The 57,671-nt window shown below is 41.8% G+C and carries 34 protein-coding genes and 1 tRNA gene (2 of these 35 only partly in view); 7 read left to right on the top strand and 28 right to left on the bottom strand.

Features of this window, described 5'->3' with window-relative positions; all coding sequences use genetic code 11:
• A protein-coding gene (locus tag AB1Z56_RS01105) for an RNA polymerase sigma factor (protein ID WP_293902630.1) crosses the window boundary here: on the bottom strand, positions 1 to 73 show its 5' end (the start). It extends 485 nt beyond the left edge of the window; the window shows 73 of its 558 coding nt (coding positions 1-73); its start codon is at positions 71 to 73; its stop codon lies beyond the left edge, outside the window.
• A gap of 213 nt (positions 74 to 286) precedes the next feature.
• Between AB1Z56_RS01105 and AB1Z56_RS01100 the strand changes: the two genes are divergently transcribed.
• From AB1Z56_RS01100 to AB1Z56_RS01090, 3 genes are all read left to right on the top strand, one after another.
• Positions 287 to 808 (top strand): NADPH-dependent FMN reductase, encoded by a 522-nt coding sequence (locus AB1Z56_RS01100; RefSeq protein ID WP_426790843.1) that lies wholly within the window; start codon positions 287 to 289, stop codon positions 806 to 808.
• A gap of 86 nt (positions 809 to 894) precedes the next feature.
• Complete coding sequence (locus tag AB1Z56_RS01095) at positions 895 to 1,116, top strand: VF530 family DNA-binding protein (RefSeq protein ID WP_426790842.1); 222 nt, start codon at positions 895 to 897, stop codon at positions 1,114 to 1,116.
• Between the two features lie 55 nt (positions 1,117 to 1,171).
• The gene (locus AB1Z56_RS01090) at positions 1,172 to 1,621 is read left to right on the top strand and encodes a KTSC domain-containing protein (protein ID WP_309364970.1); all 450 of its coding nucleotides are present in this window, start codon (positions 1,172 to 1,174) and stop codon (positions 1,619 to 1,621) included.
• A gap of 128 nt (positions 1,622 to 1,749) precedes the next feature.
• Here the strand turns inward: AB1Z56_RS01090 and AB1Z56_RS01085 are convergent, their stop codons facing one another.
• Genes AB1Z56_RS01085 through AB1Z56_RS01075 form a run of 3 tightly spaced genes read right to left on the bottom strand, consistent with a single transcriptional unit; the run spans position 1,750 to position 4,990 of the window.
• A complete protein-coding gene (locus tag AB1Z56_RS01085; protein WP_426790841.1) occupies positions 1,750 to 3,444 on the bottom strand; it encodes a hypothetical protein in 1,695 nt (564 codons plus the stop codon).
• Between the two features lie 47 nt (positions 3,445 to 3,491).
• Positions 3,492 to 4,460, bottom strand: coding sequence for a FecR family protein (locus AB1Z56_RS01080; RefSeq protein ID WP_426790840.1), 969 nt, complete (start codon positions 4,458 to 4,460; stop codon positions 3,492 to 3,494).
• Positions 4,457 to 4,990: an RNA polymerase sigma-70 factor gene (locus AB1Z56_RS01075; RefSeq protein WP_309364964.1), complete on the bottom strand. Its 534-nt coding sequence runs from the start codon at positions 4,988 to 4,990 to the stop codon at positions 4,457 to 4,459. The genes AB1Z56_RS01080 and AB1Z56_RS01075 overlap by 4 nt, the downstream gene beginning before the upstream one ends.
• Before the next feature lie 349 nt (positions 4,991 to 5,339).
• Here AB1Z56_RS01075 and AB1Z56_RS01070 point away from each other — a divergent pair, with 349 nt between their 5' ends.
• The 3 genes from AB1Z56_RS01070 (at position 5,340) to AB1Z56_RS01060 (ending at position 7,189) form a co-directional block, all read left to right on the top strand.
• Complete coding sequence (locus AB1Z56_RS01070) at positions 5,340 to 5,903, top strand: porin family protein (RefSeq protein ID WP_426790839.1); 564 nt, start codon at positions 5,340 to 5,342, stop codon at positions 5,901 to 5,903.
• A 160-nt stretch (positions 5,904 to 6,063) separates the two neighbouring features.
• Positions 6,064 to 6,140 (top strand) — tRNA-Pro (locus tag AB1Z56_RS01065).
• A 269-nt stretch (positions 6,141 to 6,409) separates the two neighbouring features.
• Positions 6,410 to 7,189, top strand: coding sequence for a phytanoyl-CoA dioxygenase (locus AB1Z56_RS01060; protein WP_426790838.1), 780 nt, complete (start codon positions 6,410 to 6,412; stop codon positions 7,187 to 7,189).
• An 84-nt stretch (positions 7,190 to 7,273) separates the two neighbouring features.
• Here AB1Z56_RS01060 and AB1Z56_RS01055 read toward each other — a convergent pair whose 3' ends face one another.
• From AB1Z56_RS01055 to AB1Z56_RS01015, 9 genes are all read right to left on the bottom strand, one after another.
• Entirely contained in the window at positions 7,274 to 10,333 is a 3,060-nt protein-coding gene (locus tag AB1Z56_RS01055; RefSeq protein WP_426790837.1) for a DUF5107 domain-containing protein, read from the bottom strand.
• Positions 10,334 to 10,532: 199 nt separating this feature from the next.
• On the bottom strand, positions 10,533 to 13,538 hold the full coding sequence (locus AB1Z56_RS01050) for a glycoside hydrolase domain-containing protein (RefSeq protein ID WP_426790836.1): 3,006 nt from the start codon (positions 13,536 to 13,538) through the stop codon (positions 10,533 to 10,535).
• A 160-nt stretch (positions 13,539 to 13,698) separates the two neighbouring features.
• Entirely contained in the window at positions 13,699 to 15,183 is a 1,485-nt protein-coding gene (locus AB1Z56_RS01045) for an aryl-sulfate sulfotransferase (protein ID WP_426790835.1), read from the bottom strand.
• Between the two features lie 73 nt (positions 15,184 to 15,256).
• Positions 15,257 to 16,825 (bottom strand): RagB/SusD family nutrient uptake outer membrane protein, encoded by a 1,569-nt coding sequence (locus AB1Z56_RS01040; protein ID WP_426790834.1) that lies wholly within the window; start codon positions 16,823 to 16,825, stop codon positions 15,257 to 15,259.
• 26 nt (positions 16,826 to 16,851) lie between these two features.
• Positions 16,852 to 19,950, bottom strand: coding sequence for a SusC/RagA family TonB-linked outer membrane protein (locus tag AB1Z56_RS01035; protein ID WP_426790833.1), 3,099 nt, complete (start codon positions 19,948 to 19,950; stop codon positions 16,852 to 16,854).
• Between the two features lie 4 nt (positions 19,951 to 19,954).
• A complete protein-coding gene (locus AB1Z56_RS01030; RefSeq protein WP_426790832.1) occupies positions 19,955 to 20,992 on the bottom strand; it encodes a FecR family protein in 1,038 nt (345 codons plus the stop codon).
• A gap of 66 nt (positions 20,993 to 21,058) precedes the next feature.
• Positions 21,059 to 21,586, bottom strand: a complete 528-nt coding sequence (locus AB1Z56_RS01025; RefSeq protein WP_309364947.1) for an RNA polymerase sigma factor — start codon at positions 21,584 to 21,586, stop codon at positions 21,059 to 21,061.
• Between the two features lie 325 nt (positions 21,587 to 21,911).
• Positions 21,912 to 23,480 (bottom strand): RagB/SusD family nutrient uptake outer membrane protein, encoded by a 1,569-nt coding sequence (locus AB1Z56_RS01020; protein WP_426790831.1) that lies wholly within the window; start codon positions 23,478 to 23,480, stop codon positions 21,912 to 21,914.
• Positions 23,481 to 23,522: 42 nt separating this feature from the next.
• Positions 23,523 to 26,510, bottom strand: coding sequence for a SusC/RagA family TonB-linked outer membrane protein (locus AB1Z56_RS01015; protein WP_426790830.1), 2,988 nt, complete (start codon positions 26,508 to 26,510; stop codon positions 23,523 to 23,525).
• Between the two features lie 434 nt (positions 26,511 to 26,944).
• On the opposite strand from AB1Z56_RS01015, the gene AB1Z56_RS01010 reads away from it, so the two are divergent.
• Positions 26,945 to 30,901, top strand: a complete 3,957-nt coding sequence (locus AB1Z56_RS01010) for a hybrid sensor histidine kinase/response regulator transcription factor (protein WP_426790829.1) — start codon at positions 26,945 to 26,947, stop codon at positions 30,899 to 30,901.
• 225 nt (positions 30,902 to 31,126) lie between these two features.
• Here AB1Z56_RS01010 and AB1Z56_RS01005 read toward each other — a convergent pair whose 3' ends face one another.
• The 15 genes from AB1Z56_RS01005 to AB1Z56_RS00935 form a co-directional block, all read right to left on the bottom strand.
• Complete coding sequence (locus tag AB1Z56_RS01005; protein WP_426790828.1) at positions 31,127 to 32,452, bottom strand: MFS transporter; 1,326 nt, start codon at positions 32,450 to 32,452, stop codon at positions 31,127 to 31,129.
• 100 nt (positions 32,453 to 32,552) lie between these two features.
• A complete protein-coding gene (locus AB1Z56_RS01000; protein ID WP_426790827.1) occupies positions 32,553 to 34,862 on the bottom strand; it encodes a family 65 glycosyl hydrolase domain-containing protein in 2,310 nt (769 codons plus the stop codon).
• Positions 34,863 to 34,969: 107 nt separating this feature from the next.
• Positions 34,970 to 35,617 carry a beta-phosphoglucomutase gene (gene pgmB / locus AB1Z56_RS00995; protein ID WP_309364935.1) on the bottom strand — a complete coding sequence of 216 codons (648 nt, stop codon included), beginning with the start codon at positions 35,615 to 35,617 and terminating at the stop codon, positions 34,970 to 34,972.
• Positions 35,618 to 35,650: 33 nt separating this feature from the next.
• Entirely contained in the window at positions 35,651 to 37,513 is a 1,863-nt protein-coding gene (locus tag AB1Z56_RS00990; protein WP_426790826.1) for a glycoside hydrolase family 13 protein, read from the bottom strand.
• Positions 37,514 to 37,519: 6 nt separating this feature from the next.
• Positions 37,520 to 38,539, bottom strand: coding sequence for a SusE domain-containing protein (locus AB1Z56_RS00985; protein WP_426790825.1), 1,020 nt, complete (start codon positions 38,537 to 38,539; stop codon positions 37,520 to 37,522).
• A 31-nt stretch (positions 38,540 to 38,570) separates the two neighbouring features.
• Positions 38,571 to 40,166: a RagB/SusD family nutrient uptake outer membrane protein gene (locus AB1Z56_RS00980; RefSeq protein ID WP_309364930.1), complete on the bottom strand. Its 1,596-nt coding sequence runs from the start codon at positions 40,164 to 40,166 to the stop codon at positions 38,571 to 38,573.
• A gap of 11 nt (positions 40,167 to 40,177) precedes the next feature.
• Positions 40,178 to 43,147 (bottom strand): SusC/RagA family TonB-linked outer membrane protein, encoded by a 2,970-nt coding sequence (locus tag AB1Z56_RS00975; RefSeq protein WP_426790824.1) that lies wholly within the window; start codon positions 43,145 to 43,147, stop codon positions 40,178 to 40,180.
• An 11-nt stretch (positions 43,148 to 43,158) separates the two neighbouring features.
• Positions 43,159 to 45,744: an alpha-amylase family glycosyl hydrolase gene (locus AB1Z56_RS00970; protein ID WP_426790823.1), complete on the bottom strand. Its 2,586-nt coding sequence runs from the start codon at positions 45,742 to 45,744 to the stop codon at positions 43,159 to 43,161.
• Between the two features lie 195 nt (positions 45,745 to 45,939).
• Entirely contained in the window at positions 45,940 to 46,950 is a 1,011-nt protein-coding gene (locus tag AB1Z56_RS00965) for a LacI family DNA-binding transcriptional regulator (protein ID WP_336833372.1), read from the bottom strand.
• Positions 46,951 to 47,477: 527 nt separating this feature from the next.
• Positions 47,478 to 48,761: a Gfo/Idh/MocA family protein gene (locus AB1Z56_RS00960; protein ID WP_426790822.1), complete on the bottom strand. Its 1,284-nt coding sequence runs from the start codon at positions 48,759 to 48,761 to the stop codon at positions 47,478 to 47,480.
• A 108-nt stretch (positions 48,762 to 48,869) separates the two neighbouring features.
• Positions 48,870 to 50,711, bottom strand: coding sequence for an alpha-L-fucosidase (locus AB1Z56_RS00955; RefSeq protein WP_426790821.1), 1,842 nt, complete (start codon positions 50,709 to 50,711; stop codon positions 48,870 to 48,872).
• 53 nt (positions 50,712 to 50,764) lie between these two features.
• Positions 50,765 to 51,730: an SGNH/GDSL hydrolase family protein gene (locus AB1Z56_RS00950; protein WP_426790820.1), complete on the bottom strand. Its 966-nt coding sequence runs from the start codon at positions 51,728 to 51,730 to the stop codon at positions 50,765 to 50,767.
• Between the two features lie 29 nt (positions 51,731 to 51,759).
• Entirely contained in the window at positions 51,760 to 54,402 is a 2,643-nt protein-coding gene (locus AB1Z56_RS00945) for an alpha-L-fucosidase (RefSeq protein WP_426790819.1), read from the bottom strand.
• A 71-nt stretch (positions 54,403 to 54,473) separates the two neighbouring features.
• Positions 54,474 to 56,231, bottom strand: a complete 1,758-nt coding sequence (locus AB1Z56_RS00940; RefSeq protein ID WP_426790818.1) for a RagB/SusD family nutrient uptake outer membrane protein — start codon at positions 56,229 to 56,231, stop codon at positions 54,474 to 54,476.
• Positions 56,232 to 56,254: 23 nt separating this feature from the next.
• On the bottom strand, positions 56,255 to 57,671 hold the end of the coding sequence (locus tag AB1Z56_RS00935) for a SusC/RagA family TonB-linked outer membrane protein (protein WP_426790817.1). The gene runs 2,087 nt beyond the window's last position; 1,417 of the gene's 3,504 nt are visible here — the last part of the coding sequence; its start codon lies off the right edge, out of view; it ends in the stop codon at positions 56,255 to 56,257.

Genomic DNA, 57,671 nt, shown 5'->3' with positions numbered 1-57,671 from the left:
GATCAAAGAAAGCAGTCTCGTCTCCAGTACGAATACGTTCCCACAATAAGCGGTACCCCATTTTATTTCTCATAACAAAGCATATAATCCGAAAAAGGCTAATACAAGTCCCTATTCCAAAAGTATAAACTTAATCGGTAAAAGGAGAAAGAAAGGGAAAATTACATTCAAGCGAAGAACAAAGAAAATCATTTGAATTGAATATTGTAATTTAGTGCCATCAGAATCAAGATAAAAAATAAAAATGCAAAGGGCCTAATTGTGCTCTCCTAATAATCAAACACTCATGAAAACTATTTTTGCTATTGTAGGTAGTGCTAGTACACATTCATCCAATCACCATATTGTCAATCACCTCCAACAAGAAATAGGTGCCGATATCCATTTCACGCTATTTGACCGTCTAAAAGAACTACCGCATTTTGATCCGGAAGAGAGCCAATCTCATCCTCCTATAGAAATAATTGCACTTCGTCAGGTAATTAATGATGCAGACATCGTATTGATCAGCAGCCCAGAATATATTTTCAGTGTACCGAGCGGATTAAAAAATCTACTTGAATGGTGCGCAGCAACAACAGTTTTCACAGATAAACCCGTCAGTATTATTACCGCAGCAGCGCAAGGTGAAACAGCTCATGTCGAGCTACAACGCATTATGCAAGGATTGGGAGCTCAAATTAACGAAAAAAGAAACCTACTTATACAAGGAGTCAAAGGGAAACTGGATGCCACTGGAGCAATTTGGGACGAACAGCTTCATCTCGATCTAAAAAATCTAGCTGTACAACTGAATGAATACGAGTAGGCACCCGACAGTATTGCAGCATGCTATTTCAACTATGCCCTAAAAATTAGCTTAATCCATAATTTGAAGATTACTATCTTTACAATATGCAAGAACAAATTAATAATCCATTACACGGAAAAAGGCTCGACACCATTATTGAATATCTGGTAGACTACTATGGTTGGGAAGAGTTGGGGCAACGCATATCCATCCGATGCTTCAATGACAATCCCAGTGTTAAATCATCCCTAACTTTCTTAAGGAAAACACCTTGGGCAAGAGAGAAGGTCGAGCAGCTCTATGTAAAAACCTTGTTGAAGAAATAAGTTTTTTTCCTATTCCATAGCAACTAATCTGATTATTAAGCATATCTTTGCCGCCATGAAAAAAATTGCCGACTACCGGAAGTTACTTAACGTAGATAAATCTGTGGATCTTAAAACCCTGAAATCTACCTACCGAACAATCATGAAAGAATGTCATCCAGATAAATTTGTCAATGATGAAGAAGGTCGTTTGGCTGCAGAAGAAAAAAGTGTGGAAATGATTGAAGCCTACCATTTCTTGGTAAGCATTTGTCCGGAGACATTGGAACAACAATTACCGATATACACCGAAACAATTACCAATTCTGGTATTCAGGATATTGATTGGAAAGGACAAATATTAACAGTCACTTTTCATGATGGCAGTCAATATGAATATTTTGGTGTTCAGCGTAATGACTATATTAAATTTGTCAACGCAGATTCTTTAGGCCGATTTGCCCGCAGGCATATCTTCCATTCTTACCCTTATCGCAATGTATTGAAGACCGCAACAGTCGTATAAGCTCTCTGCTGTCATCAGCTATAAAAAGATAAACGCCCTTTATCAGATTGATAGAGGGCGTTTACGTAAAATGTTAAATGTTTAAAAGCTATCTATAGAACAATACTGTTATAAAATAGTTTTTAGTTTTATAATTTTAACATAAGGCCGGCCATTCCACCGCCGTAAAACGTATTTCTTGTACGATCTCTTCGCCAAACTTTCCATACCGTACGACCACCAGAAATTGTATTTTCATCCCTCTCCGCATAGTTCAAGCTGGGTGCAGCAAATATGGAAATCCGGTCACTTAATTTAAACGCCGGAATCACACGTAACGAAGATTGGTGGTTATCCAGCATTTTAAATTTCTCGGTCAGAAGATTACGCGTCGCTATTTCGGTACGGAGACTGAATTTAGATCTATTGAGCAATACAGCTCCTAATCCCGCTTCAAAAGCATATTTTTCAGGTCTATTACCTTCAAGTGCCACATTGATCGATAATAGGCTATAAAGGACACGTCCGCCGGAACGAAATTGCAGTCCAAGATAGCTCTCCTCATTAATGGCCAAGGCAAGGCTCTTTTCGCCGTTTTTAATAAAATTCAGCAAACCAATCGGATAATCACTACTGTCTGCAATATTGATTATTCCTGCTAACTGCAGCCCTTTTACTTTTTTAGCTTTATTTGCAATTCCAGCTATTTGACTTCCAACAGTCGATTGGCTGGCATTTAATATTCCCGCAATTTGTATTGTTCCAGGTGCTTCATTAGCCATATTGACAACTCCGGCAATCTGAACACCTCTCACCGTATCGACTTTATTCAATACTCCAGCAAGTTGAACTCCCTTCACCTCGGCAAAGACTCTATTTCCAACACCGGCTACTTGCACTCCTTTTACATTTCCTCCCACCGTATTGAAAACTCCCGCCATCTGCATGCCTTGCATATCATATTGGTTAATATTAAATACGCCACCAAGTTCAAGGCCTTTAACACCTGCAGTCGCTCCTCCAATAATATTTAGGGAAAATTTATTTACAATCTGTGATCGTATAAAACCATGCGTACTTAATCCCGGTGTCATCGAGATCTGGTAGGGACTATATAAAAACATCCCACCCAAATTCATACTTTGTATCTTCTGTGCAGGTGACAGAAATACTCGCCCCCAAAAAGACCGATAAAGACCGTGGTCTTCCTCATATCCTTCAAAATAGCCGTATTCACGCTTCTTTTTATCCCCAATTCGCGCCTCTATTGGAAAAATGACCATAACACTGGTATCCCGAAAAGTCTCTTTACTAACATTCACGGCGATGAGATTACTTTTTTTCTTTACGTCCAGTTCAAAGTAGCCATTTTGATCTGTCAGTGTGGACAATAAAGCACTTCGATCAAAGATGCTCGCATTGGAAATCGGATTATTGGTCCGGATATTTTTGATATATCCGGATATAACCACCTTGTTTTTATTGGGTGTCTTTACCTCAAAATCCACCGACATCCGCTGCGGTGTATATTGAATAATAATATGCCTTCCGAGTTCTTTGAAACTATACTCTTTCCCAAAAATCCGATCCAGATAGTCGTATAAATTTCCTTGATAAGCCCGGGTATGAATAACACTGTCTGTCTGTAAGATATTCCCATTAAAGGAAAATAACACATCCTGTTTCTCTTTTAATACCTGGAAAACTTCACCGACGGTAGTCGCTGCAAAAGCTGGCATCTGGATCTCCGTTGCCAGCTTTTGCTGTGCCCGTACCCAATGGAACGAACACAGCATGAAAATGAAAAGGTAAAGTTCTGCTCTCTTTATAAAAAATAGTATCATGTTGCTTTCTATACAATTTTGTTCCGAAAATATATTTATTTGATGGTTTATCTCGTCAGATGAATTTCCCTGTCTTTCACATTGACTTTTAATCCAAATGTGCTAGAAATGACTTTTAAAATTTCAGTTAAACTATTTTGCTCGAATTTCGCTGTCAACAATAATTTCTGATCGGAAGAATGATCTATAATAATCTTATAGTCATAAGCTCGGTTAAGCAACTCGACAACACGTTGCAATGTAGTATTCTCAAAATCAAACGCACGATCCACATAATATTTATAAAACTGATCCTTAACAGGTTCCTTTTCCACTTTAAGAGTATCATTGTCACGAATCGTAATCATTTGTTGTGGCCGTAAAAAGACTTCCTTGTCCGCATAACCTACCTTGACCAAACCCGTAGAAACGATGACTTCAGTTGCATCCGAAATCCGACGCACATTAAAACTGGTCCCCAGAACAGTAATTTTAGTTTTTCCAGTTTCAATTACGAAGGGATGTTTTTTGTCCTTGTGTACTTGAAAAAATACTTCACCCTTTTTCAATGCGACATTTCTATTCCTATTGGTCCATCTGCTTGAGTAGGCGAGCTCCGTGTTTTTATTTAATGTAACAAACGACCCATCAGGCAGAGAATCCTGACGCACTTGCCCCGTACTCGAAAGATACATTTCTTCACGGTGCGACTGATCAAATACATAGAATCCTACTGCACACATAATCAAGATACTTGCCGCTAGCCACCAGCTCCATTTTATCACCGATACTGTCTTTTTGGGGATTACCGTAGTATCTGACGCCCTGCTGTCGCGTACTGCTTTGAAGTCAGCCCAAGCCTTATCCACGTCCACATCCGGGACATCCAGGGGTTTCGGCAAACTATCCCACATTTTTTTCATTTTTATGTATTCCTCCTTATTCTTAGCATCTTCCTCCAACCAATTTTGTATCATGGCTGTCTCTAATTCATTGGTCTCACCAACGATATATTTTTCTAACAGTTCCTTATTCATAGTGTATAGATAAGAAAGCAAATAATCAATGTTAAATAATCCACAAGTTCGATACGCAAATGTCTCAGCGCCCTGCTCATATGCCCCTCAACAGTTTTTATCGACAGATCCAAGGTTGCTGCGATATCTTTATACTTCATTTCCTGAAAGCGACTTAACTCAAAGACCGTCCGGCTTTTTTCGGGTAATTCTGCCAATGCTACCTGTAGCTTTTCGTCCAAATCCCGCGTACTTTCATCAACCGCAGGCACAAAATCCTGCCGATGCTGCTCGTGTGATTGATATTTTAACTTTCGTTGCTCCTTTTTTAGCACATTCATACTCTCATTATAAATAGCCCGATATAAGTAAGCTTTTAATGAAGTATGTATCTGTTCCTCCCAATCGCGTTCCCAAAGCCGCAGAAACACCTGTTGTACGACCTCTTCCGCTATATCACTATTGCCTAGATACCGGTAAGCATAACGATGTAACTCCTTGTAATGTGCGCGAAAAAGCTGCTCAAAATTCTTTTCTTTATTTTCCGACATTGATCAATTCTGTTGTTTAAATAATCTGCTCTATTAGTAAGACATCCCAATAGACTATTACCCTTACAAATTTTTCATTTTTTTATCAACTTCAATTACCTGAACCAAATGATCGCAAATCCGTTAGTTGATCCTATTCTTAACTCTTTTCATATCAATACGACGACAAGCACCGTTCATTCTCCCGTCTGAACGATAAGATTCACCCAAGAAGCGCTATAGAAAAGTAATTATTATCACTAAAGGTAAGCCATCTATTTTATAAAATATTTTTTTTCTAAGGGTATACGGATTTTCCATTGTCATAAAGGAAAGAGCAACATACAATTGATAACAAATTAATTTGACAATGAAAACAACATTCAAAGCAGCCCTGTTGGGATTGACATTAATGGGATTAACAGGTACTACACAAGCACAGGACATCACTTATGGCCTGCAAGTCGGGAGCAACTATCATATGAGTTCCTTTGGCAATAAGTCTGTCAAAGATAATAATGGCAAAGTTGGGGTATCAGTTGCAGGATTTGCACGTATTGGAAATCGTGTATTCTTTCAGCCTGGAATCGGTGCCAGTCTTTTGCGCAAGGAGTATAACTTCGAAAACGGACAAAAAACGCCCAAATTCTATCAAATAAATCTTCCCCTTCAAGTAGGATACAAATTTTTGGAAAATGGCGACTTCAACCTCCGTGGAATGTTGGGTCCGCAGTTAAACTATGATGTTAAAACAGTCAAGTCCAGTGTAAATACCGATTATAAGAAATTTTCATTTGATGGAAGAGTAGGCATCGGTGTAGATATCAGTCACCTTACCTTAGACGCCTATTATAGTCATGGTTTTACCAGTGTCGACAAAACGCTAGATGCAAAAAATAAAACAATCGGTATTATGGTAGGTTACAAATTCTAATGAATACACTGTAGCACAAAAAACGCCATTCCAAATTGAATGGCGTTTTTTGTGCATTTACATTTTATTTTTTGTCAATAATTATTATTTTAGCCCTACCAAAAAATTATTCCTGATAACGGTCCTATTTCAGATAAACCTTTTATCAAATTGGAATAAACGGGATGTAGCGTAGCCCGGTATCGCGCCAGCATGGGGTGCTGGAGGTCGTCGGTTCAAATCCGGCCATCCCGACCAGAGAAGCTCTAACAAAAGTTAGGGCTTTTTTGTTTATAAGCAGGAAATAACTTTCAATAAAATCTCTAACATAGGTACAAGAATTTTTTATATTTGTATTATGAGAATGACTGTAATGTTATAAAATCCTTTTCTTGCTTAGTTCTTAAGCACGGCGCTGTGTACTATCCACATAGCGTAGATTTCTATTTTAAAATTTTATTCATTATCTAAACAAATAGGTCAACACGCAATTGTTGTTCCTACATAGTTTATATATCAAAAGAATTATGTCAGAAATACTAAGTAAAAAGGAAATAGAGCAATTCATTCTTAGTGGTTTTATTCGCATTGAAAATGCATTTTCAGAAGAAACAGCGGATGCAGTTTTAGATATCCTATGGAATGACCTTCCCTGTGAAAGGTCTAATCCGCAGACTTGGACCGAACCAGTTATACGCTTGGGTATGTATACTCAACAACCTTTTATCGAATCGTTAAATGCCGGAAAAATGCACCTAATTTTTAATCAATTAATTGGTAAAAACAAATGGATCCCCTGTCGAAATGTGGGTACATTCCCTGTTCGGTTTCCGTCTATTCAGAAACCAAATGATATAGGTAAACACGTAGACGCAAGTTTCCCGGGAAACGACCCGAACAATTATTTTGAGTGGCGAGTCAATGTCAAATCAAAAGGTCGAGCCTTATTAATGCTTGTGTTGTATTCGGACGTAAGCGAAAATGATGCGCCTACGATCATATATGAAGGTTCTCACATTGATGTGGCAAAGCTCTTAGCTAAGGAGGGAGAGTTTGGTCTTTCGTTTATGCAGCTTGCTAATAAGTTGGACGAGCTGCCTAAAAGGAAAGAGGTATATGCAACGGGTAAAACAGGTACAGTTTATCTTTGCCATCCGTTTCTAGTGCATTCAGCTCAACCACACAGTGGAACTCTTCCTAAATTTATGGCACAACCGCCCTTGCTGTTGAGGGGAGAATTAGCGATCACGGATTCCACAGACGGATATACTCCAGTTGAGCAAGCCATTCGTCTAGGCTTAGATTAATCTGAAAATATCACATTAAAAAGTGGTCGCAAAAGCGACCACTTTTTAATGTGATGAACATATACTTGCAACGTTAACAACGCATCAGAATAACCGTTGATCCTGTTCAAAATAGATTTTCCGAATCAATATAGGCCAATAGCTTGCAAGATCCCCCTCTTTAATCTGATTTACAAGGTCATGATCCGACGGGCTCATTCCTTTTAAATCACCCTTCTTCACGACAGCTCCTTCCCCTTTCGACAGCTGTAATTGCTCTTCTGCAAGTTCACGAAGCATCAGCTCATACTTGTTCTTTGACGGTTTACCCTGAACAATTTTTTTCAAAAGACCAATATTCCCTTGCTTAACTTTTTGCTGCACTTGTTGTTCAAGCCAGTCAGCCAATAGTTCATTTTTTTCCTCCGCATAAGGTTCACCAGCGCCCAAATTTATCGGCCATAACCTCGATTCCGCAATCTTCAACTTTGCCTTTTTATAGTTCTTCTCCAAGATAAATTGGTAGGCCAACATTAATTTGGTCTGCACATAATACCGATGACCTTCTGTCGCCCCTTCAAAAGGAAGTATGGTCACACCCCCTAATTCCTTCTCGGCACGCGCATATTCTTTAGCCAACAACAAAGTACGTACATGTGCCAGCGTGAGTATATAATTTTTTGGAAATTTGCGATGATACGCCGTAATTACCTTAAGCGCCTCCTCATAAGACTTACTATTATTTAGGAGCTCCACCAAATGTAGTCCATATCGCCATTCTTGTGGATCTACTCGTGTTGCCTGCTGCATCATCTTTACGGCCAGATCAATACGGCTTGTATCTTGTAAGCTTGATTTCAATGCATAATAGGCAGCGAAATCTGTTGGTTCCTGCTCCACGGTTGACAGGAGTTCTCTTGCTTTTTTGGGTTGATTCCTGAAACGGTACAATAATGCCGACAGGTAATCGACAGTCCAGCTTTTGCTGTTACTTTTTGCCCATTCGAATACACCATTACTTTCTTCACGAAATGGAAAGACAAAACTTGGCTTACTTTGCTCTGCCTGCGTTAACCATCCCTGACTGATCGACTTATTCGATCGTGTCAACCAAGCCAGCCAAAGTAAGGTTTCTGTATTCTTCTGCCCCAAACTGAGTAGATCGGTCGCAGATTCAAACTCGCCGAGGTCCGCATACCATACCGCCAACTCCATCCGCTTTTCGGAGGCAAACTCCTGCCTGGATGAGACGTCCTTCTTTTCCTCAAATTGGAGAAAGGCATTAAACGGATCATATTGGAGAATTGTCTGACGGAAAAGAGTATCTACTACATCCTCTTTTTTGCGCTGCACCAACAAGCTCATCTGCAAGGCATCGATGTTAAGTGGGTTGGCAACGACCGCTTTTGCGGTATAATCCCCAGCGCGTTCATATTGTTTTATCCGATAATAGTATTTGGCCATTTGCACAAAGGCAGCACTTCGCCAAGCCGGGTTTAACGAAGCAACTTCAAAACCATCCAAAGCGTCGTTCTCTTTTTTTAGCTTTATTGCAGCCATACCATAGTAATAATTTGCCTGTGCATCATAAGCATCCATAGACAATGCCTGCTGGGCATAGGTATAACATCGCTGATATTCCATTTTAAACCAGGCCAGTTTGGCCATTTCAAGATAGGTTTGTGAAGTAGGCGCTTGTTGAGCCAATTCTTTTAATTTGACTTCGGCAAGTGTATATTGCCTAAAGCGAATGAGATCACGTATCTCCACTAACTTGGTCTGACCGGTATCTGAGTTTGCTTCCGCTGAAATGACAGTTGGTCTATTCAATTTTGACCAGGATTCTTCTGTTCTGAGATTAAAATAATCTTTTCCTAATTTAAGATAGCTAGGTTTTGATAGGGTTGCAACCTTCAAGGAAGATCTTGTTGGCTCTCCCAATTTGGCTTCTATAAAACTTTTACTCAATACATTACCAACACTATCAAGAACATAAATACTATCTTTTAAAGGTCGCTTCGGATCTATCTCCAACAAAATCTCATCATTCTCTTTTTTTAGCTGAATAGCTGCCGACAGCTGAATATCCTTAGGTTTGCCTATCCCTGAGAATGGCATCCAGTATTCCGTCCAGATATCGCTTTGATAAGGAGCGAAACCAATTTGTTTAAATGGGGTCAGACTACTTGATGGAACATTTTGATTAAACAGGCGTCCGCTTTGGATTTCCACATACTGCCCACTCTTATCGGTCAGTAAATTTTCCCAGATCTTGCCATCTCCAGCCTGAGACCAAAGAAATATCTTTTTCCCTAATTTATCTTCCCGGAGCGCATAACGGGCCATTCCATAGTTATGATCTTGATAATAGACACCGAAAGCATTGCTATGTGCCCCCAAGACATGGTATGATTTAGAACTGCCGAAAGCATTCTCCCTATAATTAGAAAGATCGCGTCCCTGGTTATCAATAGGCCAAGCATGTGCATCTCCGTCATGACCTATATATTGATTTCCCGGATACAGAAACTTGAGATCCTGTCCGGCCGCAACCCCCAAGTTCATCCAGGTATAATAGGGTTGTTCGACGGCATTGGCATTAGACCAGAAAGAACGTGTTGAAAAATAACCTTTGTCCTTTTCCAGTCGAATCTCCAAAGTCCAGTTGCTACGGCTTAGCATATCATAAGCGTGGATAAAGCAACTTACACTTCCATCCGCGTTCTCCCGTGTAAGATAATCGACCGGTGTAGAGGTATTGGGTGTATGCCCAATAATACCATAATTAGCTTCAATACCACCACTCGTCCACGGCCCCCGCATGGCAATATCCCTAAATTTCACAACGCCATTGTTGTAAATATAGTCCCGCTTATTGACCTTATCATAGGCCGACCAAATTTTCCCACCGATCTCTGGCATCACCTGTACCCGAATGTAATCGTTTTCCAGGATAACGGTTTTCCAGTCCTTTTCAATAGCCGTATTTGTAAAACCATCGAAGCGAAAATAAGGGTATAATTTTTGAGCTGAGGCTATGGGATCCGGATCCGTAAAGGGATAGGTTACATAACGTTTCTTCACCTCAGAAACCTTTGCAGGATGCTGAGCAAAAACTCCAAACACACAATTGCCCATTGCCCATAGTAAAATCCACTTTTTCATTGGCGTTTTAATTTAAAAATTTCACAATTTTAATGGCATTCCCGACACTATATATCTTGTCAGCAGATTAAAGCCACAAGGTGGGCGTTGCTTCAGGTCGTTTCAAATCAAAGTAAATGAATCTATCATAGGCTATTTGTTTCCTTTGCATGGACAAAAAACCTACGATAGAATTCTCACTAATAGCTTGACATTGCTGCTATTCAATAATTAACAAAATGCCCTTATTTTTTTCTACTGAAATCGCATCCCCCAGTTTATAATGTGCTTCATTTTGAAAATTAGGGATGAGTGGTGCGGATAGTTTCGCTTTTCCAGGATCAATACCCAATTTTTCCCAGTCTATAGCCAATTTTACTGCAACATCACGTTCCGCCCAGCTAGCGACAGCCACCATAGCCTTACCAGCACGGCTATAAACGGTTGTCAGTACCTTATCATTGTCGGTTTTAACAGGAATATTTGGCGACCAATACCCGATCATTTTACTACCCTTAATGCCAAATTGATCCCATGCTTTCCATAAGTCAGCCGGTGTCAATTTTTGATAAGGCATCCTGTTGGTCATCCCGTAAAGCATACCTCGCCAAGGATTTCCACCATCTTGCAACATTTCACCCATTAAACCAAACGGAATACCACTCACTTCGGTAAGGAAAAAATCAGGTTGGTTATTCTCATAATCAAAGTACTCACCAAACCACAACCTATTGATGTACGGAAAATGTTCCAGATACAAATTCGCACTATTATTGAACCCATCGCTTTTATTATATTGATTTGCCGAATGCAAATCGATCAGTCCTGGTTTTCCATTTTTTGTCAGCACACGCTTTATTCTTTTCATGGTGACTCGATCGAAGGCAACATCATCCAAATAAATTCCATCAATACCAATATGGTCTACCAACCAATTCATACCTTCGACGTAATAGTTGTGCCACCTATTCATTCCGCTATTGATAATAGCCGCGTCTTTAAATTGGGGAACATACCATGCTGCGATATAATTTTTACCCACATGTTCTTGTAACCAGGAATATCCCCCTCCTTTTCCCGGTGAAAACACTTCTGTGCCGAGACTACGCAATGGATAGAGCTCATAAACCCGATTTGAAACCTCACGAACGGTATTGTAGATCTTGACTTTTAATCCCTTATCATGTGCCTGATCGATATATTGCTTCATTTCTTTTGTCGCAATAAATGGATAATTGATGTAAGGATTTATTTCATTTCCATGGTGGATATTGATCACATTGGAGCCACTTGCAACAACGGAATCAACGGGTTTGTATGCATGATAATACCGTTCATTCCACTGGGCTTCCGTATTGATCGGGTGAAAAGGGGTAATTAACAGGTTAAAATTGTAATAAAGCACATCGCCTTTTTTGAGTTCACGGGCTCCGCTGTAACTATTGACCAAAACCGATTTTCCTTTCAGACCAATATCTATCCCCCCTTTATTTTCATTGCCCCAGGACTGCGGCAACACAAGTGGTTTTTGAAGATAAAAATTCGTATTGAGTGGCCGAGAATAATGCTCATCGCGAAGCGAAAACTGAAGTCCTGCATCCACAGCCCCTATCCAGCCACCATCCTGATTTTTGTGAGCCACATCCCATTTCCAAGAGAGTTGTTCAGGTCTCTTTCCTCCTTTTTGCCCCAGTCCCATAAAATAATCCGTCTTATCGGGCATCATTGGGATATGCATTGTGGCATCTTTTAAAGACAGATCCTTTAGTGCCGTCAGCTTGACCACATAATGCATATAACCATCAAATTCCAAAGTACCCTCGACTTCCATCGTTAGATCGGAAGATTCGTTTTTGGCCGTCCAGCGATATTCTCCTTCACTTTTGGCCTGGAATTGAACCCCTCCCGCTTTTAACTGGATTTCCTTTCCGTCTGAAGCACTATAAAAATGAAAATGAAGCGGTTCAAATAAGAGATTATTCGCCTTGGACGATATTTCGGTCAATTCAGGCGTAAAGAAGGTGCTGATCTGTTTTGGAAAACCACTCGCATGGAGTTTCACCTCGCGGCCTAAAATATGTAAGGTAGAGTCCGCTTTTAATTCAATAGCAGTATAAGGCGCAACCACTGTATTTTTTTGGGCCAATGTCGAATTGAGCCATGGTAGTCGCGTCATTTTCCAAGGCTGATCAACACTGGATACTTCTCCTGAAGCATTTGAAACCTTTATTTCCACGTTAACCTGTTTCGCGACGGCATTTTTAGGTTTCACCGTGACTACACCTTGGTAGGTTCCCGTTGCTATGTTCTCCGGTATCTGAATACCACACCACAATGCCTGCACCCGATCTTTGGGTACGCTCACCTTGAGCGACATGGGGTTTCCGGTATAATCAGTACCTTGGGTATTAATACAATTCAGGCTATTCGCTGGAATAATCGCCCCATCATTTGCTTTAAAATCCGAGAAAGAAATTTGGACGTCATGGAGTTCCTGTTTAGGCGACCACAGTCCCAGTTGAAATGCATAGAACTCGCCCTGTTGACCTATCCCTTTCAATGTATTTAACGCTTTCTCTTTCTCAACCCAACGTTTTGGAAGGTTGCTTTCCATCTTGATCGGAAACTCTCTTAGTTCGGGAAAAAGATAATAAGCGCTATTGGCATTTCTACTCAAAAAACTCCGAACCTCTTCTGCACGCGCAATCACTTCCATCGGATCATTACTATTGTATTTATCTACGGCATCAAAGCGTGCAACAGTAACTCCTTTTGAGTTCCCTGCCCCATGTTGTGCTACTTTCGCTGGCGCTGAAACGGCATTTTTAAGATAAATTGCATCCGGATAATTGCGGCTGCGGCCACCCATCTGATACGGTAAATAATAGACATAGTAAACCCCCTTCCCGGAAATTGGCTTAAACCGTAGTCCACCAGATTCCGTATTCATCCAAAGATAAGAGCTGGGTGCGATTTGCTTATTGCTGGCACTGTCGACGATAATAACTTGCTGATTTGCCTCAACCCAGCGATTTCGCCACGGAATAGTAACCTGCACCTCCTTCTGATCCGTATTTACCTGAAGCACAGCACGGTGATTACCGAGCAGGTCAGCATCCCACTTCTGCGCCTCCGGAGGGTAGGCCAATTGTGCTTGGACAGAATTTGTCAATAACGATACGGCAAGGATAATTGCCAGCTGATAAGAGGCTGTTCTTTTTTTCATGCGAATAGTATTTATTCATTTTTCTTGTCTTTATCAGGCTTTCCTATAAACCTGACACGATTTACAAGCTGAACTGCTTCCCCAAAATGAGTCCGTAGTGCAGCTACTTTTATTGGTCAATAAGAGGTTTAAAATTAAGTTTTATTCCTAAAATCTTCGCCTAGTTTTGTCTGTATTTACGCCAAGTTTCCTCCGGTACATAAATAGCTCGATAAGGAATAAAATACGCGTTTAATTCCCAAAGCACTTTCCCTTTTTTATCCGTCACCAGTACACTGCCGGTTTTCGAGCTTGTCTGCAACAAATTGCCATTATTCAATTCATAGGCACTCCCCATTCTTGCTGTAAACTGCTTTTTAGGAATTGGGGCCGCATAAGCTAACGTTGCCGTTTTATTCTTTTGATCAAGATTAAAAGCAATTGCCCGTGATTGTTTATTGGCCGTTGTACTATCACGCGGAGAGAAATCGCCATTATCAAAAAGTAACAGCTCACCTGTTTTTGTGATATGTGGTGCATGCTGGAAATAAAACAATTCACTATCTTTTAATTTGTAATCGCCACCTTTACCCAATTTCCAAAGAATATCACCGGTTTTGGCATCAATTTTCCAAACCTGATTTTCTATTGGTGACGAAGTTAGATAATTGTTATCACGATCGAAGGAAATGGTATTAAAATGAAATCGGTCATGCTTAAGGCTATCCAATTTTTTATCGTTCTGAATATCCCATTTTTCCCAGGGAGACCATTTCTTCAAGATATTACCTTTTGTATCCATCGTCAAAATAGCATCCCCCCAAAGGGTATCTTTTGGATGATTGGGGCGATCGTCAATCCTGAAATCTCGCACAATGCCTACAATATTATTCTTGTCATCCATCTGCACATCATGGTGCATGATAATCCCCTTTTTTTCTAAATCAATACGTGCAATTTCTTTACCCGTCAGATCGATTTCAACCAAAACTGTCCCACCGACAAATCCGATACGGCCGCTTCTCAGGTAATAACTTGCATTAGTCGATTTCTTACTAGGCTGATTTGGCTTGTTAAATTCATCTTTACTCGCCGGAGCCAATAAGGCAAGGATAGTACCCCTGGGGGTCAGTGAAGCAAGGCGTACCCCCAGCTTTTCGTCCTGCCAATACCATCTAATGGTTCCCTTGCCGTCAACCATGGCCATATAACCCGGAAATCCCCGATAGCATAATAGCACCAAACCATTGCCTAAAGCTTTTTCATCGTGTGGATGATCCGCCTTGATCCAGTCGTGTACCATCCATGGTGATTGCGGCCTTGTTGTAAAGGATTGTTCGCTCGATTTTATGGGAATAATCCGATCTATAATAACCCGAAACTTATAACTTGTATTTGGTTCAAGCGTCATTAAGTGAATATTATGCTGAACAGCAGCATTTGAGACAGTTGTTTTATAAGACTGTTTATCCCCTTCTTTCCAATACTCCACATACACGGCTTCCGCCTTATTTAGTTTCACCTGAATAGCAGCATTGAGCGGTAAATTATTGGGAGAAGTCAACTGAATATTCTCAATGTCAACTTGATGTGCATAATAATAGTAAGCAGCAAATGCCACTATGGCCACCACAATCAGTGCAATAATTGCTTTAATTGGTTTCATCTGTAAATAATTTCAATTCCATTGGTCTATCAAACAAAGCGCACTACTGAACGTAGCGCGCTTTTAGCTCAGATTATTTAGGCAATCGCGATGGATTAGCTGTCGTCATCTCCTGGTGCATACGTGCTTCTTCCAATGGGTAAGGGAAATAACGCATTGCTTCGGTCACATTTTCTTTCAATCCACGTCCTTTCAGGTAAGCATTACTTACTTTTTCATAACGTCCTAAGCGGATCAGATCCTGACGTCTTTTGTATTCAAAGACAAGCTCAAAACCACGTTCGTCAACAAGAGCATCAATCATGTTTTCCTTACTGGTAGGAATTGGAAAGTTCGGATGTTGACCATATTCAGGTGCTCCGGCTCTCCTACGCACTTCGTTAATATAGGGCAATGCTGCTGCTGGTCCACTCAACGCGTTTTCAATTTCAGCTTTGCACAAAATAACATCTGCTAAACGAAAAACTTGTATTGTCCGTCCATCCAAATAGGAATTATTAACCATATCGTAGGAATACTTCTTGGTTGCGACGTTTTGGAGGAATTTTACCGTATCACTTGGTGGTGTAGTCTGCCCCTTAGCCGGTAACATATAAAAGAACCCATACTTTGTGTTTTTGTCTCGTACTGCCTTTCCCGTGTAATTATAATAGAAAAACTTTTTACGTGGGTCCAGATCACTATATTTTCGCCAGAAATCAAGGGAAACACCATAGTACTGCCATCTGTCAGGTACTTCGGGATTGTCAGTCGGTCCAAAGTGATTGGTAATCTCGCCCCCATTTAATGTAGGCTCATGCAAGATGCCAAAGATCAGTCCCATGTCCATTTTATTTTTATCGGACCATTCGCTTTTGAAATCAGGATTCAGTTTATACACCCCCTTATCACGCAAAGCCAAAACCTGATCAATATAAATTTTAGCTTTATCATAATTATGCGACCGCATGTACATTTTACCCATCAGCGTCAATGCTGCACCTTTAGTCGCTCTACCAAGATCCGTCCCCCATTTCTCGGGCAAATTATCGATAGCATACTGACAATCTTCAGCAATTTGTGCATCGATCTTTTCGACAGCAACCAAAGGTTCATTGTAGCTTTCCGTTGGATTCTTGACTGTAGTAATTAATGGCACAGGTCCCCAAGCATCGGTGAGATCCATATAGGATAATGAACGCAAGAATCTAGCCTGGGCAATAATTTCCTTTTTACGGTTATCAGGAATCGCGACATTCTCGATACGTTCGATTAACATATTTGCGTTACTGATCACTTGGTACATATTCTGATAATTGTACTTAAAATACCGATTATTATCATCATAGGTAAAGTTACTCATCCGTGTAGGATCCCCTGCTGCAGTTGAAAAACCTATATCCGTTGCGTAATCGGTAATCATCACCAAATAACCCGCATAATACAAATAGGCATCCCCTGGATAAGGAGACAAACTCGTATATACACCTGTTAATGCAGCATTGATATCGCTCTCTGTTGAATAAGCGTTTTTTGTTGTGAGATCACTGTATAATTTCGGTTCCAGTTTAGTACAGCTATTCAAGCTTAAGCTCAAGCTCAAAACAGAAGCTATGCTCGCCATACCCAAGATATATTTTATATTATTTTTAATCGTCTTCATGTCATTTGGAATTTAGATATTAGCTATTAAAAGGTCGCACTTACACCGAAAGTAAAGGAGCGCATCGAAGGATATGAATTAAAATCCAGTCCTACCCCTGCATTGGCACTCTGATTATTCCCGGCTCTATTTTTAACCAAAGTATCATTTTCATAGCCCTTTGTATCCACCTCAGGATCCCATCCAGAATAATTGCTGATCGTAAATAAGTTCTCGGCCATACCGTATACCCTTATCGACTGAACAGCTTTGGTTTTCAGTGGAATGGTATAACCCAGAGTTAAGTTACGCAAGCGCAAAAAGGAAGCATTCTCAATAAAATGGTCATTGATATAACCACCATAGTTCATGTAATAAAATCCGTTTCTCGGAATATCTGTGTTGGTATTTGTCGGTGTCCATCGATTTAAAGCTTCTGTGGTACGTTTCCATTCCAGATTCATGCGTGTCATATTGAGTAGATCGTTTCCAACATTGCCATAGATGAATGCAGTCAAATCAAAGTTTTTATAGGCAAACGTATTGGTCATACCAAAATTTAACTTCGGATAACCTCGGCCGATTATCGTGCGATCTGCCGAATTTATCGTTCCATCGCCATTCACATCGGCAAATTTAGGATCCCCTGGTTTCGAATTTGGCTGTGGCGCATAATTCTCTCCTTGCTGAATCACACCCAGGTATTTATAACCAAATAACGAGCCCAGCGACTCCCCAACACGAATGACCGAATAAGCTTCTTCAGACACATTACCCATTGGTTTCGACGAGGTCACAAATTGTTCGGGCTCACCACCCAAGCTTGATACCTTATTCCGGTTCATCGCTAAATTCAATTTTGTTTCCCAAGTAAATTCTCCAGTCATATTCTTACTGGTCACCGAAAACTCCAGCCCTTTATTATTCATTGTCCCTAAATTACTCTGTCCTGATGTATATCCTGTGTAATACGGCAATGGTCTCTTAACTAACAAATCGTTTGTTTTTTTATAGTAAGCATCCAACGTAAAAGCTAATCTGTTTTTGAAAAATGAAAAATCGAGTCCAACGTTATACTGTGTTGTGGATTCCCATTTTAGTTTATCGTTCTCAGGATAGGCTGGGTTTTGTTTAACACCACCAGCATTGTTCACACCATCATAGGTATAATGGCCATTATCCATCAAACCATAGGAAGCATAATCAGCAACACGGTCGTTACCAGTCTTTCCATAACCCAATCTAAATTTCAAGTCCGAAAATAGCTGCTGCTCTTTCATGAAATCTTCATTGTTGACCTTCCATGCAAAAGCTGCTGAAGGAAAGGTCCCCCAACGATGGTTGGGACTAAAGCGCGATGATCCATCACGACGTAAAGTCGCTGTCAACAGGTACTTATCAGCATAGGTATAATTTACCCGTCCGAAGAAAGAGATCACCAGATTCTCAGCCTTGGCAGAGTTTACTCCCGTAATACTCGAAGCCATACCTAAATTATTATACTCTAGCAGATCTGTCGAAAACCCTTTTACATTGATCCCTTTGTTATTGCGCACATATTTCTCATACGAATAGCCCGCCATCACACTCAAACTATGTTTCTCATTGAATACCTTCGCATAAGTTGCATAAAAATCAATCAGATTATGTGTTTCATTAAAATCGGCCTGACTTGCCACACCATCGTCTATTCCACCCTGATAAGAATCTCTGGTTAGGTAACTTCCCAATTGATCATGCGTTATTTCAGTTCCCGCATCCATGCGCAAGGTCAGTTCTTTGATCGGATTTACTTCAAGAAAAATATTCCCATTCAATTTGTCCCGCTGCACGTCATTGATCCGCGACATCAAGTTGGCGAGCGGATTATCTCCTTGTCCTCCCGGAGGTCTTCCAAAGCTTCCATCCGCATTGTAAACAGGTACGGTCGGATCATAAGTCAATATGCTGTATAATACATTTGAATTAAGAATATTTCCATCATAAACCTGCATATTGGATTTTTCTCGCTGCGCCGATAGGCTCGCCCCAGTCCGGATATAATCATTTACCTTTTGATCCACATTGATACGACCCGAAATCCGGTTAAAGTCTGTCGTTTTTAAAACACCCTTTTGATCAAAATAACCTACACTTGTCAACACCTTTGTTTTTTCCCCTCCTCCGGAAAATTGTAGATTATGGTTTTGCAAGATGCCGTTACGCATGGTTTCCTTCACCCAATCCGTATTGACATCAGACTCGAGCTGCGATTTGGTGTAAACAGCATATTCTTGATTTTCCTGGCCTTGAATTTCTTTGTAGAGTGCATTTGCAAGATTCATATACTGCTTTCCATCGAGAAAGGTAAAAGGAACAATTGGCTTCTGTGTACCTACATAACCACTATAAGTAATATTATTTTGATCTGTACGACCGCGTTTTGTCGTAATGATAATTACACCATTCGCACCTCTTGATCCGTAAATAGCCGTTGCCGAAGCATCCTTAAGGATATCCATGGATGCAATATCTTCAGGATTGATGTTGATTCCGTTATTTGTCGGAAATCCATCGATAACATAGAGTGGATCATTACTTCCACTAATCGAATTGGTTCCGCGAATCCGAATAGACGTGCTACCACCCGGGGCCTTTGAATTCTGGGTTACAACGACACCGGAAGCTTTACCTTGTAGGGCCTGGCCTACATTGCTCACCGCTCCTCCTTTCGTTAGCTCGTTGCTGGAAAGCGATGCAATGGCACCTGTCAAATCGCTTTTCTTCTGTTTACCGTATCCGATCACGACAACATCTTCCAGCTGATTCACCTGATCCTCCAAAATAATGGACAGCGTGGTGGCTCCATCAGCGGAAACCTGCACATTTCGTTCTACATAGCTTTGATACCCGATGTATGAAAAAGTCAGTTCATACCCCTTGCCATTCGGTACATCAGCAAAACGAAAACTCCCATCACTCGCACTGGAAGCTGCTGTTGAAAAACTGCTGCCGGGATTTTTCAAAATTATACTTACCCCTGCCAGCCGTTGCCCCGACGAGTTTTTGATTACACCATTTATTGTTCCCGCTAGACATTGAAAAGATAACAGTGTCAAGGCAAGAAAAACAAAAAATGGTTTCTTGGTTAAGTTGAAATTTACCATGATTCTATTTTTTAGGTTTGAGTATATATGTATTATGTTGTTTTTCAAGAATAAACGGATTCACCTCAACAATCAACTGCAGAATAGACGCCGCAAGATCCGTTTTGTCCTTCAGGTCCATTGTTGGATTCTTACTAAACCGCCCCTTTATCCGATAGTTTTTAACGATTAATGAATCATAGGATATAGGTACATCAAGCTCATGATTGATGTATTGAATAATATCGGATACAGCGGTTTCTTCCAATTGGAGCCAATTGGCGCTCTGGTGAATTGTTGCCGGGTTACGATAGGATTTTTCCGTTGCGGAAAGCATAAGCTGGGCTGGTAGACTTTCCCTCGTGCTCATTTTTGGCGTACCTTTGAAATTTGAAACAAACATCTTGTTCACCCCGCCAAAATAAATCTGTTGGCCAGGTTTCAAAATTTTTGTCTCTACTACGGACGGTTCTATAGATTCAACGCGAACTTTCCCCTCAAATAATCGGATCAGAACATGTTCAACTGCCGCATTATAATCCACGATGAATTCTGTTCCCAGCGCTGTGGTCATCAACGTGCCGCTTTCGACGATGAAAGGTTTTGAAGGATCCTTTGCTACTTTAAAATTGACTCTTCCACTGAATAGTTTAACCTGCCGAAAATCAAGATCCGGTTTTATACCTAACTGAATCAGTGCACCGGGTTCCAAGGTTAAAATTGAATTGTCTGCTGCAATAATTTCTTTAGGCTGAGGAGAAGGATTGTAGTAAATTTCATGAATGAAGCTTGCTGTTTGTATAGGTTTATCGGTTGATGTACTCAAAAGATTGGATAAAACGAACAGGAAACCAAACAGGACGAATACAGTAATAATTCTCAACAGGCTATCGCCACCACGTTTTGACTTATTTTCCTGATTGATATAGGATACCCAATCATCTTCCGAAATGAGATCGTCCAATAATGTCGGATCGTCATTCAGCCAGGTGAACACAAGTTTCGCTTCCTCAGCAGAACATTCATTCGCCAGGAATTTATTTAATAAGGATTTGCGATTCATAACAGTTTCTATCCTTTTAGCGGGATAGGTATATAACTGTTATACGAATAGTGATGGGCTTGTCCCCTAAGACAACTTAAAAAATTTTTTAATAAATTTCAGGCCAATGCTAACGTGGTTTTCTACAGTCTTCGGGGAGATAGACAATTTGACGGCAATTTCTTTATAACTCAATTCTTCAATTTTATGAAGATAAAACACCTGTTGCCGCATAAAAGGCATTTGTGTAATCAGCTCTTTTACATACTCTAACTCTCCTTTATAGGCAATTTGTCGTTCAAGATCTTCATATTGGGTCAGTACAAATGGTTTCTCAAACTCTACATATTTTCTATTCAATGCACGCCGACGCAATTCATCAATCAATTTTGTCCGTGCAATCTGGAAGAGCTGGGTACTGAATTGGATTTGCTGATTCGCATTATTTTTGCGTTCCCAAACAATTAAAAAAGTCTGTTGCACGACATCTTCAGCAAGATTCGAACATTGGGTCTTCTGATACAGAAAATAGTATAATTTCCTGTACCAATAACGATAAGCTAAAAAAAACTCTTTTTCGTTAGTAGGTGCCCGCTGTAGGATTTTATTAATCATAATCTACACTTAGATAGTCTTTTTTCAATGCAGTTATCCTTTTCACAAAGAATATTGAAATTGGTATCTGACAGAATTTCAATTTGATCCATCAAAATACCGCATGCTCTTTGGCTAGTTGTCCACATCTAAAGTGATTATTTTTTATCAAAAAAACAAGATAATATTTTCAATAAAGCAGTTAGCCAAAACCGACTGAATGAGAAGCTGAAAGAAAACTGCCGGTTAACAAAAAAGGTATTGAGATGATAAGAAATAGTTCCATCGTCTCAATACCTTCTTTTGATCAAGTTTTATTCGTTTGTATGTTCTAAAGCTATACGAGCTAATATCCTGGATTTTGTTTCAAGTTTGGATTGACCGCAAGCTGCAAGTTCGGAATCGGATAGAGCAATGTTTTCGGACTGGCGTCGGCAGCCTTTTCTTGCCAAGCCAATAAATACTTACCGAACCGGATCAAGTCCTGTCTTCTCCAGCCCTCCCAGTACAACTCACGTGCTCGTTCATCGAGTAAATTGTCCAAAGTCAATGTCGCTAAGTTATCAACTCCGCGATTATTACGAATGTTATTGACTAAGCCAAGAGCCTCAGTTGCTGTTCCTGTTCCACCTCTCAGAATAGCTTCCGCCTGCATCAACAATACATCTGCATAACGATAGACGACCCAGTCGTTGTTCTTCTGACCCGAGGAAGCATAATCGTATGCATACTTCATCGGACGGATACCTGCCGTTTCCAGCGTATTACCTGACGTACGGATCGTTACCTCCGGCGTGAACGATAAAGGTGCATTCGATGGATTCCTTGCATTTAAAGGTTTGTTTGTGCTCCAGTTGTATTGTTGTCCAGCAAAAAAACCAACATTTTGACGTTTGAATTCTTTTGTTCTGTTAGAAGTCGTATCAGCAGGATAACTATAATAAATACCTCTACGTTCGTCACTCGCCGAAAACTTACTATAATAATCTGACAATGTACACCAACCATTCCAGCCTCCTGGATTCATATTGTAATGCGCAATTGTATTCCAGGTACGATCCACATTCCCCCCCCGATCTGCATTTTTATTATATAAGGTAAAAATATTCTCTGTGGATTTTTCATCATTATCAGGTGCAAAATTGTCGAAATACTTACCTTTCGCAGCGATGGTATAAGGACCTGTAGCGGTAATTTCCTTGGCTAAGGCGATCACTTTATTCATATCTTCCGCTGCAAAAGTCGGCTGCTGTCTATTTAGAAAAGCCCCCTTATTCAGGTAAATTTTCATCAACAAAACTTTCGCCGCATTTTTATTCGCAACATAGGCCTTTTTTAACTCGCCCGCTGGTAAAGTAGGCAAGATTTCATTAAGCTCCTTAATCATAAAATCCATTACTTCTTGCGGTTGCAGTACATCAGGGGCTATTTTAAAATCTTCCAACGAAGCACCCTGACGAAAAGGTACTACACCGTATAAATCTACAATATCAAACATCGCCAAGGCACGGATAAACCGAGCTTCGGCAGCCTGTTGTGCACTCGGATTGCTTCGTAATACCTTTCCCGCATTAAAAACTGCAGTACTCAAACTCACAAAGGTATTGTTCATATAGCCATTATCCGCATTCCAAGTATGGAGGTGAATAGCACGGTGCATCCCATTATCGTCCCAGTCGCCACCACGAGTTGGCGCCATTGCCGCATCGGTAGAAATCTCTTGCATCACCCAACGTTGCTCTTGCTGGTAAGGCGTATTCAATGAACTATAAGCCGTAATCAACAGTGCCCCTGCTTCGATCACCGCACCTTCCTGAGCCTCCCCCTTGAATTCTTCTTTTAGTTTGGTACACGAAATAGTGCTTGTCACTACAGTACCGATCATTCCTATATATAATAATGTTCTTAATTTCATCTTGTTCATATTTTGATTCGTCCCTGATATTATATCATACGCTTATAAAGAGAAGTTGACTCCCAACAGTATATTCCGAGCTGGCGGATAAGGTAAGTACTCAATTCCCAGTGAAGGTATTCCATTAACTGAACCATCTGTATTCACCTCTGGATCAAATCCGGTATACTTCGTGATAATGAACAGATTCTGCCCTGTCACTGATACATTCAGATTTTTCAAGGTTTTGCCCACGTTGCCTACGCGATAGCTTAAGCTTAAGTTTGCCATTTTCAAATAGTCTCCTTTCTCCAGAAAACGCGTAGAAGGTGCTGCCGAATTTGATATAGACTCCTTAATTGCTGTATTGAAAAATGCGGATCCGATATTACGTGCAGACAAGTTACTCAAACCCATCGTAGTAGCTGCGGTATTATTAAAGAGATAATGTCCCAATGCACCATTCATATTGGCCGCCAACGAAAATTGTTTATAGCTTACATTGGTTGAGATACCTAACAGTGTTGTCGGATTTGGACTATGTCTATAAAATTTATTTTCAGCGGGATCATTATCTGTGCTGATGCTTCCATCTTTGCCCAGATACATACTCGTTCCTTTTACGGGATCAATACCTTGGAAATCGGCCAAATACCAGACATTCAAAGGTTGTCCATTGGTCATGCGTTGTCCCAGTACACCTGAGAATCCCTGTCCGCGCAACGCTCCCGTTTCATAATCACCTTTAAGTCCGCTCGCACTATTTTTTAGGAACGTCGCGTTACCTGTCACATCCCAAATCCAGTTGTCATTTTTCACTATTGTTCCTGTCAACGCAACTTCGACACCTTTATTAAGAATCTCGCCATCCAAATTCACCCAGATACGTCCGGCCGGACCGTCCATCGCCAACGTTTGTTCAAATAATGCATCGGTTGTTTTCTTATGAAAGTAGTCGATCGAACCGTATAAGCGGCCTTTCAATACCGAAAAATCAATACCGGCATTAATGGTTGTTGAGGTTTCCCATTTTAAATCTTTATTTTGGAAGTTTACTTGCCCCGCACTACTGCCATCACCAAAAGTGTACCGATTTAATGACGCGCCGGCAGGGAACTCTTGATTCCCTGTTTTACCCCATCCTATACGGGCTTTTAACTGATCGAAAATACCTGTGGATTTCAGAAAGTCTTCTTGAGCAACATTCCAGGCAACGGCAAGCGATGGGAACGTAGCATATTTATTATTTTCACCAAATTTGGTCGAGCCATCTCTACGTACTGTTGCAGTTAATAAATAGCGATCCAAATAATTGAAGCCACCCCGTAAGAAAAACGATTGCAACTGATTTGTCGGACTTCGATAGGATCCGATACTACGTGTAGCCACTGTCGAATTTTGGATATAATCAAAATAATCAAGGCCGATATACGTAAATCCCCTACCGTAAGAAATGTTATTGTTGAAATTGAAATCCAGATACTCATAACCTCCAACAGCATTTACACTCCAATCTTCATTGAGCTGCTTATTATATGAAAGCATATGGGTCATCTGTAGATTGGTTTCACCATTATTGGAGATAAATGCCTCTTCATCTTTTGATCTGGACGGATCGATCAGCCCAGTACGGTACATACCTTGGCGATTTCCAATCTGCCGCATTGCACTATAGATAAAGCGATATTCTAAATCATCTGTAATTTTATAATATGGAGCGATGTTTACCACAGTCGTGTTGGTTGTCGCTACATCTTTAAAAGCTTCAATACTCGTCAAGGGGTTTCGGGTCGTCGAGCTGACGTAAGTCAGATTACCTTGTTCATCGCGTATTGGTCTCGTAGGGTTCCATTGCAAAGCCTGCGAAATCACATTTCCCTCCGAACCTACCATTGCGTCGACCGGTGCATATTTATTATCCAATTGCGTTAAAAACATCGCAAAATCCACACCTAGTCGTTTATTCTCCAAGAAACGGAAGTTTCCTGTGAAATTTGCTGTATATTTCTTTAGCTGTGATCCACGGATAATACCATTTTGATTTAAATACCCTCCCGAAAGACGGTATTTTCCATACTCAGCTCCACCCGAAACATCAGCATAATAATTTTGCGTAATGGCTTTTCTTGTGATCGCTCTAAAAGCATCTTCATTACCACCAAAATCCGCATTGGCAACATCATTTGGTGTATAAAATTTCAAGGCTTCTCTAAATCGCGCCGCATCCAATACATCTGGATATTTGCGCATGGTGGAAACACCGCCTGACGCACCCACGTAGACTTCAGGAGAACCTACTTTACCTCTTTTTGTCGTGATCAGAACGACTCCATTTGCACCGCGAGAACCGTAAATTGCAGTCGCCGATGCATCTTTCAGAATGTCCATGCTTGCAATATCTCCGGGGTTTAGATAGCTCAATGCATTTCCTCTGTCTGAAGAAAAGCCCCCTCTTCCTTCAGGCAGAGGCGAATTACCCGACATAGGCACACCATCCAGCACAAATAACGGGTTGTTACTGGCCCGGATCGATGAGTTTCCACGGATGCGTACTGTGGTTGATCCGCCAGGTTGCCCCGTATTATTAATCACCATAACCCCAGGTGTCTTTCCTTGTATTAATTGATCGGGACTCGTCATAATCCCCTTATTGAAGTTCTTCGCTCCAATAGTGACCATAGATCCTGTTAGATCCTTTTTTCGCGCCGTTCCATAACCGATCACAACGACCTCATCTAGGCCCTGACCGGCACTAGGTTCCAGCGCTATCGTGATATCGTTTCCCACAATGGGTACTTCTTTTAAAGTATATCCAATAAAGGATACTTCCAGCGTTTTCGCTTCACTGGGAATAGTCAATGTAAAGGAACCTTCCGTGTCTGTTGTCGTAGCCGCGGTTCCCCCTTTTACCTTAATTGTAGCTCCTGCCAATGGACCTTGAGTCTCATCTACAACCTTTCCCTTCAAGACTTTGGTCTGGGCAACTACAATAAAAGATACAAGCAGAAATGTAAGCGTCATTACGCATTGTGCAAGTAGTTTATTTTTCATACGCTTTTTGATTGGTGGTTTAATTGATTTTTATATCGTGCATCTAGGATACACAAATGATACTAAGTGATTTTTATTGGTATTTTTTAGGTTCCAAAGCCCTTTTGAAATGCGTATAGTCTTCCCCAATAATGGCAAAAACGTAACGCTCGGTATGAAGGCCTTTAAAGCCAAAATTTAAAACCAAAGCATCGTGAACATAATGTCTCACAGGTAAAAACAAAAACCTAACAAACTGAAAAACAAGGACACAGGACTTACCTGTCATAATTCTAGGGCGAAACATACGTTTATATTTGGTTATTATTGTTTTATAAAAATGCGTAAATCCTTGTAGCTAGTCCAATCAGAGCGTCTCAATTTTATATCAAAGCGTATCAGTAAAACTCTTTTTTATCTTTTAATTGACTATTTTTAGTTCAACGTAATCAGTTTTGAAAAGAATAACCACCATACTCCTTTTATATATCTTGCTAGCATGTATTAACGTGCAGGCACAGTCGATCTATTTTAAAAATTATCAAACCCACGATGGTCTCTCCAATAGCACGGTCAAATGTATTACACAGGATGTTCAGGGTTTTCTATGGCTAGGGACAAGGAATGGCCTCAATCGCTTTGATGGCAATCAATTCAAGATATTTAGACACAATGCTTCAGACTCCACAAGTATCGGAAGTTCGTCCATTTTAAGTATTCTCACAGACAGCAAAGGAGTGCTATGGGTGGGAACCACACGCGGTACCTATTGTTACGATCCTATTAAAGAAAATTTTACACCATTCAGGGGTGTACCAATCGGTGAAGTAAACGCCATCCACGAATACGCCGGTTTTATCTGGTTGCTTTCGAACGGAAAACTTTATCGCTATAATTCTTATACAACAGAAATAATTCCATTTGATCAGAACAAAAATACCATTGTAGCGATTACCAGCAGCAAGAAAGGCGGGTTGTGGACAACGGACAATAACAGTACCATACAACGGTATCAGGTTAATACGAGCAACTTTGTCGAAGTTGACCTTAAAAAGATCGATCGAAAAGCATTGGCAAATACAAAAACCGTTTACGCTATCAATGATTCCCTGTTGATGGTCGGCACAATCAATTCGGCCTATTTGTTTGATTTCAAAAACGGCCGGTTAAAAAATCTATTTGCAAGTCATTACCCCAATAAAGTCATCCAAGCAAACTGTATTATTCAACAAACGGAGTCTATATACTGGATCGGAACAGAAACTGGAATATATACCTATGATATTCACACAGGTCAGAGCCAGCACATCAAAAAAGATCTGCTCAATCCATTTGCCATATCTGACAATGCTGTCCTGAATTTCTATCGGGACCGTGAAGACAATATCTGGTTTGGAACATTTTTTGGCGGCTTTAACCAATACAGCAACCAATTCGACAATTTCAAAAAGTATCTATCCGGATTCGGAAAATCGGCCCTATCAGGCAATATTGTACACGATATCAAAAAAGATCGCTATGGAAATTTTTGGATAGGAACAGAAGACGGCGGCCTGAACAAAATTGATGCTCAAACACAACAGATTCAGCACTTCCTTGCCAATGGAAAAAAGGGAAGTATAGCGCATAACAATGTTCATGGCCTGGCAACAATCGGCGACGATCTTTGGGTAGGCTCCACAACACATGGACTAGACATTCTCGACGTAAAAACCGGAAAACTAAAAAAACACTATGACCGTATCGGCAAAGGCCCCATACAAAGCAGCTTTGCCGTATGCCTCTATAAGTCTAAAGACAATAGCATGTTTGTCGGGACAGACCGCGCACTATACTGCTACAACAAAAATAGCGACAGTTTTGACCTCCTTCCTATTACCGCATGGATACAAGGCATTTATGAAGATGAATATGGTATACTTTGGGTCAACACCTACGGTAGTGGGGTCTACCAATATAACCGCAGTTCGGGAGAAATTCAGCATCTGTTATCCGAACAAGGTAAACAAAATACACTCATCAATAATTACGTCAACGGTCTATTTGAAGACAGCAAAAATAACTTGTGGTTTTGCACCGAAAGCGGCCTCTCAAAATACCGCCGTGATGGGCGCTTCACCAATTATCTGACCGAATCCGGTTTACCTTCCAATCAGGTATTCAAGGTCCTAGAAGACGACAACAGGAGCATTTGGATATCTACCGGTGGTGGACTGGTCCGACTGGATGAGGGGGTCCCGCGTAGGGTCATCTATACATCGAGAGACGGGCTTCCTGCAGATCAGTTTAATTATAATTCGGCTTTTAAAGATAGCGACGGGACTTTATATTTCGGGACGATTAAAGGAATGGTTAGCTTCAACCCCACAAAATCCATTAAGAACAGCTTTATTCCACCGATATTCATCAGCGGCATTCAGATTAACAATGTGAGCGTACCTGTTCGTGAAAATGGCATACTGAAAGAATCCATCTCCCTATCAGAAGAGATCCAACTGACCTACGACAATTCCAATATTAGCTTCCATATCGCCGCCTTGAGCTTTGTTTCCCCAAAGAGCAATCCTTATCGTTACATCATGGAAGGTTACGATAAAGACTGGACCGATATTACAGGCAATCAAAAAATATATTACAATAAACTTCCTCCGGGCACTTATACCTTTAAGTTCAGAGGTGCAAATAACAACAGCGTCTGGAATCCAAATGAAAAAAAACTGCTCATCATCGTTTCGCCACCTTGGTGGCAGTCAAGTTGGGCATACTTACTTTATTTTTTGAGCTTCGGCACCATTGCACTGCTCGTATTACGGTATTACTTCCTCCTTATAAAGGCCAACAATGCCCAAAAGATGGATAGTTATGAACGAAAAAAAGAACAGGAGATATATAACCTCAAGCTGGAATTCTTCACCAACCTGGCTCACGAAATTCGTACGCCACTCACACTGATCAAAATGCCCCTTGAGAAAATAATCAATAACCATAAATTTACCGATCGCGACACAGCCAAAGACCTTGCTCTGATTGAAAAAAACACGGCACGATTAATTCGCCTCACCAACCAATTACTGGATTTTAGAAAAGCAGAAACCAACAATATGAGCCTTATTTTTACTAAAACGGATATTAATGCCCTCCTATCCGAAGTATTTCACGATTTAAATTATCTTGCAAAAGATAAACAGCTGCACTATGACCTCAGTCTCCCGCGTATCAGTCTCACGGCTTATGTGGATGAGGAAGCCCTTCGAAAAATCTTTACCAACCTGATTCACAACGCTATCAAATATGCGGATCAAGAAGTCTATGTCAAACTCCTCCCCTTTAATAGCGATGATATTATGTTCAATATCGAGTTTAAGAATGATGGTGAGCTCATTCCTTTTGAGAAAAGAGAAAAAATATTTGAACCATTTTATCGCTTAAATGAATCCGATAAAGATACGGGGACGGGCATTGGTCTTCCTTTATCCCGCTCCTTGGTCGAATTGCACCAAGGAAACTTATCCCTTGTACATCTGGAAGAAAACCGCAATATATTCCTGCTATCGATCCCAATTTTTCAGGAACAATCGCTCGACATCAAATCTTTTCAGGAAGATAACGACGATCATGTATTGAGTGATAGATCCGATGAACAGGAGGAAGAAAAGCCGGTGATTCTGCTCGTCGAGGATAATAAAGAAATATTGGCCTACCTCAATAAAGAATTGAAAACCAGCTACACCATTCTACGGGCAGGGAACGGTGCCGAGGCCCTCGAAATATTAGACCAAGAGAATGTACAACTTGTACTAACAGATATTATGATGCCCATTATGGATGGCCTAGCACTATGCAAACGCATCAAAACAGATATTCTGTATAGCCATATTCCCGTTATTTTTCTAACGGCAAAAAATGCGCTGGATTCAAAAATTCAGGGATTAAAAAATGGTGCCGATGCCTATATCGAAAAACCTTTTTCGCTTGAATTCCTCATGGTACAGATACGCAACATCCTCAAAAACCGTAAAATTATCAAGAATTACCTGACCAATTCTTCCAGCTCCAACTTAATGGATATTAACGTTTCAGCACCCGACAAAGATTTTATCAGTCAGCTGAATACCATTATTTATGAGAATATCTCAACGATAGATCTCAATGTGGATGAACTCGCCAAATTGATGCATATGAGCCGTCCAACCCTTTACCGTAAAATCAAAGGACTCTCCGACCTCACGCCCAATGAATTGATCAATATTTCACGGCTGAAAAAGGCGGCAGAACTACTCACCCAAAAAGAGTATAACATCACCCAGGTATCAACGATGGTCGGTTATACCGTACAATCCAATTTTTCAAGGGACTTTCATAAGCACTATGGCATGTCGCCAAGCAGCTATATTCTTGAAAACAGCAAGTGATGAACGCCAGTTCTAGTACCAGGAAGAAGATTATTCCAATGGCTTAAAAACTGATCCCGAGATGCCGAAAGAATATCGGCACTGATAAAGAAAGAAATCACCTCTAGGTAAAGAAAGAATCGGGGACAACTACAAGGAGCTAGAAAATCTTATTGAAAGACTCTAGCGAAGAAAAAAAACGTAGACGTAGAGGGTTTAGCCTACGTCTACGATAATGGCATGCACTTAATTCTTACTCTTTGGAACAAAGAATGCCGCCAGCAACATAAATATGCCGGCCAACAACAAGCCATAAATGGATTGGCTATGAAAAAAATATTTGATGATCATTCCGCCAAAAAATCCACACACAATCTGAGGTAGGGTAATGAAAAAATTAAATAGCCCCATATAAACTCCCATTTTACCCGTAGGCAAATGATCGCTCAAAATTGCATAAGGCATTGCCAAAATGCTTCCCCAAGCGATACCAATACCGATCATAGGAAGAATCAGTAGATTGGCATCTTTGATCAGAAATAATGAAATTAACGAAAGCCCACCAATGGAAAGCCCAAGAGCATGCGTTTTTCCACGCCCAAAGTGTTTAGCTATCCGCGGAATAAACAAGGCATACAAGGCCGAGACTCCATTGTAAATACCAAAAAGCACACCTACCCAATTGGCAGCCTCCATATAGAGATCCTGCCGATTTCCTTCCCGCAGGTAAAAAACCGAATCAGCAATAGCAGGAGTTGTATACACCCACATCATAAAAAGGGCAAACCAGGAGAAAAACTGGACCCAGCCCAATTTGCGCATGATCACTGGCATCTTACCGATATCACTAAAGATAGAACGCAAGCCAAACTTTGGTGTCGCATCCTGTTCAATAGCAACCGCATCCGAAAAAGTCTGAAGCTCTGTTGGTGAGTACTCTTTTGTTTTGAACACAGACCATAATACCGTTAGAAGCAGGACAAAACCGCCTACATAAAAGGAGTAGATAACATTACTCGGTACCTGCCCGGCTTCAGAAGTCCCTGCTACATGAAAATACTTTGTCAACATAAAGGGAAGTAGCGAGCCAAGGACAGCGCCAATCCCGATTAAAAAGGTCTGTACCGAGAAACCCAGACTCCGCTGACTGCTCGGCAGATTATCACCGATCAGCGCCCGAAAGGGCTCCATCGTCACATTGATGGAAGCATCCATAAACATCAATAAGCCGGCACCGATCCAAAGCGGCGCCATTAATGTTGTCAATAATGCCGCATTGGGCATTAAAAATAAAGTCAGGGTAGTCAACAGTGCCCCCACCAAAATATAAGGTCGCCGCCGGCCCAATCTATTCCAGGTCCGATCGCTATAATGGCCTATAATTGGCTGTACAATCATCCCCGTAATCGGAGCAGCAAGCCAAAAAAGTGAAAGATGCTCCACATCAGCACCAAATGTTTGGAGAATACGGGAGGCGTTGCCATTTTGCAGAGCAAAACCCATTTGTATCCCCAGAAATCCAAAACTCATATTGATGACCTGGCTAATGCTTAATTCAGGTTTATTTCCCATAATAGGCTATCAAAATTTAAGACAAAATACAATTTAATTACCATTTAGTCCCTATTTTCAGCTGCATAAGATAGGTTCTTTCACTGCTGAAAACTGGGGTTTATCTCAGCTGAAACACCTGTTTTTTGCTTTGCCCAGGCAGCACGAAAGCTTCGGTTACCGTCTGGATATGGACTGCAGTATCACTGACATTTTCGATCGTATAGCCATCGGCATCTACTGCAATCAGTAAGGTCGCTCCTCGAAATAACACCCGGAATTTATATCCTTCCCATTCTTTGGGCAACATCGGATTTAAATACAATTGTCCGTCCTTAATCCGCATTCCTGCAAAGCCCTCTACGATTGTCATCCAGGTACCCGCCATCGACGTAATATGTAAACCGTCTTCGGTATCGTTATTATAATCGTCCAGATCCAAACGTGAGGTGCGCAGATAGAATTCATACGCTTTTTCGGGCTTGTTCAATTTAGCGGCCAATATTGCATGTACGCAGGGAGAGAGCGAACTTTCATGCACCGTAAAAGGCTCATAGAATTCATAATGTCGACCTAGGGTCTCCAGGTCAAATTGATCCTCAAGGAAGTAAAAACCTTGCAATACATCGGCCTGTTTGATATAACAGGAACGCAGAATCCTATCCCAACTCCAATGCTGGTTGATTGGACGTTGAGCCGGGTCAAGTTGCGCGACAGGAATTAACTCTTTGTCCAGGAAACCATCTTGCTGCAAAAATACATTGCGCTGCGCATCAAAAGGATAATACATCTTATCGATAATATGTTGCCATTTTTGCAGCTCTTCTGTCCGGATTGTCAATTTGTCTTTTAAAGACATCAGGTGACCAGAATTTAGCTGCCCCAGTTTTTCCAGACAGTGCAAGGTATATTCTAGGCACCAGGATGCAATACGATTGGTATACCAATTATTGTTAACATTGTTTTCATACTCATTTGGTCCCGTCACGCCCAACATCACGTATTGCTCACGTTCGGAGCTCCAATTGACACGTTGTGCCCAGAATCGGCTTATTGCCACTAGGACTTCCAAACCATGTGACCAGATGTAATCTTGGTCTCCCGTATAACGGACATAGTTATAGATCGCAAATGCAATGGCTCCATTGCGATGAATTTCCTCAAAAGTAATCTCCCATTCATTATGACATTCCTCCCCATTGATCGTCACCATTGGATAAAGTGCAGCTCCATTGGTAAAGCCAAGTTTTGCGGCATTTTCGATCGCCTTGTCCAACTGCTGATGACGATAAATCAATAAATTACGGGCAATCTTTGGTGACTGTGTTGCGAGGTAAAATGGAATACAATAGGCTTCGGTATCCCAATAGGTAACGCCACCATATTTTTCACCTGTAAAACCTTTAGGCCCAATATTGAGTCGCTCATCTTCGCCGGTATAGGTCTGGTTGAGCTGAAAAATATTATAACGTATGGCTTGCTGCGCAGCCACATCCCCACTGATTTCGATGTCACTTTCTGCCCAGATCTGCTGCCATGCTGTAGCCTGCTTCTCTTTAAGCTGTTCATAACTCATCGCCTTTAGCTGATCTAGATTAGCTAAAGCAACATCTCTTAACTGGGATAAAGCGTGATTTTGCGAGGTCACAATAGCTACGCGCTTCTCAAAACAACACATTTTAGATTCGGCGAGATCCGCTGTAAAAACCTCCGCCATATAACCAGGGCTTGTCCTCGTATCCTGTATTTCCACGTGACCATCGGAAGAACTCAGTATGTTTTCCAGCATCGCATAAACCTCGAAACCTGTCTTCTTGGTACGCGCGGTCACAAAAATGTGATCTTCCTCCTGACCTTGCGCTGTGCTTTCCCAGAATTGTTCATCATAGTTGCTATCGCGGTTAACAACTTCTGCATTTAGATGTGACCGTATTTCTAGTGCTATTCGACCCGAAAGTGCCTCGATCTTGTATTGCAATGAAGCCGTTTCAGAAGCAAAAAGATGATACATCCTGCTTGCTTCTACCTTAAGCTGTACCCCATCAGGCATCTCCGCGATAAAACTTCGGTATAAAATTCCATTTTGCATATCCAGACGGCGTTCAAAGGATTTAACAGTCACTTTCGCCAGATCAAGCGGTTGACCATTGACAAGAATATGTAGCCCTATCCAATCAACAGAATTGATGACCTTGGCGAAATATTCAGGATAACCATTTTTCCACCAGCCTACGCGTGTTTTATCCGGATAATAAATACCGGCTAGGTACGACCCTTGTAACGATTTTCCGCTAAACTCTTCCTCAAAATTAGCCCTTTGCCCCATCCGACCATTACCAATAGCGAAGATACTTTCCGAAAATTCATTATACTCGGGACGAAAGGTGTCTTCGATAATTTGCCAAGGGTTATGTTTGATATATGTTTTCATCTTTTTATTTTTTTCAATGCGCGACGGGCACTCCACTTCAATCATACTGGTCTTCTTTGCCAATATGATCTACGCCTTGCTTCCATCACTTGAATTGCTCCTAAAATTTAAAATTTATCGACTAAGGTGCCTAAATCGGGCACCACTAAATCGGCTCCGTTAAGATGTTCGGCCTGTCCGACTCCTATTACTTGCATACCTGCTGCCCTTGCCGCATCTATTCCAGCCTGGGCATCTTCCAGCACCAGACAGCATGCCGGCTCGATTCCCAAAACCTCAGCCCCCTTCAGGAAAACTTCAGGATTGGGTTTAGAAAGCTGTACAGCATTTCCGTCAATCAACGCGTCGAAATAATCAACAATTCCTGTTTTTTCAAGAATGCCCAAAGCATTCTTACTAGCCGAACCAAGTGCTATCCGAATACCCTTTTCCCGCAGTTTTTTTAATAGATCCAAACTGCCTGCGAGCAGGTGTTCAGGACTAAGCTGCTCGATCAATTCCAAGTACCATTGATTCTTTTTGGTGAGCAAAACGGCTTTCTCTGTTTCGGATTTTTCCAATCCTGCCCAGTTTAAAATTAGCTCCAGGGATTCAACACGGCTTACACCTTTCAGCTGTTCATTATCGACAATAGAAAACGAATAGCCCAGTTCAGCCGCTAACCTACGCCAAGCTTGAAAATGATAAATCGCGGTATCCACCAGCACACCGTCCAGATCAAATAGGACGGCTCTTACAGTATTATAATTAATCATTGAAAAATGAATGCTATAAAAATTTAATTTATGTTAGAACTTCAGCTCCAGAACCTTCGTCTCATACGCTTCCAACTTCAAGATATTGTCAGCTGGCATGGTCTCTTGTTTTTGGATAATATCAAAATAGGACTTCACCTGGTTATTTCGCTCTTTAAAACGGTCGAGCTTAAGCTTCTTAGTTGCGTCATTGCAATTCATGACAACCATGATTGTCTGCTGTTCGTTGTAGCGGAAATAGACATAAACACCATCCTCGGGCACATACTGCATTGTTTTTCCCGTCTGCAATACAGCGTGCTGTTTACGATAATTGGCGAGTGTCTGAACGAAGGTCCACATCTCCTGTTCGCTCTTTGTCCTTCCGGCCGCATTAAACTTATTTAGTTTATCTCCTGCAAAGCCTCCCTGGAAATCTTCCCTTAGCAAACCATCTGGATTCGAGAAATTTTTCATCAAAATTTCAGCCCCGTAGTAGAGCTGAGGAATACCGCGAGTTGTCATTAACCAAGCCATCGCGGATTTATATTTCCGCATATTTTCACCTACAACGGAAAAAAAACGGTCTTTATCGTGGTTATCCAAGAAAAGTACATTTCGTTCGGGATGTGGGTATTGATAATCCGAAGCCAAGGTCGAATACAATTTATTGACTCCAGCGGTCCATTCCGTCTTTTGGTTAAGTGCATCACCTATTGCATAATTAAGCTGAAAGTCTGTTACGCCCATCAGCTTGGAATCCACGTCCTGACCAACCCGTTTACCGCCCAGAAAATAGGCCTGATTGGCAACCCCGTGTACCCATGTTTCGCCAAAAAAGGTGAACTTTGGATACTCCTGCTGAATACGATCGGTCCATTTTGCCATAAAATCAAGATCATTATAGGGATAGGTGTCAATCCGGAAACCATCGATTGCAGCTGTTTCTATCCACCAGATATGACTCTGGGTCAGGTAGTTTTGAACATATGGATTTTGTTCGTTCATATCAGGCATAGTGGGCACAAACCAGCCTTTGACCATTTTCTTCTTATCATCTGCTGAGGCATAAGGGTCAAAAACCGTCTGATCTTTATAGGAGGTTTGGGTATACGTAGGCCATTCATTGAGCCAATCAGCCATCGGTTTGTCTTTCACAGTCCAATGATAGCTACCAATATGATTGGGTACCACGTCAAAAATCAGTTTCATCTGGCGCTTATGCAACTGCTCACCCAATTGTACATACATATCGTTGCTGCCAAAGCGAGGGTCGATATGATATGTTTCTGTATTGGCATAGCCATGATAGGAAGCCTGTGGCATGTCGTTGGTCAATACAGGTGTCAACCACAGTGATGTTACGCCAAGATCCTGCAGATAATCGAGCTTTCCGATAATACCCTCCAGATCGCCACCATGGCGCAAGTACATGGAATCGCGGTTTAAGCTCATATCCAGCATACCCTTTACCTGATCATTTGACTTATTTCCATTGGCAAAACGGTCCGGCATAATAAGATAAATCAGATCTGCGCTGCTCACACCTTGCGCTTTTATTTTTTGGTCTCTTTGTTTTAACTCGTAGCGGTAAGTTAGTTTTTTCTTTCCCTGACTAAAAGTAAATGTTGACCAGCCCGGTTTGGCCGAAGCGGCAACCTTTACATCCAAAAACAGATAGTTGGGATTTTCTACACGGTTGACTTTGACAAGCTCGATTCCTTTATCCTCTACCTGTACCTCGCTTTTTCCGATCTGAGGTCCATAGACGACGAGCTGCAAGGTCGGATTTTCCATTCCTACCCACCAGTTTAAGGGTTCTACGCGTTGAATGGATTGCCCCAATAAGGGGCTCCATCCAAGCACAGTTAGCGCCACTAATGCTGTGGTCATCTTTTTACTTCTTTGTAACATCATTCCTTCTTATTTCTTTGTCAGTGTATAGGTATTTGCATTGAGATCCAGAACAATATCATAAGTCCCTGCAAGCGCTACAGCTATATTGGCACCGCCGGCCAACAAACTTCCATTAGCACCGCCAAAATTGGTTCCCCAATCGTGATTTTTACGGAATTTTATTTCCCCTGCTGTCAAACTAACAGTCAGCTTCCATACCTGATTGGTATTATCAAATTTCATATCCGTATCGCTATCCCAGCCCTTCGGTGTGGCACTGCCAATAATGCCCCAACTATGGTCTTTGTAAGAGATGGTATTGGCTGTTGTGTTAACTTCCAACTCCAGACTACCAGCGCGAGGTGCTTTGATGTCCTGACCTCCATTATAAACTATTTTACCTGGCTCGGTCTCTCCATACGAATTGCTCCAATTCCGTTCAGGAGTCAGTTTAAATGTTAATTTTCCTTCCGGAAAATTGATTATTCCTGTATAGATTCCATTGCTCGTTGGCGAAATCAACGATTCGGCATTAGCTTCAACCCAATCTTCATAGGCTCCTATGGCATACAAATAGCTCGTCGACGCATAAGGGCTTGCTTTAAAACCTGACAGAACCGAATATACAGCCGCAATTTTCGCATTGATACTCGACTTTAGGCGAATGTCAAACTCAGATGCCTCGCCTGTTGGAACTCCCAGCGCAAGTAGGTAACCGTTCAATTCATAACCCGTAAAGCCTATTGCCATACGTCCGCTTGGAACGACCACTTCCTTTACTGTTTTAAAATTGTCCCCTTTGAGCCCAAATTGGAGCACATTGGTTACCGCTGCCTGAAACCCAAAATCTGCTGGCACCAGCGAAAGGTGCAGCACCGTATCACCTGCGTTTTCTTTTGACAGGGTTAGGCTGGTTTTATCTAGGGTTAATACAGCTGCTTTTACCGCATCCTCCGTAGACAGACGCGCCTGAGTTTCATCTTTTTTACAGCTCTGGAAGACCACAAACAAGGTCAAGATCATTCCGATATAGTGTAGTATTTTCATCTGTTTAATAAGTTCTCTTTTTCGATTACGATTAATTATAACCTGGATTCTGTACAAGATTGGAATTCGCGATAATGTCTGAAGCTGGAAGCGGAAACAACGTTCTATACCCTGCAACTGCCTGACCAGCAAGCACACCACCTTTAAAAGGCCAGAGGTAATTATCGCCTGTAAATTTGCCGTAACGGATTAGATCCGAACGTCTAAATCCTTCCCAGTATAGTTCTTTCACACGCTCATTGAGAACATCATCCAAAGAAAGATTTGTTAAGTTTCCGCTGTTGTTGCCGTAGGCGCGTACACGCAGTTTATTGACGTAGTCCAATGCTTTTGCCAGATTGCCGCCAGAACCGCCCCGCAAGGTAGCTTCAGCGTAAATCAAATTCATTTCTGCCAAACGAATCAACGGAAAGTCTACAGAAGCAACGAACCCTTCAGCCGCCGGAGGAGCAGTCTTACCGTCCTTATTCACGTTGCGGAATTTAGTAACTGCCAATCCCTGCTTGTAAACAGCGATATCTTCAATTTTAACACTTGCATTTAAGTGAAACATTGCCCGTTTGTCTGTGGCCCCGGAATAATCACCAAAAATCGTTGCTATATTATCGCGGGTCCTATTTCCTGCCCAACCGCCACCGGGTACACCGAAAGATGTTGGATCCATTGTTGCATCGATCGCCGCATTGATCAGGTAAGTTGTACCGCCCTTGCTCTGTGTTTTGGTTCCATCGTAAGGCAGATAGAAAATAAATTCCGGATTGTTCACATCATTATCTGCATAGAAAAGCTCCCTGTAATTTGTCCCCAGGCTATAGCCCGAGTTCAATACCTTTTCCGAATACGTAATGGCTTCACTATATTTTTTATTTCCAGCACCTAGATAGACTTCAGCATTGAGGTATAATCTGGCCAGAAGTCCCCATGCCGCGACTTGGTCCACACGACCATATACATTCTGTCTGGCCCCTTTTAGCTGACCTGCAACCTCCAACAACTCTTTCTCTACATAAGCGAAAAGCTCGGGTCTTTTAATCTGCGGTGGCGATATTTTGCCTACAGGAGTTTCCTCGGTTACGAAAGGTGGATTTCCAAACAAATCAAGCAGTACCCAATAGTTATAAGCACGTAAGAATCTTGCTTCCGCACGATAATAGGCTATTTCTGTTTTATCTGCATCAGAAATACCACGCTCAGCCAATTTGGCATCCGTACTTTCTCTTAAAAATTCATTGACAAGAGTGGCACTATAGACACAACGAGTGTAAAGGCCCCGCAGCATAGGGTTGCTGTCGTCAAAATCCAGGTAATCAAGCCCACTAATTCCCGAGTCATTGAGCCATGCACATGCAGCCTCATCTGTAGTAAGTTCCTGCGCATTCCAAAAAAGGCGCAAAAAATCAGACGTACCTGCATCCAAGCCCCCTAGGTCAGAGTTATTCGGCCCCGATGTACTGGTTAAGGTCAATGAACCATATAATCTTGCAAAGGACGAGGTGTAGCCTTTAAAATCCTTATAAGCTACATCCGCGGTTACATCGTTTGTCGGTTTTAAATCCAAATCCTTATGGCAGCTGCTCAAAGCCATGGCCAGCAAGCAAACACCTATATATTTATTTAATCTTTTCATTGTTATTTCATTTAAAAATTCACATTTACACCCAAAACATAGGTCCGCGGCCGAGGATAAAAACGGTCGTCTATACCATTGGATATCTCCGGGTCAACGCCTTTATACTTACTGATTGTAAATACATTTTGGACGGTTGCAGAAATTGACATGGAAGCCTTACTATTCCGGAGAAACTTCCCTAGATTGTAGCTTAGGTTGATATTATCCATCTTCAGGAATGAAGCGTTCTTGATATAGTAGTCACTTCTAAGCTGTTTGAGCAAGAAATTGGTATTGAAAAAATCTACAGGAGCATTGTTGATGACCAAAACTGCTTGATCATTGATATTCGCACCGCTGCCCAGGTTAGAGGAAACGTTATCGTAGACGTAGTTACCCAGATTGGCACGCAACACTGTCGTTGCCGACCATTTCTTGTAGCTATAGGCAGCTGTGAAACCCAAAAGATATTTAGGTAAAGGTGATTTGTACAAATAACGGTCGTTATCGCTGATCACTCCATCTCCATTACGGTCCACATAGACACCTTCAACAGGATGCCCCTGGCTATCGTACACTTGCTGGAATACATTGAAACTATTTGGCATGAAATTAACCTTATGTGCCTGAATATTTCCACCTGTACCACCACGGATTCCGCCTGTCTCCACAATAAAGTTTGGATCATCACTCTGCGTCAGATTGGTTACTTTACTTTTATTGTAGGTCAGGTTAAAGCCTATATCCAAGGTCGAATTATCCGTTTTCAGCGGAACAAGGTGTACATTAAACTCCAGCCCCTGGTTTTCCATGTTACCGACATTAGTCAATAGGAAGTTGCTAAAGTTAGAGCCTACAGGAACAGGAATCGTACTGAGCAGGTCTTTGGTCTTTTTCGAATAATAATCCACACTACCATAGACGCGATTGTTGCTAAAACCAAAATCAACGCCGGCATTGTAGGTTGTCGTGTTTTCCCAGCGGATATCCTTATCGTAGGCGACAGGGGAATTTAAATAATAGTACTCATCACCAAAACGGTACATGGACTCGTTGCCACTGATAGTATAATTAGGTAAATAAGAATAGTTGGCTATACCATCTTGCTGCCCGGTTTTTCCATAACTTAAACGAAGTTTCAGCTCCGATACTGCCGCAATTTCTTTTAAAAATCCTTCATTTTTCGCCCGCCAGGTAAAACCCACTGAAGGAAAATATCCCCAGCGATTATCAGGGCTAAAGCGGGAAGAACCATCTGCCCGTAATGTTCCCGATACCACATAGCGATTGTCGTAAGTATAAATTAGACGTCCATAATAGGAGATCAATAAATTTTCGGGTTTATCAAAAGCTCTCGTTGGTTCATTGAGTATTTTATCCCCTTCGGCATTTGTACGGTTAAAGTTGTAGACTTTACTGCTATTTTTATAATAGCCGTAACCTAACGTCGCATCAATATTGCTTTTGATTGCAGGCAATTCCTTGTCATACTTGAGGTAGAACTCAAGGGTTTTATTATTGATATCAGTTTTATACTGCGTTCTTTCACCGCCCTCATTGAAGTTGCGGGCAGCTATCGCAGGGGTGAATGTATTCCCCTTTGAGCGGGCCAAATCATAACCTACATTTAGGTTAGCATGCAGTTCCGGAAGAAAATGAAAACTATAGTCCACTTTCGCATTTCCAATACTTCTAAATACATCGCCATTGTCTTTCCGCAGATCCAACAAAGCCAGTGGGTTTCGTGGCGCATTTGGATTAGGTTTACCACCTTGGATCCACTCATAATACCCACCAAAACTATTTTTATCTTCGACAAAGACCGGTTGTGTCGGATCAAATTGAATCGCTGTTCCGATCGCGTCTTGCGTTGCAAATTTGGATTTCGACCAGGTACCGCGCACATTCACATCCAGCGAAAGGTGATTGTCCAGAAATTTCGGTGTCAAGGCCAATGCCGCAGTAGTCCGTTTTAAGTTATCATTTTTCAGCACCCCGTCCTGATTCATATAACCTGCAGAAATACGGTAAGGCATATTTCCGGCTCTGGAAGCAATGTTAACATTATTGTCCGTTGTAAATGCATTGCCATAGATCACATCCTGCCAATCGGTGTTTGCAGTTCCCAGCAGTTTTTTCATCGCATCACTACCATTGGTATTGACATAATCGCGGATTTGATCTGCACTGAGCAACTTAACTTTATTGGCTACCGTCGCCAGCGAGTTCTGTGTAGAGAAGTTGATTTGGGTTCCTGAACGGCTCCCTTTTTTTGTCGTGATCAAGATGACACCATTCGATGCGCGCGAACCGTAAATTGCCGTTGCATTGGCATCTTTCAGGATGGTGAATGTTTCAATATCATTCGGGTTAATTAAACTTAATGGGTTCGCTACGCCTGATACAGAGCCACCAGCCAAGGGAATTCCATCTACGACGATCAATGGATCGTTACTGGCATTCAATGAAGCCCCTGTACGGATACGGATTGTGCTTCCTGCACCCGGCTGCCCTCCACTGGTTGTGATCTGCACACCTGGAACTTTGCCCATAATGAGCTGCTCGGGTGAAGAGATCTGTCCTTTTTGAAAATCCTTGGAACTCACCGTACTGATCGACCCGGTAAGATCACTTTTCTTTTGCGTACCATAACCGATCACAACGACTTCCTCCAATGCGCTTGTATTGGATTTGAGGTATAGATTTAACGGATTGAGGCCATCTTTCACCTGAATTAACGTATCCAAGCTAGCGTATCCGACCATACTTACTTTCAGCCGTAATTTCCCCGTTTGTAGTCTATCCAGGCTAAAATCCCCATTCGCCTTGGTAGACAGTGATTTTTGAAGCTCCTCGAAGCGCAGTGTAGCACCCACCAAAGAACTTCCATTCTGGTCCATTACCCGCCCTTGAAGCGTAGCCTGTTGGGCAAATGCCGAAGCACTTACACCGAGTAGCATGTTCAGAGCCCAAAATGGACGTAGTAGCTGTTTGTTCATAAAATAACTGTTTATTTATTTAGTTTTGTTTTGCTTATCAATTGGTACTGTCCCGGCAAAAGGTTCAGTTTCGACTGATTGGACCAGTTGAGCTCATTCCCCGTAAAATTATCCACCCAAATCCCCTGTAATGCCTGTGGCAAGGTAAATTCTGCACTTTCTACCCCAAAATTCCCAAGTACCCCTACTTGTTGTCCATCCTTTTCCAGTACAAAATATTTAATCGCTTCTTTCATTGCCGAGGCAACAATTTTCCCATCTTGAAAAATGCTATTTTTGGTTTTGAAACGGGTGAGTTTGGCATACGTATTAAAGAGTCTTTTGCGATCATCTTGCTGCAGATAAGTCCACAAAAGCGGTTTTTCCCCTGTCCGTCCATTTTCATCGATAGACACATCATAGCCATATTCGCCAAACTGCCAGATCATCTTAGGTCCGGGCGAAGCCAATAAAAACACGGCGGCCTGTTCCATACGTTTTAATGCCGTACTGAGGTTCTTGATGTTATAGCTACCTGATGAATTACCGTAATTCAGGCATTTGAACAGCAACCGCTGTTCGTCATGGCTTTCCATATAAGACACAAACGAAGGTTGTGTCATGCCGTGGCCCGAAGGAAATAATCTGCCTAAATCCGAGCCGTTGTTGGCATTCCAGCCCATCGCAGCCTCATTGAAGACCGCATTCATGTTGTTCCATAGCAACATCCCCGATTGCGCAAGTTCGGCCTCTTCCTGATCTCCACCAAGATGTTCGAGAATAATATAACACGAGGGATCGATGCTGCGAATATGCTGCTGGTATTGCTTCAAGATAGCCACACGTGACGCATCGTAAGCATTCCATACACTTAAATCACTTTCTGAGGTACCCGAATTTTTCTGTGTAAACCCTTTAGACAAGTCAAATCGAAACCCATCAATCTTGTATTCCTGCATCCAATAGGTCAAAACATCCTTGACAAAAGTCTGCGTATAACTACTTTCATGGTTAAAGTCGAAGCCAACATTGAACGGATGCTTGGCAACCGTATTGAACCAAGGGCTATTGCCAGCGACGTTGCCCTGCTCAAAATAAAGCTGCACTAGCGGGGATTGACCAAAAGCATGATTAAAAACAACATCCAAAATCACTGCAATACCATTTTCATGACAAGCATCAACGTATGCTTTCAAGTCGTTTTTTAAGCCATAATATTTATCCAAAGCGCGGTGGAAAGAGGGATTATATCCCCAGGTCGAATTCCCTTCCGATTCCTGTACAGGCATTAGCTCGACCGCATTTACACCCAGCCTTTTTAAATAAGGCAAAGAGTCTTTCAATGTGGTATATTGATGTTGTTTGACAAAATCACGGACCAAGAGTTCGTAAATAACTAAATCACCTTGAGCTGGTTTATTAAATAGCGTGGTTTTCCATGAGTAGGACTTGGCTGGGAGATCCAATACGCTAACTACTCCGTGTGCCGCAGCGGGATAAGCGGGTACAGCAGCCTCGGCCAGTCCGAGTGCCGCGTCGTTTTGCGGATCAAGAATCAGCTCAGCATAGGGGTCGGCGATATTCAGTTGACCGTCCACCAAAAACTGATAAGTCTGTTTTTTAGAGAAATCCAGATTCGATACGGTAACCCACCAGGTTTTTCCATCCGGTGTCTGGCTCATCGCATAGGCTGGTAACGCTTTATAGTTATTAAAATCGCCCAAGACATACACACTCGTTTTTAATGGCGCTGTGAGCGCAAAGCTGACCTCTCCTTTTTCCCTGTTTATGGTTGTTCCGTTTGCATTGATGCCTATCGGGAGTGCAGCGATGGCAGGTTTTGATTGCACAAATAACTGTGCTTTACTGAAATATATTTTGCCCCCGGCCTCAAGACGTGCTTCAAGCTCATGCAGGCCATTGCTCTGTAGGCTGAGCGATTTTTCTAATGACAGTCCAGCAGAAGATTCAGCAAGCAATAAACCATTGTCCCAGATACTGATTTTTCCGGACTGCGTTGCCTGTACTTTTAGCTTCAGATTATCTCCAACGGTGTACATCTGCTCCAGGGTAATTGGATCTGTGGGTTGCAGCGTAGGCGAAACAAAACGAATGGCCTGTGTATTGCTCGTTACAAGAGGAAGAAATAGATCTGAATTATTTTTGTTTCGTTGGACCAGCGACCCATCACCATTGCGGACTAAAAGTGCCATCTGACCAAATTCTCCACCATTAGTCAGGTTAAAAAATTTGGCGGGGGTAAATGTGAATGAATATAAACCAGCAGAAACAAATTTAAGTTTATAAGCATTGTCATTCTTTGACCAATCTGTTGCTAGATGTTGCCAGCTGCCCCCATTGACAGGAATCAATCCGGCGTGTAGGTACAGGTCGGTAGTGCTACTTTTTAAAGCCGCATTTCCTTTCGAAAGATCAAATTGCAACGTAATTTCCTGATCCCAATAGATAAATGGGGCGGAAAGATTGAGTAAACCAGATCCCTGCTGTTCAACAACAGGAGGTTGCTCGACATCCACGATATCTTTTTTATTTGCACATGATGATAATAGGACAATCACCCAGAGATACCCTATTAAACGAGAGATATGCTTCCCCATCGATAATTAGCTTTACTTGGAATCTGAAATTGGGAACGTTCCCGAAATCAAGGTAAAAAGAAATCGCTTGTGGCGATTTGCTGGATTTCCCTATCCAATATTTTATACAAATTGATTATTTAAATACTTTCGGGAATGTTCCCGAAAGTAATCAAAGCTAAATAATGGGATTACAAAAAACAAATATTTTTTTTCTTATTTCAGGCTAGATTTTTGGAAAATAAGCTGGGAATCAAGATAAACCGAATTAGCAAACTTACTATTTTCGGGGTCTTCCATCTTATCCAATAGGTATTTTGTTACTAATTGCCCCATTTCATAGGCTGGTTGTTTCACTACGCTCAGTGCCGGGTCAATCAGATCGGCGATATCCAGACAAGAAAAACAAATGATTTTAAGATCTTCAGGAATACGAATTGCGAGTTGCTTGGCGACTCGTATACTCGAAATAGCAAGGCGCTCTACCGAGGCAAATATGGCATCGGGTTTCTCCTGCTCGATCAAGTCGGCAATATCTTTCATATTTTGATCGGCATCATTGACCGTATCCAAAATAAGCGCTGGTCTGATCGGAATCCCCACTTCCTGCAGCGCCTTTTCGTAGCCATCTTTACGCACCTTACCGATAGAGACATTCGGATTAATCGCGAGGTAAGCGATCCGTTTACAGGCATTATCGATCAAGTGTTTGGTTGCCAGGTAAGCCGAATCAAAGTCATTGCCCGTAATATAGCCCCCCTTCCAATCGTCGTATGCACGGTCAAAAAACATGACTGGAATGCCGCGCTCTGCTAAAAGTTGTAAATGCGAATGGTCTTTCCCCTCACCCGAAGCCGAAATGATAACGCCATCCACCCGTCCATTGGCCAGTGAACGTACGATTGAGGCTTCATTTTGCACCTGATGATCCGTCACATAAATCAAGGTATGATAGCCCTTAGAGCGCGCCACAGCCTCAATTCCTTTGATGGCTTGCGAGAAAAATTTATTACCAAATTCGGGAATAATAATCGCAATGGTCAGACTTTTATTTGCCTTTAGACTACTAGCATAAACATTAGGCGAAAAACCGATTTCTTCGGCCATAGCCAGAATCCGAGCTTTTGTCGCTGGATTAATGTCCACGTTATCCCGAAATGCACGGGAAACGGTCGATTTTGACAAGCCAAGTTTTTTGGCCAGATCTACTATTGTTAATTGCGACATATCAAGATTCCCTTTGCTGTTCGAATGTAATAATTGTTGGATACAAATAAAGCAATTATCTATCCAGAATAGCAAATTTTCTTTTTGTCCTTTTTGTTTTAAATCAGCGGGCCATGTTTTTTTTATCTCCCGATAAGAAAAGCGATCGAGTGATCAAATCGTGTAAATGATCATTCCAATATGCTTGCTTTCATCCACTTTCCGTTAACAGAAAAACTTGTTTTATATGGCCTTTTGTGTCTACAGCGCTAATGCTGTCTTCGGGTTGTATTCGTATTGTGTTCGTACCACCTTCGGATGTGGAGAATCTTGCTACGGCTATTGATCGAAAGTTGAACAAGTAATTCCTGTTCAGGGTCTGTTCGGAATCTGTTCAGGAACTGTACAATATCTGTATCGCATCCGAATAAGGTACGAAGCAGGTACGAATCTTTCCTCACTATTTGATCAAAAAATTGTGAGCGGGTGCTTAACAGGCTTAGCGTATTTTGCTAAGCCTGTTTACAATTAATCGCCCATTTTCTTTCCTAGAACTTTCTAAAATCCCATTCCCCGCGATAAGGGCGACTGCGCATGAGATTAGCATAGTCATTGTCGAACTGTTCTTTTTGTGGATTCCATTTTAAATCCTTTTGAAGTTCATACGCAATATTGATGGCATTGCACACTGAGCTCGTCCGGTGACCTATTTCAACATCACAGATAGGCTTACTTCTTTTTTTAATTGCATCAACCCAGTCCTGATAGTGATTATCACTATAATACAAACGACGATCAGAAGAGGTCAGTTTAAGATTGGCTAAATTTTCTGGATTTGAGCGGATAAATTCCCGACTTACTTCAATCTTACCTTTTTCACCGATAAATTGGATCGCATTATGTACTCCCCATTGCACATGGTTTACCCGAACGCCATTAGCATAGCTAAAAGAGAGCCCGCTATTGCTATTGGCTTCCTTCGGTGGATTAAACTGAACAGGGCCCGATTCATCCATGCCCAGGGCCCATTGCACGATGTCAAACATATGTGCTCCCCAATCCGTGATGTAACCACCGCCAAAATCACGGTAACCACGCCACCAGGCCCACTTATCGTCCTCCAAAGGTGGACTTAATATCGGATTGTAACCCCGATATGGTGAAGGTCCTACCCACATATCCCAATCGAGATAATCGGGAGCTGGCATAGAGGGAAGGTCACATTGTTTGACAGGCTCGCCCACAGAAACATTGATTTCCTTTATTTTGCCGATATAACCATTGATAACCAGTTCTGCTGCCTGTCTAAAATTATAGGAAGAACGCTGCATGCTGCCCGTCTGAAATACACGTTTATATTTTCGGGTTGCATCGACCATTGCACGGCCTTCGGCAATGGTCAATGCAAGGGGTTTCTCACAATAAATATCTTTGCCAGCTTTAGCCGCATCGACCGCAATCTGTGCGTGCCAATGATCTGGTGTTGCAATGACAACAGCATCAATATCTTTTCGATCCAATAGTTCCCGATAATGGTGATAGGCCTTGATCTCGGTCTGTACTTTTGACAATTCCGTTTGTTTTTTCGTTGTCGCAGCAATAAATGCTGCTAACTTATTACGGTCTACGTCACAGGCAGCCAGACTTGCAATTTCCTTGCAGCGATTAAGGCCATTCATCAAGGTATAGGATTGTTTCCCAACACCAATAAAACCGAGATTAATCCGGTCACTTGGTGCCAGAAATCCATTTCCACCCAATACAGCGCGGGGGACGATTGTAAATGCCAAGGATGATACAATTCCTTTTGCAATAAATTCTCTTCTTTTCATTCTTAATTTATAATTTATTTTCTGCGCGTACTTAGAGGCATTTATTTAATCCCTGACGGCAAAATGGTTTATGTATCGATAATTTGTTCGGGTTTTCTTAAAGATAGTTTATTCTTGAATCGGAACCAAAGTGATCGAAGCAATCTCAGGCAAAGTATCGCCTTCGATGGCTGTAGCCTGCAAAATCACCTTCGTACTGGGCTCACCAATTACTTGCTGGGATACCTCAATGGTCCCCATAGCCACTTCCTTAAATTTAGTTTCTTTTTCAGCTACGAATGTCCATGGGAGCTGCTGTCCGAGCATCGAGAGCACAATTTTTCCATGCTGCTTGCTATTCGCTAAATAATTGACGAGCACACGATACTTACCCGGTTTTTGAATTTTGATATCCCAAAAAACTTTATCCGCAAGGTCTTTCCACTGACCTATGGCATTCGGGCGATTTGGATCATGGGTATGCGCGCCAATAATTTTTAATCCCTTTCCTTCCTGTAATTTTGCATTATTTGCGTTCATCACGATACGTCCATCTGCCTGTGTCTGGGTCAGGCTTTCCTCAACAATTGGTTTTCCCTGGATTTCGACCACAATAACCTTCGGTCCTTTCTTACTGTCTAAGATATCGACAGGAATTGTTGGTCTTCCGTTTTCTAAATTGGATTTTAACCTAATTTTAGGTGAAGCTAGGGCGTAGACAGCCGTCACTTTATTTTTGATGGGCAGATTTATTTTTCCATCGGCCGGACGATCAAAAACATGCAGATACAGCTTCCCATTTTTTTGGGTACAATACCCCCAATCCAAGGCTTGAAAAGGGCTCGCGGTGGTACCGTAAATAGATTCGCCATTGACCTTCATCCATTCCCCGATTTGCTCCATAATCCGCACCGCGGGTTCAGGAATAGCTCCATCTCCATCGGGCCCGACATTTAACAAGAAATTACCCCCTTTACTCACCGTTTCCACAAATAATTGCATGATCTTGGGAAAGCTTTTCCAATTTTGATCATGAGCACTATAGCCATAACTTTCATTCATGGTATGGCTTACCTCCCAGTACATACCTGGCAAACCTGTCGGTGGAATATATTTCTCTGGCGTTCCGATATCACCATTCTTATTTTCGAGTCCATTCCAGAATCGATTATTGATAATGATATTCGGTTGCCATTTGATCAGATCTGTCAAAATATGTTTGGTTCCCCATGCTTCGCCCTCGTGCTGTTTGCTACTAAAATCTGGCCACAACATGTCTAGCCGCCCGTAATTTTGTGCAAGTTCTTTAATTTGGCCATAGAGATAGGCTTTATAGCGTTCATGATCTGGCTGGTGATTATCCACATTCGGATTCAACTGAAAGGCTTCATAAGAATCGGGATGTTGCCAATCCAGAAGCGAATAATAAGCGCCTACTTTCATTCCCTCCTGACGGAAAGCATCCATAATTTCGTGGTAAAGATCCCGACCTTTTGGCGATAAATTTGCCGTACCCGTTACCTCATTTTTCAGCGCGTAGGGTTGCTGGCTATTAAATAAGCTAAAGCCTTCGTGGTGGCGGGAGGTCAATACCATATACTTCATTCCAGTTTTTTTAGCGAGCTGCGCCCAGGACTTCGGATCGAAAGAGCGTAATGTAAATTTAGGTTTCAAGACCTCTGCGTATTTCTGGCTGGGAATCTTTCCCCAGGTCTGAATCCATTCAGCATAATGCTGTGGATATTGTTTTCCTTCAAAAGAACCTCCGGCAGCACTGTAAAGCCCCCAGTGGATAAAGAGTCCAAATCGGGCTTCCTTAAACCATTCCATCCGTTTATCTTGTGTCTCCTGCCAGCCAGCCACTCCTTCATAAGGTGGCGACTTGGTCTGTGAAATAGCTGCATTGGTCATACACAGCAACATTCCCACTGCTGCTGCACATTTCCACTTAAAAAAATTGATTTTCATCATGATATAGATTTATACATAAAAGTTCATTGGCAATAATGATTAAACACAGGTCATCAGAAACCCAGTTTGTTTATTTCCTCCTGCATGACATCATAAGACTTTAGTGCATCTTCCAATGGAATGCCCTTGGCTAATCCGGGTCGTTTATGGCCTGTAAAAGTCAGCCAAGCGTCTTTCATGATCGTCTGCCTTTTTAAAACAAGCGCATATAACTGGCGGAGTTTGGGTTTATCGCGCAAATTGTCTTCCCAGGTGCTTTCAATTGAAAAGTCCGGCATCAGATGCTTAACAATTTCCCTAGCCATGAGCCAGTGGCCCAAATCGCCGGGATGAACACCATCTGCCGCTAGCCTAAATTGAGTATCTTTCTCGATACCGGACTCCAAATATCGACGCATGGGAAAATGGAGGTCAATGATTTCCCAGGATTGTTTTTGACCATAATTAATCAGCCATTCGGCATAGCGATCCAATACCTTATTATATCCATTGAGCCGGAGTTTCAAATCATCTTGAACGGGAGGAGTCATCCATATGATACGTTTGACCCCCTGATTTGCAAGTCTTTTTTGCAGGCGTATAATTCCATTTTTGTAGGCTTCAAAGCGCGTGGAATCAAAAGGCAGATAGATTCCGTCGTTCATGCCATAACAGACGAAAACCACCTCAGGTTTGATTTTATCAAGCACATTGTCCAGTCGATCAAATAGACAGGGGCGTGGAAATTTTCCCTCAGCATGATTCGGCTCACTAAGTCCAGATACGGTCTCACTTGGTAGCCCCGAGTTAATAAATTGAGGTTTCTTTTTCGGATGACTGCTCAGGAATAAACTTTCGGTCATGGCGACATATTGCCCTGCATAGGTAATGCTATTTCCTAAAAAAAGAACCTTCTTTCCTTCATTCCAAGGAAACTGATTGTCCTGTTTTTGTCCAACAGCTTGCACATACCATAAGCTTAAGCAGAAGAGGAGCGACAAAACGCGCATTTTTTTTGTAGTTAATAATAGATTCAACATCGTTATAATTGATTCGGCCAATATTCGAATTAGCCTAGTTTTATTTTGAGTGCATACCCCAAGCTGCTATTTTGCATGTTTTTGGGTAACTTCAACTGCAATCCATAGTCATCTTGCTGGAAATGGACCTGACCAAACCCTAAGATTTCCACTGATTTCACTTTAGCTTTATTTTGGTTCAGGGTCCGTACATTCACAATTCCATTCAGCGGCAACACGAGAGCCATGGCGTATATAAAACCATTCTTTTGGGTAAACCAAAAATCAGAAGCCGTAAAAGATGCCCTAAATCCCTCTCTCTCCCGTTGCTCGGTATCCGTTATCCGAATAACTGTAGGTCCCTCATGCGCAGTGATCCATGGGGATGTCCCATAAATCGCTTCACCATTGAGTTGCAACCATTTCCCTAATATAGCAAGATTATTTTTTACCGGCGCAGCTATATTCCCCTGTGCATCGGGTCCAATATTGAGCATATAATTGCCACCTTTACTGACAATCTCCAAAAGCCAATAGCGCAATTCGTCTACATTTTTCCAATCATGATCGTAGGATTTATAGCCCCAGGAATGATTGAATGTCCCGATAGCTTCCCAAGGTTGGTTAAAATGTTCCGAAGGATCTGGAATCCGATTATCTCCCGGAATGGCATAATCGCCCATACCATTGCCAATGCGTTCGGAGACAATAACATGTGGATTGCAATCATAAACTGTTTTATAAAACCGAAAACTTTGTTCCGCAGTCATCAGTCCCGGCATATCAAACCAGATATATTTCAGCTGTTTGAATCGCGTCAAAATTTCCTTTACCTGGGGAATTGCTTTTTCGTTGAGATACGAAGGAAAAGAATTTTCACTGGGATCCCAAAGATTGGCACCGAAAGCGTCAGTTTTGGTATAGGCAAGATCATGCTGTGCCTTCGTTACCGTATATTGTGCGTCGCTACCATCCCTCCAATCGATATTCTGTGAATAATAGACGCCAAAATCGAGTTTATGCCGAAGACAGGCATCATAAAGTTCCTGAATGATATCGCGTTTAAAGGGCGTAGCCTGTATGCTATTGAATGAACTGACCTTTGAATCATATAACGCAAATCCATCATGATGCTTACTCGTCACAACAAGATATTTCATTCCTGCATCCTTGGCCATTTTAACAATGTTATCGGCATCAAAAGATTCTGGCGAAAATTGGTCTGCTAATTTGGCATAGGTGGACCGCGGAATTTTTGCGACCAATTGAATCCATTCGGCGACACTAGGACTTCCTAGATCTTCTATTTTCTGTCCGTTCCATATACCCGCAGGGATTGCATACAGCCCCCAATGGATAAATAGGCCAAATTTTTGTTGTTGAAAATCTGTGAGTGCCTGTGCCTTCTGTCTATTCATATCCTGCCATTCCTTCATCAGCTGCGCAAGTCGATGTCTTCGCTTGTTCCAGCGCGTTAAGGCTTCTAAATAATAATAGTCTGCATACACCAAAGGCACATCAATTTCTCCTTTATGTGGAATACTACCCACACTATGTTTTAAGATAAACAGACCATTTCCTCCAACTTCACTTGCGTACTTTGGCGAGCCTAATGATCGCAAAATCTTTTCAGCCAGATCCAAATAATCCTGCTCTTGTCCCGGCTCCATATATTCAACCAGTTCCAAAAGTGCCGATGCCGTGACAGCAGCAGCGGATGCATCACGCGGAATAGTGCTAAAATCTTCTTTTCGGTAGTCCCAGTTTGGAATAAATCCCGCTTGATCGACATCAAAGTCCCACAAGGGAACCCCATCTTCAGGCAAACGCGGATGCCGTGCATAAAAGTCCGCCATGTTTAGTGCAGCCTGTAAAAACTTAGGATCCTTCGTTTCTCGGTACATCACAACAAATCCATACAATCCCCAAGCTTGCCCTCTAGCCCAAGCGGAATTGTCCGAAAAACCCTGTGCAGTCTCCCTGCTCAATACAGCACCTGTATTGGGGTCATAGGTAACCACGTGATAAGAACTGTAATCTGGTCGGTATTGATTTTTTAACGTCGTTTCTGCATGTCGAATAGCGGCATTCCGATAGACAGAATCACCTGATAATTTGGAAGCCAAAAAAAGAAGCTCCAAATTCATCATATTGTCGATAATGACAGGGAATTCATATTTATGCTTACTGTCCCAAGAAGAAAATGTATCCCAAGACTTGATCGCTCCAACCTTTGCATTGAAACGTGTCAATAAAGATTTGGCACTCTGGATCAAGATAGATTTGAATGCTGTATCACCAGTCAATCGATAAGCATTGCCATAACTGCAGTTCATGACAAAACCAATATCATGGTGATGTGTATTAAATTGATTTTGACGTAAGGAATTCGTCCATTTTAATGCCGCATCACGCCATTGATCATCCCCCGTATACTCAAAAACATACCAAAGACAGCCCGGCCAAAAGCCACCAGTCCAATCTCGGATATCGGTAAACGTTGTTTTTCCACTGGGATCTGCAGATCGCGGATACTTTGTCAGATCCTTATGATTTTTATACAACAAGGAATATTGCTTTTCGGCAAGACCGAACCCTCTTTTTAGAAAATCTGTTGTATCTGCACGTAGGCAATAAGGATAAAAAAAAGTTAAAAAATAAATAAAATATAGGTTATATCTAAAAAAAATCATGTTTAGGTTTATTTTATACCCAACCGGGGAAAGGCCCAGATAACCTGCTCCCCGGTCTTATTTCACAAAAACTAATCAATCCAACCCGGGTTTTGCACCAGGTTTACGTTCATCTGTATTTCTGAGGTCGGAATAGGCCATACAGTCAAGAAATCACCTTTATAGCTATAATTCCCGACATTTGTCCCCCAGACTTGCTTACGTCCATTGCCTGCTTGAAACACCGTCTCTTTCCAGGTCCCCCAACGCAATTCGTCAAAGTAATTGATTCCTTCATTCGGGAACTCCACCCGACGTTCGTTGCGAATACGGAGGCGTAAGTCTTCCTTCCCACCAACAGCCGTTGCAGCATTGGAATTTAAAAGTGGTACACCCGCACGCTGGCGAACTTCGTTAACTTTTGCTATAGCTTCATTTAGTTTGCCATCTTCATTTAAGGCCTCGGCCCACATCAATAAAACATCAGCATAGCGAAAAATCGGGAAATCGATAGGGCCATAATTACGATCCACAATCTCATTGACTCCTTCGGCGACAAATTTTCGATAGAAATAGAAGAAATTAATCTGCGTATCACTCTGAACATCGCCATCTACCTGTGCCTGCCCACGAAATGGCCAGCGCATGAACTGAAGACTTTCCACATTCGTAAAATTATACGCTCCCCTAAAAGTGGAATAGGGTGTCACAATATTTGCCTGTAAACGTGGATCACGATTTTCATAGGCTTTTTTGATGCGCTCCTCATTGCCTTGCGGCAGATAAAGGCTCATTTTTGCACCCCTTAATACCGCCGCTGCCTTCTCAGCTTCCGTTAGGTTGTTCCTTAGAAAAAAAACCTCTCTTTCATTTTCAGTTAAGTCTGCATATCCTGGAATTATTTTATCCCACTCAAATTTGGATCCATCACTATTTTCATAGAGATCTACCAAATGAGGTGAAGGCATATAGTAATTCCAGCCCCGCGAATACACCGAGGGCCAGCCACAAAACAATTGCATGTTATTTCCGTATCCCGACTCACTCCGATGCTGAATAGAAAAAATCATTTCTGGACACTGCTCATTAGCTTCTTTAAATAGTGCTTTATAATCACCAAAAAGTGAGTGACCAGCATCTTTTACTTTTTGAAAATCAGTCGCCGCTTTTGCCCATTCCTTTCGATAGAGATAAACTTTACCCCGTAAGGCATAAGCCGCCGCTTTGGTTGCATGTCCATAGTTTGCATTACCTGCGGGGTAACGATCGGGGAAATTGGTTTCGGCAAGACAATCGTTCAGGTCAGCTAATATTTGATTCCAGACTTCCTCTTCCGAACTACGTCCTTTAATAGCCTCCGCCGCCGTAAAAGGCTCAAGATAAATCGGCACTCCCTTGTAGAGTTGGTTAAGTCTAAAGTAAAAATAAGCGCGTAAGAATTTAGCTTCAGCAATATATTTGGCTTTCTTTTCCGCTGTTGAAGGAGATTTTATCGGAATATTCTTAAGCGCATCATTTGCACGCTGAATTCCTTCATATTGAATCTTCCAAACATTCAAAAATAAGGGATCTCCCGCGGTAATTGTTCCCGTCAATAAGGGTTCATCAAAACGCGCCTGCCCTGTATATGAGAAACGGTCAAATTGATAGAGCTCGTAAGGTGAGATCAGCCCACTATGCCCCATCAGGAGCCTGAACGAACTATAAATTCCCGCAACGCCCAGGTCGGTTAAATTATCTGTTGTCCACATTGTTGCGGTGGAGACCGATGAATACGGCGAGGTATCCAAAAGATCTTTTTTGCATCCTATTATACTAGTTAGCAATACTATCGCTATAATTTTTTTCATCTTTTTCATTCTTATCATTCGGATTAAAAAGTAAGATTTAGACCCACTGAGTATTGACGCATTGTTGGATAATTGGCGGTTGTTCCAATTTCTGGATCTAGCCCCGGATATTTAGTCCATGTCAGCAGATTTTCACCCGCCAAATAAATACGTAGTTTAGCCATCGAGAGGCGGCGGACCAAGCTTTCTGGAAGTGTATAACCAAGTTGGAGATTACGCAACTTCACGAAAGAAGCATTATACAAATAATAATCGCTTGTCCGGCCATTCTGCGCATCTGTCTCTGCTTTTAAACGGGGATAATACCCATCGGTGTGATTATTGGGGTCTGTGGGATTCGCTGCATTATAGTAATAATGATTGTTGGCTACCAAAGCCGGAACAGATTTACCTTGCGCGACGATGGATGAATTGAGATAAAGTTCATTCCAATAATAAGACATTCCTGAAGACGCAGACCAGATCATAGAGGCATCGAACCCTTTATAAGCCATGTTGACACTAAGCCCATAATTAAAAGCGGGTGTTTCTCTCTTACCCATAAATCTTTGGTCATACACATTCCCATAAATACCATCGCCATTCATATCCGAATAAATCAAATCACCATACCAGATCTTGGTAGGGTCTATGCCGTCGGCAGGCTGGAATGAATAGCCTGCGGCTACCATTGCTTTCAGCCAGTCCATATCCTGTTCTGTACGGATCATACCATCCCGCGGTCCCCCGTTTTTATCAACAGAACCATCGGTCAAGAAGTGATTTCCCGAACCCTTATACACATTGTACAAATAGAATTCATTGATTTCGTGCCCTTCGATAATCCGTTGGTTGACACCAGTAGACACCATACCAATATTGGACTGATAAACACGATTACCAGCAGCATCTGTTACATAGCCTTCTGATAGTGCACCTTTATATTTCTCTACCCGATTGGTATTGTAGGCAAAATTGGCTGATATGCCGAATTTAAATTCATTGATCTTATCTTGGTACCCCAAGGTCAGTTCAAGTCCACGTTTACTGACTTCGGCGATATTCATCGTTGCTGCGGTAGCGGTTCCTGTTGTCGCTGGAATAGTTGGAACGTAAAGGATGCCATCCGTATAAGCGCGATAGGCATCAAATTCGACTGTCAATTTATTTTTCAAGGCTGTAGCTGTAAAGCCCACATTTGTGGTGGTGGTGGTTTCCCAGTGCAGCAGATCGTTGCCCAATTTAGTTTGTGCTAAACCACGAACAGCCTGATTATTGAATGAGTAGTTGACAGTGCCATACGCAGGAAGGTGATCGTAATTACCCGGAGAGGCATTATTTCCGGTTTTCCCCCAGGAGGCCCTTATTCGCAAATCATTCAGAAATGATTTAAGTGGCGTCATAAATGATTCCTCCGAAATACGCCATCCTGCGGAGAATGCGGGAAAGAAGCCCCAGCGT

It is taken from the genome of Sphingobacterium sp. WOUb80 (assembly GCF_050058145.1).
Classification (GTDB): domain Bacteria; phylum Bacteroidota; class Bacteroidia; order Sphingobacteriales; family Sphingobacteriaceae; genus Sphingobacterium.
This window is presented reverse-complemented; position numbering and strand designations above follow the sequence as displayed.

Excerpts from the sequence above, each read along its gene's own strand:
- AB1Z56_RS01100 (WP_426790843.1), top strand. The coding sequence starts at position 287 with ATGAAAACTATTTTTGCTATTGTAGGTAGTGCTAGTACACATTCATCC.
- AB1Z56_RS01095 (WP_426790842.1), top strand. The coding sequence starts at position 895 with ATGCAAGAACAAATTAATAATCCATTACACGGAAAAAGGCTCGACACC.
- AB1Z56_RS01090 (WP_309364970.1), top strand. The coding sequence starts at position 1,172 with ATGAAAAAAATTGCCGACTACCGGAAGTTACTTAACGTAGATAAATCT.
- AB1Z56_RS01085 (WP_426790841.1), bottom strand. The coding sequence starts at position 3,444 with ATGATACTATTTTTTATAAAGAGAGCAGAACTTTACCTTTTCATTTTC.
- AB1Z56_RS01080 (WP_426790840.1), bottom strand. The coding sequence starts at position 4,460 with ATGAATAAGGAACTGTTAGAAAAATATATCGTTGGTGAGACCAATGAA.
- AB1Z56_RS01075 (WP_309364964.1), bottom strand. The coding sequence starts at position 4,990 with ATGTCGGAAAATAAAGAAAAGAATTTTGAGCAGCTTTTTCGCGCACAT.
- AB1Z56_RS01070 (WP_426790839.1), top strand. The coding sequence starts at position 5,340 with ATGAAAACAACATTCAAAGCAGCCCTGTTGGGATTGACATTAATGGGA.
- AB1Z56_RS01060 (WP_426790838.1), top strand. The coding sequence starts at position 6,410 with ATGTCAGAAATACTAAGTAAAAAGGAAATAGAGCAATTCATTCTTAGT.
- AB1Z56_RS01055 (WP_426790837.1), bottom strand. The coding sequence starts at position 10,333 with ATGAAAAAGTGGATTTTACTATGGGCAATGGGCAATTGTGTGTTTGGA.
- AB1Z56_RS01050 (WP_426790836.1), bottom strand. The coding sequence starts at position 13,538 with ATGAAAAAAAGAACAGCCTCTTATCAGCTGGCAATTATCCTTGCCGTA.
- AB1Z56_RS01045 (WP_426790835.1), bottom strand. The coding sequence starts at position 15,183 with ATGAAACCAATTAAAGCAATTATTGCACTGATTGTGGTGGCCATAGTG.
- AB1Z56_RS01040 (WP_426790834.1), bottom strand. The coding sequence starts at position 16,825 with ATGAAGACGATTAAAAATAATATAAAATATATCTTGGGTATGGCGAGC.
- AB1Z56_RS01035 (WP_426790833.1), bottom strand. The coding sequence starts at position 19,950 with ATGGTAAATTTCAACTTAACCAAGAAACCATTTTTTGTTTTTCTTGCC.
- AB1Z56_RS01030 (WP_426790832.1), bottom strand. The coding sequence starts at position 20,992 with ATGAATCGCAAATCCTTATTAAATAAATTCCTGGCGAATGAATGTTCT.
- AB1Z56_RS01025 (WP_309364947.1), bottom strand. The coding sequence starts at position 21,586 with ATGATTAATAAAATCCTACAGCGGGCACCTACTAACGAAAAAGAGTTT.
- AB1Z56_RS01020 (WP_426790831.1), bottom strand. The coding sequence starts at position 23,480 with ATGAAATTAAGAACATTATTATATATAGGAATGATCGGTACTGTAGTG.
- AB1Z56_RS01015 (WP_426790830.1), bottom strand. The coding sequence starts at position 26,510 with ATGAAAAATAAACTACTTGCACAATGCGTAATGACGCTTACATTTCTG.
- AB1Z56_RS01005 (WP_426790828.1), bottom strand. The coding sequence starts at position 32,452 with ATGGGAAATAAACCTGAATTAAGCATTAGCCAGGTCATCAATATGAGT.
- AB1Z56_RS01000 (WP_426790827.1), bottom strand. The coding sequence starts at position 34,862 with ATGAAAACATATATCAAACATAACCCTTGGCAAATTATCGAAGACACC.
- pgmB (WP_309364935.1), bottom strand. The coding sequence starts at position 35,617 with ATGATTAATTATAATACTGTAAGAGCCGTCCTATTTGATCTGGACGGT.
- AB1Z56_RS00990 (WP_426790826.1), bottom strand. The coding sequence starts at position 37,513 with ATGATGTTACAAAGAAGTAAAAAGATGACCACAGCATTAGTGGCGCTA.
- AB1Z56_RS00985 (WP_426790825.1), bottom strand. The coding sequence starts at position 38,539 with ATGAAAATACTACACTATATCGGAATGATCTTGACCTTGTTTGTGGTC.
- AB1Z56_RS00980 (WP_309364930.1), bottom strand. The coding sequence starts at position 40,166 with ATGAAAAGATTAAATAAATATATAGGTGTTTGCTTGCTGGCCATGGCT.
- AB1Z56_RS00975 (WP_426790824.1), bottom strand. The coding sequence starts at position 43,147 with ATGAACAAACAGCTACTACGTCCATTTTGGGCTCTGAACATGCTACTC.
- AB1Z56_RS00970 (WP_426790823.1), bottom strand. The coding sequence starts at position 45,744 with ATGGGGAAGCATATCTCTCGTTTAATAGGGTATCTCTGGGTGATTGTC.
- AB1Z56_RS00965 (WP_336833372.1), bottom strand. The coding sequence starts at position 46,950 with ATGTCGCAATTAACAATAGTAGATCTGGCCAAAAAACTTGGCTTGTCA.
- AB1Z56_RS00960 (WP_426790822.1), bottom strand. The coding sequence starts at position 48,761 with ATGAAAAGAAGAGAATTTATTGCAAAAGGAATTGTATCATCCTTGGCA.
- AB1Z56_RS00955 (WP_426790821.1), bottom strand. The coding sequence starts at position 50,711 with ATGATGAAAATCAATTTTTTTAAGTGGAAATGTGCAGCAGCAGTGGGA.
- AB1Z56_RS00950 (WP_426790820.1), bottom strand. The coding sequence starts at position 51,730 with ATGTTGAATCTATTATTAACTACAAAAAAAATGCGCGTTTTGTCGCTC.
- AB1Z56_RS00945 (WP_426790819.1), bottom strand. The coding sequence starts at position 54,402 with ATGATTTTTTTTAGATATAACCTATATTTTATTTATTTTTTAACTTTT.
- AB1Z56_RS00940 (WP_426790818.1), bottom strand. The coding sequence starts at position 56,231 with ATGAAAAAAATTATAGCGATAGTATTGCTAACTAGTATAATAGGATGC.